General features: G+C 75.3%; 45 protein-coding genes and 2 riboswitches (2 of these 47 only partly in view). Of the genes, 17 read left to right on the forward strand and 28 right to left on the reverse strand.

Translation table 11 applies throughout. From position 1 onward, the window contains the following. From FB458_RS20845 to FB458_RS20855, 3 genes are all read left to right on the forward strand, one after another. Positions 1-1,149: the 3' portion of a DUF58 domain-containing protein gene (locus FB458_RS20845; RefSeq protein ID WP_141850178.1), read on the forward strand. 120 nt of this gene lie to the left of the window's left edge; 1,149 of the gene's 1,269 nt are visible here — the last part of the coding sequence; its start codon lies off the left edge, out of view; the stop codon is at positions 1,147-1,149. A gap of 14 nt (positions 1,150-1,163) precedes the next feature. Further along, positions 1,164-3,518, forward strand: coding sequence for a transglutaminase TgpA family protein (locus FB458_RS20850; RefSeq protein ID WP_170185780.1), 2,355 nt, complete (start codon positions 1,164-1,166; stop codon positions 3,516-3,518). A gap of 64 nt (positions 3,519-3,582) precedes the next feature. Next, on the forward strand, positions 3,583-4,020 hold the full coding sequence (locus FB458_RS20855) for an SRPBCC family protein (protein ID WP_141850180.1): 438 nt from the start codon (positions 3,583-3,585) through the stop codon (positions 4,018-4,020). Positions 4,021-4,101: 81 nt separating this feature from the next. Here FB458_RS20855 and FB458_RS20860 read toward each other — a convergent pair whose 3' ends face one another. The 3 genes from FB458_RS20860 to metX form a co-directional block, all read right to left on the reverse strand. Further along, positions 4,102-5,811: an RNA polymerase sigma factor gene (locus tag FB458_RS20860; protein WP_141850181.1), complete on the reverse strand. Its 1,710-nt coding sequence runs from the start codon at positions 5,809-5,811 to the stop codon at positions 4,102-4,104. 293 nt (positions 5,812-6,104) lie between these two features. Further along, on the reverse strand, positions 6,105-6,512 hold the full coding sequence (locus tag FB458_RS20865; RefSeq protein ID WP_141850182.1) for a universal stress protein: 408 nt from the start codon (positions 6,510-6,512) through the stop codon (positions 6,105-6,107). A 64-nt stretch (positions 6,513-6,576) separates the two neighbouring features. Continuing rightward, a complete protein-coding gene (gene metX, locus FB458_RS20870) occupies positions 6,577-7,755 on the reverse strand; it encodes a homoserine O-acetyltransferase MetX (protein WP_141850183.1) in 1,179 nt (392 codons plus the stop codon). Positions 7,756-7,768: 13 nt separating this feature from the next. After that, positions 7,769-7,878, reverse strand: a riboswitch (SAM riboswitch). Between the two features lie 131 nt (positions 7,879-8,009). Here metX and FB458_RS20875 point away from each other — a divergent pair. Next, positions 8,010-9,203: a DUF4192 domain-containing protein gene (locus FB458_RS20875; protein ID WP_141850184.1), complete on the forward strand. Its 1,194-nt coding sequence runs from the start codon at positions 8,010-8,012 to the stop codon at positions 9,201-9,203. Positions 9,204-9,237: 34 nt separating this feature from the next. On the opposite strand, the gene FB458_RS20880 is transcribed toward FB458_RS20875, so the two are convergent. Together FB458_RS20880 and FB458_RS20885 are read right to left on the reverse strand one after the other, a co-directional pair. Further along, entirely contained in the window at positions 9,238-9,750 is a 513-nt protein-coding gene (locus FB458_RS20880) for a YkvA family protein (protein ID WP_141850185.1), read from the reverse strand. A gap of 126 nt (positions 9,751-9,876) precedes the next feature. Further along, the gene (locus FB458_RS20885; RefSeq protein ID WP_246061433.1) at positions 9,877-10,593 is read right to left on the reverse strand and encodes an EcsC family protein; all 717 of its coding nucleotides are present in this window, start codon (positions 10,591-10,593) and stop codon (positions 9,877-9,879) included. 186 nt (positions 10,594-10,779) lie between these two features. Between FB458_RS20885 and FB458_RS20890 the strand changes: the two genes are divergently transcribed. From FB458_RS20890 to FB458_RS20900, 3 genes are all read left to right on the forward strand, one after another. Beyond that, complete coding sequence (locus tag FB458_RS20890; RefSeq protein ID WP_246061434.1) at positions 10,780-12,549, forward strand: DNA polymerase; 1,770 nt, start codon at positions 10,780-10,782, stop codon at positions 12,547-12,549. Between the two features lie 72 nt (positions 12,550-12,621). Next, on the forward strand, positions 12,622-14,490 hold the full coding sequence (locus tag FB458_RS20895; RefSeq protein ID WP_246061435.1) for an ABC transporter ATP-binding protein: 1,869 nt from the start codon (positions 12,622-12,624) through the stop codon (positions 14,488-14,490). Further along, positions 14,487-16,376 carry an ABC transporter ATP-binding protein gene (locus FB458_RS20900; RefSeq protein WP_141850186.1) on the forward strand — a complete coding sequence of 630 codons (1,890 nt, stop codon included), beginning with the start codon at positions 14,487-14,489 and terminating at the stop codon, positions 16,374-16,376. Before FB458_RS20895 ends, FB458_RS20900 begins: the two co-directional genes overlap by 4 nt. 184 nt (positions 16,377-16,560) lie before the next feature. Here FB458_RS20900 and FB458_RS20905 read toward each other — a convergent pair whose 3' ends face one another. From FB458_RS20905 to FB458_RS20920, 4 genes are all read right to left on the reverse strand, one after another. After that, positions 16,561-17,502: a PAC2 family protein gene (locus FB458_RS20905; protein ID WP_141850187.1), complete on the reverse strand. Its 942-nt coding sequence runs from the start codon at positions 17,500-17,502 to the stop codon at positions 16,561-16,563. Between the two features lie 105 nt (positions 17,503-17,607). Beyond that, positions 17,608-21,606, reverse strand: coding sequence for an ATP-dependent RNA helicase HrpA (gene hrpA, locus FB458_RS20910; RefSeq protein ID WP_141850188.1), 3,999 nt, complete (start codon positions 21,604-21,606; stop codon positions 17,608-17,610). A 148-nt stretch (positions 21,607-21,754) separates the two neighbouring features. After that, positions 21,755-22,834 carry an NADH:flavin oxidoreductase/NADH oxidase gene (locus FB458_RS20915; protein ID WP_141850189.1) on the reverse strand — a complete coding sequence of 360 codons (1,080 nt, stop codon included), beginning with the start codon at positions 22,832-22,834 and terminating at the stop codon, positions 21,755-21,757. An 85-nt stretch (positions 22,835-22,919) separates the two neighbouring features. Further along, positions 22,920-24,242 (reverse strand): bifunctional o-acetylhomoserine/o-acetylserine sulfhydrylase, encoded by a 1,323-nt coding sequence (locus tag FB458_RS20920; protein WP_141850190.1) that lies wholly within the window; start codon positions 24,240-24,242, stop codon positions 22,920-22,922. Between the two features lie 86 nt (positions 24,243-24,328). Further along, positions 24,329-24,443: riboswitch (SAM riboswitch) on the reverse strand. A 193-nt stretch (positions 24,444-24,636) separates the two neighbouring features. Here FB458_RS20920 and FB458_RS21695 point away from each other — a divergent pair. The 3 genes from FB458_RS21695 (at position 24,637) to mgrA (ending at position 27,988) form a co-directional block, all read left to right on the forward strand. Then, the gene (locus tag FB458_RS21695; RefSeq protein ID WP_211356118.1) at positions 24,637-25,662 is read left to right on the forward strand and encodes an FG-GAP repeat domain-containing protein; all 1,026 of its coding nucleotides are present in this window, start codon (positions 24,637-24,639) and stop codon (positions 25,660-25,662) included. Between the two features lie 117 nt (positions 25,663-25,779). Continuing rightward, a complete protein-coding gene (locus tag FB458_RS20930; protein ID WP_246061436.1) occupies positions 25,780-26,913 on the forward strand; it encodes an AAA family ATPase in 1,134 nt (377 codons plus the stop codon). Positions 26,914-26,944: 31 nt separating this feature from the next. Then, complete coding sequence (gene mgrA / locus FB458_RS20935; protein WP_141850191.1) at positions 26,945-27,988, forward strand: L-glyceraldehyde 3-phosphate reductase; 1,044 nt, start codon at positions 26,945-26,947, stop codon at positions 27,986-27,988. Between the two features lie 33 nt (positions 27,989-28,021). On the opposite strand, the gene FB458_RS20940 is transcribed toward mgrA, so the two are convergent. From FB458_RS20940 to FB458_RS20970, 7 genes are read right to left on the reverse strand one after another with little or no spacing between them, the layout of a single operon-like run. Continuing rightward, a complete protein-coding gene (locus FB458_RS20940; protein WP_141850192.1) occupies positions 28,022-28,408 on the reverse strand; it encodes a DNA polymerase ligase N-terminal domain-containing protein in 387 nt (128 codons plus the stop codon). 3 nt (positions 28,409-28,411) lie between these two features. Next, positions 28,412-29,260: an SDR family NAD(P)-dependent oxidoreductase gene (locus tag FB458_RS20945; RefSeq protein WP_141850193.1), complete on the reverse strand. Its 849-nt coding sequence runs from the start codon at positions 29,258-29,260 to the stop codon at positions 28,412-28,414. Beyond that, positions 29,257-30,729, reverse strand: a complete 1,473-nt coding sequence (locus tag FB458_RS20950) for an aldehyde dehydrogenase family protein (RefSeq protein WP_141850194.1) — start codon at positions 30,727-30,729, stop codon at positions 29,257-29,259. The genes FB458_RS20945 and FB458_RS20950 overlap by 4 nt, the downstream gene beginning before the upstream one ends. Further along, complete coding sequence (locus FB458_RS20955) at positions 30,726-32,687, reverse strand: dipeptide ABC transporter ATP-binding protein (protein WP_246061437.1); 1,962 nt, start codon at positions 32,685-32,687, stop codon at positions 30,726-30,728. Before FB458_RS20955 ends, FB458_RS20950 begins: the two co-directional genes overlap by 4 nt. After that, the gene (locus FB458_RS20960; protein ID WP_170185781.1) at positions 32,684-33,562 is read right to left on the reverse strand and encodes an ABC transporter permease; all 879 of its coding nucleotides are present in this window, start codon (positions 33,560-33,562) and stop codon (positions 32,684-32,686) included. The genes FB458_RS20955 and FB458_RS20960 overlap by 4 nt, the downstream gene beginning before the upstream one ends. After that, entirely contained in the window at positions 33,559-34,509 is a 951-nt protein-coding gene (locus FB458_RS20965; protein WP_141850195.1) for an ABC transporter permease, read from the reverse strand. The genes FB458_RS20960 and FB458_RS20965 overlap by 4 nt, the downstream gene beginning before the upstream one ends. 6 nt (positions 34,510-34,515) lie before the next feature. Then, complete coding sequence (locus FB458_RS20970) at positions 34,516-36,057, reverse strand: ABC transporter substrate-binding protein (protein ID WP_141850196.1); 1,542 nt, start codon at positions 36,055-36,057, stop codon at positions 34,516-34,518. Positions 36,058-36,174: 117 nt separating this feature from the next. On the opposite strand from FB458_RS20970, the gene FB458_RS20975 reads away from it, so the two are divergent. Genes FB458_RS20975 through FB458_RS20990 form a run of 4 tightly spaced genes read left to right on the forward strand, consistent with a single transcriptional unit; the run spans position 36,175 to position 39,861 of the window. Beyond that, complete coding sequence (locus FB458_RS20975) at positions 36,175-37,602, forward strand: amidase (RefSeq protein ID WP_141850197.1); 1,428 nt, start codon at positions 36,175-36,177, stop codon at positions 37,600-37,602. 10 nt (positions 37,603-37,612) lie between these two features. After that, positions 37,613-38,410 carry a FadR/GntR family transcriptional regulator gene (locus tag FB458_RS20980; RefSeq protein WP_141850198.1) on the forward strand — a complete coding sequence of 266 codons (798 nt, stop codon included), beginning with the start codon at positions 37,613-37,615 and terminating at the stop codon, positions 38,408-38,410. 48 nt (positions 38,411-38,458) lie between these two features. Continuing rightward, positions 38,459-38,920, forward strand: coding sequence for a nitroreductase family deazaflavin-dependent oxidoreductase (locus FB458_RS20985; RefSeq protein ID WP_141850199.1), 462 nt, complete (start codon positions 38,459-38,461; stop codon positions 38,918-38,920). Positions 38,921-38,925: 5 nt separating this feature from the next. Continuing rightward, on the forward strand, positions 38,926-39,861 hold the full coding sequence (locus FB458_RS20990) for a PfkB family carbohydrate kinase (protein ID WP_141850200.1): 936 nt from the start codon (positions 38,926-38,928) through the stop codon (positions 39,859-39,861). 3 nt (positions 39,862-39,864) lie between these two features. Here FB458_RS20990 and FB458_RS20995 read toward each other — a convergent pair whose 3' ends face one another. After that, a complete protein-coding gene (locus tag FB458_RS20995; protein ID WP_141850201.1) occupies positions 39,865-40,248 on the reverse strand; it encodes a hypothetical protein in 384 nt (127 codons plus the stop codon). Between the two features lie 106 nt (positions 40,249-40,354). On the opposite strand from FB458_RS20995, the gene FB458_RS21000 reads away from it, so the two are divergent. Next, on the forward strand, positions 40,355-41,263 hold the full coding sequence (locus tag FB458_RS21000) for an NUDIX hydrolase (protein ID WP_170185782.1): 909 nt from the start codon (positions 40,355-40,357) through the stop codon (positions 41,261-41,263). A 22-nt stretch (positions 41,264-41,285) separates the two neighbouring features. On the opposite strand, the gene FB458_RS21005 is transcribed toward FB458_RS21000, so the two are convergent. From FB458_RS21005 to FB458_RS21055, 11 genes are all read right to left on the reverse strand, one after another. Further along, on the reverse strand, positions 41,286-42,395 hold the full coding sequence (locus FB458_RS21005; protein WP_141850203.1) for a PfkB family carbohydrate kinase: 1,110 nt from the start codon (positions 42,393-42,395) through the stop codon (positions 41,286-41,288). Between the two features lie 28 nt (positions 42,396-42,423). Beyond that, positions 42,424-43,269 (reverse strand): carbohydrate ABC transporter permease, encoded by an 846-nt coding sequence (locus FB458_RS21010; RefSeq protein ID WP_141850204.1) that lies wholly within the window; start codon positions 43,267-43,269, stop codon positions 42,424-42,426. Beyond that, positions 43,269-44,231, reverse strand: a complete 963-nt coding sequence (locus tag FB458_RS21015; RefSeq protein ID WP_141850205.1) for a carbohydrate ABC transporter permease — start codon at positions 44,229-44,231, stop codon at positions 43,269-43,271. Before FB458_RS21015 ends, FB458_RS21010 begins: the two co-directional genes overlap by 1 nt. Next, the gene (locus tag FB458_RS21020; protein ID WP_141850206.1) at positions 44,224-45,540 is read right to left on the reverse strand and encodes an ABC transporter substrate-binding protein; all 1,317 of its coding nucleotides are present in this window, start codon (positions 45,538-45,540) and stop codon (positions 44,224-44,226) included. The genes FB458_RS21015 and FB458_RS21020 overlap by 8 nt, the downstream gene beginning before the upstream one ends. Before the next feature lie 140 nt (positions 45,541-45,680). After that, positions 45,681-46,130, reverse strand: a complete 450-nt coding sequence (locus FB458_RS21025; protein ID WP_246061438.1) for a hypothetical protein — start codon at positions 46,128-46,130, stop codon at positions 45,681-45,683. Next, entirely contained in the window at positions 46,123-46,485 is a 363-nt protein-coding gene (locus FB458_RS21030) for a hypothetical protein (protein ID WP_141850207.1), read from the reverse strand. Before FB458_RS21030 ends, FB458_RS21025 begins: the two co-directional genes overlap by 8 nt. A gap of 85 nt (positions 46,486-46,570) precedes the next feature. After that, complete coding sequence (gene recD / locus FB458_RS21035; RefSeq protein WP_141850208.1) at positions 46,571-48,391, reverse strand: exodeoxyribonuclease V subunit alpha; 1,821 nt, start codon at positions 48,389-48,391, stop codon at positions 46,571-46,573. Then, complete coding sequence (locus tag FB458_RS21040; protein WP_211356119.1) at positions 48,388-51,918, reverse strand: UvrD-helicase domain-containing protein; 3,531 nt, start codon at positions 51,916-51,918, stop codon at positions 48,388-48,390. Before FB458_RS21040 ends, recD begins: the two co-directional genes overlap by 4 nt. Next, positions 51,915-55,340: an exodeoxyribonuclease V subunit gamma gene (gene recC, locus FB458_RS21045; RefSeq protein WP_342778081.1), complete on the reverse strand. Its 3,426-nt coding sequence runs from the start codon at positions 55,338-55,340 to the stop codon at positions 51,915-51,917. Before recC ends, FB458_RS21040 begins: the two co-directional genes overlap by 4 nt. After that, positions 55,253-55,975 carry a VOC family protein gene (locus FB458_RS21050; protein WP_342778074.1) on the reverse strand — a complete coding sequence of 241 codons (723 nt, stop codon included), beginning with the start codon at positions 55,973-55,975 and terminating at the stop codon, positions 55,253-55,255. The genes recC and FB458_RS21050 overlap by 88 nt, the downstream gene beginning before the upstream one ends. A gap of 99 nt (positions 55,976-56,074) precedes the next feature. After that, positions 56,075-56,902: an enoyl-CoA hydratase gene (locus tag FB458_RS21055; RefSeq protein WP_141850211.1), complete on the reverse strand. Its 828-nt coding sequence runs from the start codon at positions 56,900-56,902 to the stop codon at positions 56,075-56,077. 188 nt (positions 56,903-57,090) lie between these two features. Here FB458_RS21055 and FB458_RS21060 point away from each other — a divergent pair, with 188 nt between their 5' ends. Both FB458_RS21060 and FB458_RS21065 read left to right on the forward strand, forming a co-directional pair. Then, the gene (locus FB458_RS21060) at positions 57,091-57,597 is read left to right on the forward strand and encodes a (2Fe-2S)-binding protein (RefSeq protein ID WP_141850212.1); all 507 of its coding nucleotides are present in this window, start codon (positions 57,091-57,093) and stop codon (positions 57,595-57,597) included. Next, a protein-coding gene (locus FB458_RS21065; protein ID WP_170185783.1) for a xanthine dehydrogenase family protein molybdopterin-binding subunit crosses the window boundary here: on the forward strand, positions 57,594-57,671 show its start. The gene runs 2,028 nt beyond the window's last position; the window shows 78 of its 2,106 coding nt (coding positions 1-78); the start codon lies at positions 57,594-57,596; the stop codon falls past the right edge of the window. Before FB458_RS21060 ends, FB458_RS21065 begins: the two co-directional genes overlap by 4 nt.

The raw sequence follows: 57,671 nt of genomic DNA on the forward strand, positions 1-57,671 counted from the left end.
CTCCCGCTCGTCGCCGCCTTCCTCGCCCGGCGCCAGCACGCCGCGCTGCAGGTCGAGCGGCACCTCGTGCCGCCGCGGGTCTCGGTCGACGAGCCGGCCACGGTGACCGTGAGCGTGGAGAACGCCGGCGAGCGCCGCTCCCCGCTGCTCCTGGTCGAGGAGCGCCTCGACTACGTCCTCGGCGACCGACCGCGGTTCCTGCTCGGCGCGATGCAGCCGGGCGAGGGGCGCCAGGTCGACTACGCGATCCGCTCCCACCTGCGCGGCCGGCACCGGCTCGGGCCCCTCGCCGTGCAGCTGCGCGACGCGTTCGGGCTCACCACCCGCTTCGCCGAGGTCGGGGGGTACGACGAGGTCGTCGTCCTGCCCCGCGTCGAGCCCCTCGCGGGCGGGCGGCTCGCGGGGCAGGGGCTCGGTCAGGAGGGCGAGACCCCGCACATGGTCGCGCTGCACGGCGAGGACGACCAGTCGATCCGCGAGTACCGCGACGGCGACGACCTGCGCCGCATCCACTGGCCGGCGACCGCGCGCACCGGCGACCTCATGGTCCGCCAGGAGGACCGTCCGGCCCGGCGCAGGGCGGTGCTGCTGCTCGACCCGCGCGTCGCCGCGCACCGCGGCTCGGGCGCCGGGTCCTCGTTCGAGTGGGCGGTGACCGCGGTGGCGTCGGTCCTCGTCCACCTCGCCGAGGCCGGCTTCGCCGTCCACCTCGTCTCCAGCGAGAGCACCCGCGACGGCGCCGTCGAGGTCGTGCCGGACACCGACGCCGCGCTCGACCTGCTCGCCGAGGCCCGCACCGGCGGCGACGGCGAGCTCGACCTGCTCGTCCACGCCGCCCACGTGCCCGCCTCGCAGGGCGGCCTCGTCGTCGCCGTCCTCGCCGACCGCGACGAGGAGGCCGTGCGCCAGGTCGCCTCGCTGCGCCAGCCCGGCAGCACCGGCCTCGCCGTCGTCCTCGACACGGCCACCTTCGGCGACCGCGACGCCGGCTCCGCGTCCCGGGCGGACCCGGGCTCACCCGGCGACGACGCGACGGCGTACGCCGACATGCTGCGCATCGCCGGGTGGCACGCGGTGACGGTGCCCGCCGGCCAGCGCGTCGCCGGTGTCTGGCAGGCGCTCACCGCCCGCGGGGTGGCGGCGCGATGACCCGGGTCCGGGCCGTGGACGCCGCTGTGGCGCTGCTCGCGTCGATGTGCGCCGTCTTCGCCGTCACCACGCTGACGACGCCGGCGTCGTGGCTGGCCCCCGCCTTCTGGTGCAGCCTCGTCGCCGTCCTCGTCGGGGCCGGTCTGCGCCGGCTGACCTCGCGCAGCCTGCTCGTGCTCCTCGGCCAGCTCGTCGTCGGGGCGTACGTCGTCTTCGCCGTCACCGTCCCCGGGTCGCTGCGCGGCGGGCTGCCGTGGACCTGGACGGCCGAGGCGGTCGACCGGGTCGGGATCGACGTCACCGACGTCGTCACCCGGTACGCCGCCCCCATCCCCTCGACGTTCGGCATCACCGCGATGCTCGTCGCCGCCGCGGTGCTCCTGACGATCGTCGTCGACTTCCTCGCGGTGACCCGTGAGGCGCCGGCCGCCGCGGGCCTGCCGCTGCTCGCCGCGTTCCTCGCCGCCGTCGCCAACAGCGGCGCCGCGCTGGGGCTGGGCTACTTCGTCCTCGTCGCGCTGTCCTGGCTGCTGCTCGTCTCGCGCACCACCAGCGCCGTCGTCCGGCGGTGGTCGACGGCCGCCGCGACCCCGCGCACCCCCACCGCCGACCCGGAGACCGAGCCGGGCGTCCTGTCGGGCCTCGGGGCGAGCGCGCGGAAGCTGGGCGTCGTCGCCGTCGCCGCGGCGGTGCTGCTGCCGGTCGTGCTGCCGCACCTGCCGACGCGGTTCGTCCTCGACGGTCTCGGGCAGGACGACGGCGCCGTCGGTCGCGGCGGCCGGGTCGGCTTCTCCTCCACGCTCGACCTCAGCCGCAGCCTGCAGAGCGGGTCGCTCAACCCGGTCCTCACCTTCCGCACCGACGCCCCGGGCACCCCTCCGCCGCTGCGGGTCGTCGTCGCCCCCGAGTTCGTCGACGGCCAGTGGCGCACGACGACCACCGGGTCGGACAGCCGCACGCTCGTCGGGGCGGCGCGGATCTCCTCGCAGGTGCTGACCCGCGACCGCCGCGTGCAGGTGTCCGCCAACACGCTGGACGCGCCGCACCTCGCGACGATCCAGCCGGTCGTCAGCGCCGACCTCGGCAGCACGGCGTGGTCGGCCGACCAGCAGACGGGCGACCTCTTCGTCCGGTCCAAGCCGGACGACTACGTCCTGGCCTACCGCGAGGTGACCGTGAGCGCCGACCAGCTGCGCGAGGGCATCCCCGGCGGCGACTCGGGCGCGAGCGACCCGCAGGTGCAGGCCTCCCGGGCCCTCGACCCCGGCTCGGCCCAGGTCGTGCGGGAGACCACGGCGCAGGTGACCAAGGGCGCGACCAGCCCGTGGGAGTCGGCCGTGAAGATCCAGGACTACCTGCGCGGGACGGCCTTCACGTACTCGCTGCAGTTGCTGCCCGCCCCGACCCGGGCGGACGGGCGCCAGGAGACCGACCCGGTCGTCGCGTTCCTCGAGACCAAGCAGGGCTACTGCGTGCAGTTCGCCACGGCCATGGTGATGATGGCGCGGGCCGCGGGGATCCCCGCGCGGATGGCCATCGGCTTCCTGCCGGGCACCTTCGAGCAGGGGCAGTGGACCGTCCGCGCCGCCGACGCGCACGCCTGGCCCGAGCTGTACTTCCCCGGCGCCGGCTGGCTGCGCTTCGAGCCGACCCCGGCCGAGCGGACGGGCAGCACGCCGTCGTACGCGCAGGAGCCGACCGGCGGCGCGACGACTGCGCCGAACCGCGACCCGGAGGCGACGCAGAGCGCGACCGGCACGGCGGCGCCCACGACGAACCGCCGCCCCGACGTCGACCCGACGACGGGCGCCGTCCTCACCCCGTCGGTCGGCGACCGGCTGCGCGGCTGGGTCACCTCGCCGGCGGCGTACGTCGTCCTCGCGATCCTCCTCGGGCTGCTCGGCTCGCTCGTCCTGCCGGTGACCGCACGGCTCCTGCACCGACGGCGCCGCGAGCGCGCGCCGGACCCCGCGACCCGGGCCGAGGCCGAGTGGCAGGAGCTGGTCAGCCGGCTCGGCGACCTCGGGCTGCGGCCACCCTCCGGCGGCACCCCGCGGGAGTGGGCACGCCACTACGTCGTCGAGGGCTACCTCGACGAGCAGGCCGAGGAGTCGATGGGGCGGGTCGTCACGACCCTGGAGCGCGGCCGGTACGCCCGGCCGGGCTCGGCGCTCGACGACCGGCACCCGGACGTCGAGTCCGTCGCGAGGGCGGCCGCCCGCGGCCGGCCGGTCTCCCGGCGGGTCAGGGCGTTCCTCGCGCCCCGGGCCGCGGTGGCCTGGTGGTCGGGGCTCGGGTCCCGCGTCGCGGCCCTGCCGCGCCGGGCGCTGTCCGGGGTCGTGGCCCGGCTGCCGCGCCGCGGTCGCTGACCGACCGGTTCCCGCGGGGGCCGGGCGGGTAGGGGGCCTGCACCCCCGACCCGAGGAGACCGCCGTGCCCACCGTCGTCCGCACCTTCACCGTCACGCCCCCGCCCGAGCGCGTCCTGCCCTACCTGGCCGACTTCGCCCACGCCGAGGAGTGGGACCCGGGCACCGAGTCCTGCACCCGCATCGGCGCCGGCCCGGTCGAGCCCGGCGCGCAGTGGCACAACGTCAGCAAGATCATGGGCATGTCCACCGAGCTGACCTACACGCTGCGCGAGGTCACGTCGGACCGGGTCGTCCTCGTCGGCGAGAACGACAGCGCCGAGTCGACCGACACCATCGTCGTCGTGCCCACCCCCGAGGGCGGCAGCGAGATCACCTACACCGCCGACCTCGAGATGAAGGGCGCCGCCAAGCTCGCGGCGCCGGCGATGAAGCTCGTCTTCGAGAAGCTCGGCAACGACACCGAGGAGCAGCTGAGCCAGGTGCTCAACGCCCGCGGCTGACCCGCCCACGAGCGCACAGACGACGGCGCCCCCGACCGATGAGGTCGGGGGCGCCGCAGTGGCTGGTGCTGGTGCCGCGGCTCAGTCGAGGTAGTCGCGCAGGACCTGCGAGCGGCTCGGGTGACGCAGCTTGCTCATCGTCTTCGACTCGATCTGGCGGATCCGCTCGCGGGTCACGCCGTAGACCTTGCCGATCTCGTCGAGCGTCTTCGGCTGGCCGTCGGTCAGACCGAAGCGCATCGAGACGACGCCGGCCTCGCGCTCGGAGAGCGTGTCGAGGACGGAGTGCAGCTGCTCCTGCAGCAGCGTGAAGCTCACCGCGTCGGCCGGGACGACCGCCTCGGAGTCCTCGATGAGGTCACCGAACTCGCTGTCGCCGTCCTCGCCGAGCGGAGTGTGCAGCGAGATCGGCTCGCGACCGTACTTCTGGACCTCGACGACCTTCTCGGGCGTCATGTCGAGCTCCTTGGCCAGCTCCTCCGGGGTGGGCTCGCGGCCCAGGTCCTGGAGCATCTGGCGCTGCACGCGGGCGAGCTTGTTGATGACCTCGACCATGTGCACCGGGATGCGGATGGTGCGGGCCTGGTCGGCCATCGCACGGGTGATGGCCTGGCGGATCCACCACGTCGCGTAGGTCGAGAACTTGTAGCCCTTGGTGTAGTCGAACTTCTCGACCGCTCGGATCAGACCGAGGTTGCCCTCCTGGATGAGGTCGAGGAAGAGCATGCCGCGGCCGGTGTAGCGCTTGGCCAGCGAGACGACGAGGCGCAGGTTGGCCTCGAGCAGGTGGTTCTTCGCGCGCTTGCCGTCGCGGGCGATCCAGTCCAGCTCGCGGCCGGACTTGGTGAACTTCTCCTGCTTGGTCATCTGCGAGAGGCGCTCCTCGGCGAAGAGGCCCGCCTCGATGCGCTTGGCCAGCTCCACCTCCTGCTCCGCGTTGAGCAGCGCGACCTTGCCGATCTGCTTGAGGTAGTCCTTGACCGGGTCGGCGGTCGCCCCGGCGGTGACGACCTGCTGCGCGGGGGCGTCGTCCTCGTCGTCGTCGCGGATGACGAAGCCGGCGGCCTCGGACTCCTCCTCGGGGGCCTTCGCCGCGGCGGGCGCGGCACCCTCCTCGGCGTCGTCGCCGTCATCGGCGCCGGCGGTCTCGCCCTCCTCGGTGCTGTCGTCCGCGACCTCGACCTCGGTGTCGTCGGACACCTCGAGGTCGCCGTCCTCGGGGTCGACCTCGGCCTCGTCGCCCTCGTCGCCCGTGACGCCGTCGGCTCCGGCGGCCGCCTTGGCGGCGGTCTTCTTGGCCGTCGTCTTCTTCGCGGCGGTCTTCTTCGCGGCGGGGGCGGCGGCGGCGTCCGCGTCGCGGGTCGTGGCGGCCTTCTTCGCGGCGGTCTTCCGCGGCGCCGTACCGGCGTCGTCGGTCTCGCTCGTCGCCGCGGCGGTCTTGACGGCGGCCTTCGTCGTGGTCTTGGCCGCCGTCTTCGTGGCGGTCTTGGCCGCGGCCCGCGTCGTGGTCTTGCGGGTCGCCGTCGCGGCGACCGCACGGGCGGCGGCCTCCTCGAGCACGACGGTCACGCCGTGGTCGTCGAGGGCGCGCAGGACGACCTTCATCCGCGCCGGCGGGACCTGGGCCTCCTCGATCGCGACCTTCAGCTGCGTCCCCGTCACCTGGCCGTGGGTGGACCCGAGCGCGAACAGCTCCTGCAGGGCCGGGTGGCCGAACTCCTTGGGGAGCGGACCCGGGGAGCCGCTCGTGGGGGCCTGCTGCCCCTGCTTACCGGTCGAGACCTTCGACACCGACACCGATCACCTTTCGACGCATCACCCCGCGCCGTGCACGCCGCTGACCCGGGCGCACGGACGGACCCACCGAGTGGGCAAGGACCACAGCAGCCGGATCATTCCGCATCGGCCCGGGGATGGAGAGCCATCGAGGGAAACCCGCTCCTCGGCTGGGCCCCCGCGCGGCGACGTCGGTGGGTCCGGACCCCTTGCGACTGGCTGCTCCGACCATTATAAAACGCCGAGGGCTCCCTGCGCGACGAGGACCCCTCCGAGAGGGGCGTGGCGCGGCGGTATCCGGTCGTGCGTCAGGGCTGCGGGGCCTTGACGGCCAGCACCGGGCAGCCCGCGTCGAGCAGGATGCGCTGGGCGTTGGAGCCGAGGATGAGCTTGCCGACCGGGGTGCGACGGCGCAGCCCGATGACGATGAGGTCGGCCTCGACGTCGCCCGCGATCTCCAGGAGGTCGTCGGCCGCGTCGCCGGAGGCGGTCACCTCGCGGGTGCTGACGTGGTGGCCGGCGGCCTCGACGTCGCGCACGACCTCGCCCAGCTCGCGCTCGAACGTCGCCACCGACTCCGGGTCGTACGTCGACCCGTCGGGACGCACCGTGCGCACGACGACGACGTCGGACCCCGAGCGCACCGACTCGTCCCCGGCCCGGCGCAGTGCCGCCCGGCCCTCGTTGGTCGGTACGTACCCCACGACGATGGTCACGTCGATGCCTCCCTCACGCCCTGCGCTGACCGGCGGGCCGACGGACCGGGCCCCGACGCCGACGCTACACCGAACGCTGCGCGGTCGCGGGCGGCTCGTCGAGCAGCGCGCGCAGGTGCGCCCCCACCTGGTCGACCTCGACGAGGAACCCGTCGTGGCCGTGGCGCGAGGAGATCGTCGCGAGCCGGGCGCCCGGCACCCCGGCGGCGAGCTCCTCGCTGAGCCGGACCGGGTAGAGCCGGTCGCTGTCGACGCCGAGCACCGTCGTCGTCGCGGTGACCCGCGCCAGCGCCGCCGGCACCCCGCCGCGGTCGCGGCCGACGTCGTGCGAGCTCATCGCCTCGGTGAGGACGACGTAGGCGTTGGCGTCGAAGCGGCGCGCGAGCTTGCCCGCGTGGTGGTCCAGGTAGCTCTCGACGGCGTAGCGACCGCCGGCGCCGAGCGGCTGCTCGCCCCCCTGGGCGGCGCGCCCGAAGCGCTCGTCGAGCTCCTCGCCGCTGCGGTAGGTCACGTGCGCGATCCGGCGGGCGATGCCCAGGCCGGCCTCGGGACCCCGTACGGCGTCGTAGTAGTCACCACCGCGGAAGTCCGGGTCCTCGCGGATGGCCAGCAGCTGGGGCTGGGCCCAGGCGATCTGGTCGGCGGTGGCGGCGGCCGTGCTGGCCAGGACCATGAGCCGCGCGACCCGCTCGGGGTGGGTCACCGCCCACTCGACGGCGCGCATGCCGCCCATCGAGCCGCCCACGACCCCGGCCCACCGCCGGATCCCCAGGGCGTCGGCCAGCCGGGCCTCGACCTGCACCTGGTCGCGCACGGTGACGAAGGGGAAGCGGCCGCCCCACGGCCGGCCGTCGCGGGTCGGCGACGCCGGGCCGGTGGTGCCCTGGCAGCCGCCGAGGACGTTGGCGGCCACGACGAACCAGCGGTCGGTGTCGAGCGGCCGGCCGGGGCCGACCAGGCCCTCCCACCAGCCGGGCGAGGGGTGGCCGGGTCCGGCGGGCCCGACGACGTGGCTGTCCCCGGTCAGCGCGTGCTCGACGAGGACCGCGTTGCCGCCGTCGGCGTCGAGGGTGCCCCACGTCTCGTAGGCGACGACCACCTCGGGCACGACGCCGCCGCGCTCGAGGGGCACGTCGCCGACGGCGACGAAGCGCCGCTGCCCCACCGGGTCGCCGGGGCGCCAGGCACCGCTGGGGCGTGGGGTGGACCGCACGGTGTCGGGTTCGTCCCGGGTGACCGTCACTGGAGACTCCTGGTGATCGCGCTTGCCCGCCGGGACCGGCGGGCCGTGTCATCACCCGGGGCACCCCGCCGCGAGGAGGGTTGCCGGCCAGCGAGCCGGGGCTTGACGCTGGCGCTCATGACCTGACTCGAGTGTACCCGGCGGCGGGCGCCCGCCGGTCGTGTTGTCCACAGGGGTGGGCCGGCGGGGCACTGTCCACAGGGGGCGGCCCGCGCCGCCGCGCGGCCGACGCCGTCCGGCCCACGCTGAGGGGCATGTCGACGACCCCGCGCCCGCCCCGTCCCGCGTCCCCCGCCTCCCGCGCCGAGGAGGAGGACGTCATCCGCCTGCACTCCCCCGGTGACGTGCTCACGACGCTGCCCTACCAGCTGGGCTACGTCCCCGAGCGCTCGCTCGTCGTCCTCACGCTGCGCGGTAAGTCCGTCTTCTTCGTGGGTCGGGTGGACCTGCCGCCCCGGACGGCGTCGGGGCGGGAGGCCGCGGCGGCCCTGCTCGTCCCGCTGAGCCGGCACCGCTTCGACCGCGCCCTCGTCGTCACCGTGGAGGACGCGCTCGTGGCCGACGCGGACCAGTGGGACGGGGGCGCCGGGGTCGAGGAGCGTACCCGGGCCGGCTGTGACCCGGTGGAGCGGCGGCGGGCGGCGCCCCGGTCGTGGACCGACCTGGCCCGGGAGGTCTGCGCCGGGCTGCGGGCGCTCGGCGTCCAGGTGGACGAGCGGATCACCGTGCGCGACGGGATGTGGTGGTGCCCTGACGGCACGGCCCGCGAGCGCCGACCGCAGCGGCTGCCCGGCGCCGGCGACGTCGCGGCCGTCGCCGAGTTCGTCGGGCGGGGCCGGGTGCCGCTGCGGCACCGCGACGACCTCGCCGCGATGGTGGTCGGCAGCCCGGAGGAGGTCCGGGACGCGGGCGAGGTCGACGACCTCGTCACCCGTTTCACCGGGGGCGGCGCCGACCGCCGGTCGCTGCTGCGTGCCGCCGCGGCGGCGTGGGCGCGGTTCGTGGCCGACGACCCCGGCGGGGCCGACCCCGACGACGTGCCCCTGCTCCTCGCCTCGCTGCACGACGTCCCGCTGCGCGACCTCGTGCTGGCCTGGCTGTGCCCCCGCCACGAGCCGGGGCCGTCGGGCTCCGCGGCCGCCGAGGGACTGCACGGGGCCGTCGGAGGGGACCCGCCGCTGGGCGGGCTCGTGCGGGTGCTCGGGCCCGGCCCGGAGCAGGGGCGCGGTCACCTGGTGGCGGCGCTGACCCGCCTGTGCCGGGCCTGCCCGCCCGGCCGGGGCGCCCCCGTCCTCGCGGCCCTCGCGCACGTGGCCTGGTGGCACGGCGACGGGGCGCTGGCGCGGGTGGCGGTCGACGCCGCGCGCGAGCACGACCGCGACCACGGCCTGGCCGCGCTGCTCGAGCAGGTGCTCGACCTCGCCGTGGCCCCGGAGCACGTCGCGTGACGCGCGTCGCAGCTCGCGTGTCGTGCGTCGGGCGTCAGCGCACGACGTGGCCCTCGACGGTGGAGGTCCCCCACCCGGCGCGCCGGTCGTGGCGGTGGGCGCCGTCCGGGGCGTCCTGCGGGCGACCCCAGCGGTCGCGGGGGCCGGTGGTCGATCCCCCGTCGGTCGCGCCGGACGAGGTCCGGCCGGCGGACCTGCCGGGTCCGGCGGTCCGCTCCCACTGCAGGAAGGCCTCGGTGTCGTGGACGAGCGCGGCGGCGAGCCAGGCGACGACGACGGCGTCATCGGCGAGCCCCACGAGCGGCAGCAGCCCCTCGGGGAGCAGGTCGACCGGCGAGGCGACGTACGCGACCGCGAGCAGCAGGAGGCCGAGGTGCCCGGGGGTGACGGCGCGGTAGCGCCCGGACAGCACCGCCCGCACCAGCCGGGGGACGGCCCGGCCGCGGTCGGCGAGGCCGGGGCCACCAGGTCGCAGGGTGACGCGGACGGCGCCGGCGAGCTGACGCAGCAGCCCGGTGCGACCGGGGCGGGCCGAGGTGCGCGGCATGGGGACTCCTGGGGTGCGGGTGCGGCTGGGGGTGCGGCTGGGGACGGCCTGCTCTGTCGTGGACGCACGGGGAGCGGGCCCGGTTCCCGGCCGACCCCCGTCGTCCGGCCCGCGCCGCCGCCCGGCTCAGCGCGTGAGGGCGGGGGCGACCGGCGGGAACTCCTGGCGGGCCTGGTCGGCGATCCGCTTGAGCATGTAGGTGTCGAGCCCCGCGCCGACGGCCCCGCCCACCACCGGGACGTAGCGGCCGAAGCGGGCCAGGGTCGAGCGGCCCATCGTCGTGAGGAGGCGGAACCCGATGGCCTTGTTGACGACCATGAGGGCGGGCCCGGGCAGCCGCTGGGCGGCGAGGTTCGTCAGCCGGCTGCCGCCCCCGGCGATGCCGGCCTTCTTGAGCAGGTCGTCGGCGTCGGCGCCGACCAGCGTGAGCAGGACGGCGCTGCGGATCTGCGGCTGACGCAGGTCGTAGCCGCGCAGCGCCGCGATGGCCGCGGTCATCCGGGTGGCGACCAGGTAGAACGAGACGACGTTGGCCGGCAGCGCGACCGGCAGGGTGACGAAGCCCCCCAGACCGGTGACGAACCCGCCGGCGCCCGCGACGGTCAGGTGCTGGCGCACGACCTTGTCGATGGCGGCCTCGGTGTCGGCGGCGTGGCTGCGGGCCGAGTCGGCCACCCGCTGCGCGCCGTCGAGCGGCCCCCGGCCGTCGATGCCGGTGTCGAGCAGCCGCTCGACCAGGCCCGCGGCCGCGCCACCGAGCCCGTCGGCAGGCCGCTCCTGGCCGGCGCGCTCGATGGCGCTGCCCGGCTGCGGCGTGTCGTCCTTGCCACCGAAGATGCCCACGGTGCTCCTTCTGCTCCGGCCCCGCCGAGCGCGGCGGGGCGCGGGGCGACCCTCGTCGCCCCTCGTCGATACAGGTGGGGGGTACCCACCGCCGTCAAGGACGACCCGTGGCGCCCGTGGGTTCCCGCCGGCGGGCGCACGGCACCGGGGCCGGCGTCGTCGGGGGTCTCGGCCAGACTGGCGCCCGTGCTCCCCCTGCTCGTCGTCGGTGACCGCGCCGTCCTCGGCGCGGGGGCCGGTGGTGGCCCGCCGGGCGGCCCCGTCGTGGGGACGGTGGCGGACGTCGTCGACGCGCTGGCCCCGCTGCTCGAGGGCGACGCCCCCCGGCTCGTCGTCGTCGACGCGGCGTCCGCGGCCCCGGTCCTCGCCCACCGCCGGTTCGCGGGACGGCAGCGGGTCCACCGGCTGTGGGACGTCGCCGAGGCGCACCGCCTGCTGGCCGGCGGGTGGGCCGCCGACCCGGGGCTCGCGTGGGCGCACGTCGCCGGCCTCGACCCGGCGACCCGCCCGCGGTCGGCGTCGGGCGACCTGTTCGACTTCGCGGCCGACCCGGGGGCCGAGGGTGACCCCGGGTCGCCGTACGGGCGGGGTGGGCACCTGCGCCCGGACGCCCTCACCGGGTCGTGGGCGACCACCCCGGCGCGGCTGCTCGCGGCGGCCGACGCCCTCGCCCGGCTGGCGCTCCACCAGGTCGAGGCGCTCGGCGCCGTGTCGTCCCGGGCGGTCGCGACGGCCCACGCCGAGTCGGCCGCCGCCCTGCTGTGCGTCGAGCTCGAGCGCGACGGGCTGCCGCTGGACCGCCCCACGGCGCTCGAGCTCATCGGGCTGAGCGCGGGTCCCCCGCCGCGCGACGAGGCGGACGCGGCGGCGACCCGCGCGCAGCGCGACCGCGACGTCCTCGCCCACGCGCCCGGCTGGGAGTCGACCGACCTGCGCAACCCCGCCCAGGTCAGGACGCTGCTGGCCGCGCACGGGGTGAGCGTCCCGTCGACGAGGGCGCACGTCCTCGAGCCGTTCCGGCGCACCCATCCGCTCGTCGAGGCCCTCCTGCAGTGGCGCAAGGACGAGCGGATCGCGACGACGTACGGCTACCGCTGGCTGGCCGAGCACGTCGGTCCGGACGACCGGCTGCGGGGCGCGTGGACCGCGTGCGACGGTGCGGCCGGGCGGATGACCGCGCAGAACGGGCTGCACAACCTGCCTGCGCCGCTGCGACCGGCGGTCGCGGCCGCGGACGGTCACGTGCTCGTCCGGGCCGACCTCGGCCAGGTCGAGCCGCGCGTGCTCGCCGCGGTCTCCGGCGACCCGGCCTTCGCCGAGGCGACCCGCGCCGACGACCTCTACGCGCCGGTGGCCCGGAAGCTCGGGGTCCCCCGGCCGACGGCCAAGATCGCCGTCCTCGCCGCGATGTACGGCCAGCGCAGCGGCGCCGCCGGGGAGGCGCTGCGGGACCTCGAGCGCGCCTACCCCGTCGCGATGCGCCTGCTCGACGACGCCTACGCCGCCGGGGTCGCCGGGCGGCCGCTGCGCACCGTCGGTGGCCGGCTCCTCCCGCTCGACCGCCTCCTGCGCGCCGCCGACGCCCGCGAACCCGCGTCCGCGGGCGACGACGACCCGGGCGGCGGCGAGGCGCCCGTCGGGGCCCGCGACCGGTCCGCCCTCGACGCCGGCCGCGGCCGGTTCGCCCGCAACGCGGTCATCCAGGGCGCCGCCGCCGAGCTGTTCAAGGCGTGGGCGGCCACCGTGCGGCACGCCGTCCTCCCGTACGACGCCGCGATCGTCCTCTGCCTGCACGACGAGCTCCTCGTCCACGCCCCCGAGCAGCACGCCGCCCGCGTGGCCGGCCTCGTCGAGCGCTCGCTCACCGACGCCGCACGGCGCTGGACCGGCTCGGACCGGGTGCGCTTCGTCGCCGAGACCTCCGTCGTGCGCCGGTGGTCGGAGGCGAAGGACTGAACGCGCGGGACCCGGGCGACCCCGCGGTAACCCGGTCGAGGCTGTCGGTGCGAGCGGCTACGGTGGTGGTTGGTGACGACAACGACTTCCTCCCCCAGCGACACGACCGACAACGACTCCCGAGGGGAGGCGGGCGCGGCCGACGGGCCGACTCCCCCACCACCCCCGGACCCCGGCTCGGCCCGACCCGGCGAGCGGCAGGTCTCGGCCGCCCGGGCGCTGTGGCGGATGGCGCCGTACATGCGCCCGTACGTCGCCCGGATCGTCGTGATGATGGTCGCGGCCCTCGGCGGGGTGGGGGCGAGCATCGTCGTCCCGCTCGTCACCCAACGCGTCGTCGACGGCCCCATCGCCCACGGCGACCGGGCCGGGCTGCTGCCGCTGGGGCTGCTGGCCATCGGCCTCGGTCTCGCCGAGGCGGTCCTCGTCTTCGTGCGCCGCTGGGTGCAGAACGTCGCCACCTTCGGCATCGAGACCCGGATGCGCGACGACCTCTACCGGCACCTGCAGGCCCTGCCGCCGTCGTTCCACGACCGCTGGCAGTCGGGGCAGCTGCTGTCCCGTGCGACGTCGGACCTGTCGGCGATCCGCCGGTTCACCGGGTTCGGGGTGGTCTTCCTCGTCGTCAACACCGCCACCTTCGTCACCATCGTGGCGCTGCTCATCCACCTCGACCCGCTCCTCGGCGTCGTCGTCGCCGTCTGCCTCGCCCCGGTCGTCGTGCTGTGCCAGCGCTTCGAACGCCGCTACCGGGTCGTCAGCCGCCGGGTCCAGGACCAGGAGGGCGACCTGACCACCCTCATCGAGGAGTCGGTCACGGGGCTGCGCGTCATCAAGGCCTTCGGCCGCCGGCAGATGGTCCTCGACCGCTACGTCGACGCCGCCCGCGGGATGCGCGAGACGCAGCTGGACAAGGCCCGGCTGCGCGGTGGGCTCATCGCCTTCCTCGACCTGGTCCCCAACGCCGCCCTCGTCGTCGTCCTGCTGCTCGGCGCCTACGCCGTCGGCGAGGGCCGGATGACCCTCGGCGCCCTCGTCGCCTTCATCACCCTCGTCCTGCAGCTCGTCGTCCCGGTCGAGATGCTCGGCTTCATCCTCGCCTCGGCGCAGGAGGCGGCGACCGCGACGACGCGCTTCTTCGAGGTCCTCGACGCGGAGCCCGACATCGCCGACCGCCCCGGCGCCACCGACCTCCCGGACGGCCCGGGCCACGTGCGCCTCGAGGGCGTCGGCTTCGCGTACGACGAGCGCCGCGGCGCCGTCCTCGACGGCGTCGACCTCGACCTGCGCCCCGGCGAGACCCTGGCCCTGGCCGGGGCCAGCGGGTCCGGCAAGACGACCCTGGCCATGCTGCTCCCGCGGCTGGCCGACCCGACGTCCGGACGGGTGACCATCGACGGGCAGGACATCCGCGACGTCACCCTGCGCTCGCTGCGCACGGCCGCCTCGACGGCCTTCGAGGAGCCGATCCTCTTCTCCGCCAGCGTCCGCGAGAACGTCACCCTCGGTCACCCCGACGCGACCGACGAGCAGGTCGCGCAGGCGCTCGACCTCGCGCAGGCGGGCTTCGCCTACGACCTCCCGTGGGGGCTGGACACCAGGGTCGGCGAGCAGGGCATGTCGCTCTCCGGCGGTCAGCGCCAGCGGCTCGCGCTCGCCCGCGCCGTCCTGGGCCGGCCCCGCGTCCTCGTCCTCGACGACCCGCTGTCGGCCCTCGACGTCGAGACCGAGCACCTCGTCGAGGAGGCGCTGCGCCGCGTCCTCGCCACGACGACGGCGCTCATCGTCGTCCACCGCCCGAGCACCGTCGCCCTCGCCGACCGCGTGGCGCTGCTGCACGAGGGCCGGGTCGTCGCCGTCGGCACCCACGCCGAGCTGCTCGCCACGGTCCCGGAGTACGCCGACGTCCTCGGCCAGGACGAGCACGAGGAGGTCGCATGAGCACCCGGCCCACCGGCACGCCGTCGGCGGGCGGGGCCGCCGGTGGCAGCGCCGGCAGCACCGCCGGCAGCACCCCCGAGCCGCGGTGGCGTGGCGTCGCCGCCGAGCGCACCGAGGACGTCTCCGCCGGCGTCCGCGCGCTGCTCCAGCAGCGCACCACCCGGCTGCTGCGCGACCTGCTCGGGCCGCACCGTCGCGCCCTGGTCTGGCTGACCGTCCTCATCGTCGTCGAGAACCTCGCCAGCCTCGCCGGGCCCTACCTCGTCGGCCTCGGCATCGACAAGGGCATCCCGCCGCTGCTGGAGGGGGGCAGCCCGACCCCGCTCGTCGCCGCGGTCGTCGCGCTCGCCGTCGCGACCGTGCTCCAGATGGTCACCGAGCGCGCGTTCCTCGTCCTCACCGCGCGGATCGGACAGGACGTCGTCCTCGACCTGCGCCGCCGCGTGTTCGACCACATGCAGCGGCTGTCGCAGTCGTTCCACGAGACCTACACCTCGGGGCGCACCGTCTCGCGGCAGACCTCGGACATCGACGCGATCTCCGACTTCCTCTCGGACGGGCTGCAGGCGGTCGTCGTGTCCGGCCTGTCGATCCTCACCATCGGCATCACGCTGTTCAGCCTCGACGTGCCGCTCGCGCTCGTCGGGGTCGCGTCGTTCGTCCCGCTCGTCCTCGTCACGGTGTGGTTCCGCCGCGAGTCGGCGAGGGCCTACCGCGCCACCCGCGAGGCCGTGGCCCGGGTCATCGTCCAGTTCGTCGAGACGTTCGGCGGGCTGCGGGCGGTGCAGGCCTTCCGCCGCGAGCCGCGCGGCGAGGCGATCTTCGGCGACCTCAACGACCGCTACCGGGTGACCAACCGCCGGACGTTCGACCTCATGGCGGTCTACATGCCGGCGGTCAAGCTCATCGGCAACCTCGCCGTCGGCGTCGCCCTGCTCTACGGCGGCCACCGCGTCCTCGACGGCGACCTGCAGGTCGGCGTCCTCACCTCGATCCTGCTCTACCTGCGTCGCTTCTTCGACCCCCTGCAGGACCTGTCGCAGTTCTTCAACTCCTTCCAGTCGGCGTCCGCGGCGCTGGAGAAGCTGTCCGGCGTCCTCGAGGAGGAGCCGAGCGTGCGCGAGCCCACGGACCCGGTGCCCCTCGAGCGGGTCCGTGGGGACCTGCGGCTCGAGCGCGTGACCTTCGGGTACGGCGACCGGGTCGTCCTGCCGCGCCTCGACCTGCACGTCCCGGCCGGGCAGACCGTCGCCCTCGTCGGGCGCACGGGGGCCGGCAAGACGACCATCGCCCGGCTGGTCGGGCGGATGTGGGACCCGACTTCGGGCACCGTGCGGCTCGACGGCGTCGACCTGCGCCGGGTCACCGACGCCGACCTGCACCGCGGGGTCGTCACGGTCACGCAGGAGAGCTTCCTCTTCTCCGGCACCGTCGCCGACAACATCGCCGTTGGCCGGCCGGGGGCGAGCCGGGCGCAGGTCGAGGCGGCCGCGCGGGAGATCGGCGCGCACGACTTCATCAGCCGGCTCCCCGAGGGCTACGACACCGACGTCCGGGCCCGCGGCGGGCGGCTGTCGGCCGGTCAGCGCCAGCTCGTGTCCTTCGCCCGCGCGTTCCTCGCCGACCCGGCCGTGCTCGTCCTCGACGAGGCGACGTCGTCGCTCGACATCCCCAGCGAGCGGCTGGTGCAGCGGGCGCTGCGCACGATCCTCGCCGACCGGACGGCGATCATCATCGCCCACCGCCTCTCGACCGTCGCGATCGCGGACCGGGTCCTCGTGCTCGAGGCCGGCGAGGTCGTCGAGGACGGCACCCCGCAGGACCTCATCGGCGGCACGGGCCGGTACGCCGCCCTGCACCGCCAGTGGGAGGACTCGCTCGTCTGAGGCGGGCTCGGGCCCGGCACCGTTCCTCGACGATCCTCGAGATCCGATGCCGTCAGGCCCGGATCCGGCGCCGTTCCTCGAAGATCCTCGAGATCCGACGTGCCCCGGGTACGACGACGGGGACCGAGCCGGTGGCGCGGTCCCCGTCGTGGTGGTGGGAGGACGCCGTACGGCGCCCTGCGGCTCAGCCCTGCGACGGACCGCCGTCGCCGTCGGGCCGCGTGTCGTCGACGTCGGCGAGGAAGGCCTCGAGCTCGGCGCCGATCTCGTCGGCGGTCGGCAGCTCCGAGATGCTCGTCGCGAGCAGGCTGGGGCGGCGGTGGCCCTCCATGAAGGCGTCGTACTGCTGCTCGAGGGCGTGGACGACGCCCTGCACCTCCTCGGAGGAGGCGACCTCGGTGGCCAGCTGGGCCCGGTTGAGGCCGGCCATCGCCGCGAGGTCCTCGGTGTTGAGCGCGAGCCCGGTGGCGGCGATGACGGCGCCCAGCCCGGACAGCGCCGCGTCGGGGAACTCGGCCTGGCCGAGGTAGTGCGGCACGTGGACCGAGAAGCCGACCGCGTCGCGCCCGGACTCGCCGAGCCGCAGCTCGAGCAGCGCGGCCAGCGACCCGGGCACCTGCACGGCCCCGAAGACGCTCTCGTAGGTCGAGATGAGCCGGGGGTCGGTCGCGTGCGCGGTCAGCCCGATCGGGCGGGTGTGCGGCACCGCCATCGGGATGCCGTGCACCGACAGCGTCAGCTCGACGCCGAGGACGCGGATGAGACCGGTGACGGCCTCGACGACGCGCTCCCACTGGTAGTCCGGCTCGACGCCGGCGAGCAGCAGGAAGGGGGTGCCCTCGCGGTCGACGAGCCGGTAGAGCAGCAGCGACGGGTCGTCGTACGAGGTGTAGCGGTCGCGGTCGAAGGTCATGACGGGCCGGCGCCCGCGGTAGTCGAGCAGCTGGTCGACGTCGAAGGACGCGACGACGGTGTGCTCGTGGGTGTCGAGCAGGTGCTGGGTCATCAGCTGCTGCGTGCGCCCGGCGTCGACGAAGCCGCCGACGGCGACGAGCAGCACGGACGCCCGCGCGGCGGCGGGGTGGGTGTCGGTCTCGAAGCGGTAGAGCGCGGAGGGGTCCTGCACGGCGAGCCTTCTTCACGTCGGGTGCTGGGCGGGCGACCGGGGCCGGTCGCCGTTCACGCCGCATAACGTCCCGGGTCGCGCCGGGATTCCTGGGGGCGGCGCGGCTCAGTCGACGGGGACGGCGGCGATCGCCCGCTGGATGCGCTTGACCGACACCGGCGCGGCGGTCCCGAGCCGGTTGGCGAAGAGCGACACCCGCAGCTCCTCGATCATCCAGCCGACGGCGACGACGGGCTCGGACGCGCGCTGCGCGGGACGCAGCCGGTCGAGCAGGTCGCCGTACGCCCGCTCGGCGAGGAGGACCTCGTCCATGGCGCGGCCGTCGCGCAGCGGGTCGAGGGGGGCGCGCTCGAGCCGCAGCAGCACGCCCTGGAGGTAGCGCCCGAGGTCGGGCAGCCGGGCGAGGCCGGTCTCGGCGACGAACCCGGGCCGGACGAGCTCGGCGAGCTGGGAGCGGACGTCGGCGACGGTGTCGCGCAGCGCCGGCTGGGTCATCCGCTCGAGGGTGTTGACGGCCTGCAGGTGACGGGCGAGGACCGGCTCGACGAGCCCGACGACCTGCAGGACGCGGGCGGCGGCGTGGGTGCGGACGGCCTTGAGCGCGGCCTCGAAGTCCGCGTCCGTGCGCACCTCGTGGGGCACGTGCTCGGCGGCGAGGGCGTCGACGGCGCACTCGAGGCAGTCCTCGAGGAGCTTCTGGACCGACCCGTGCGGGTTGTGCCCGAGGGCCAGCTTCTGGGTGTTGGTCAGCCTGGCCAGCACCTGCTTCCACGGCGGGCTGGTGCCGAGGACGAGCAGCCGCCGTACGCCGACGCGGTGCTCGGCCTGCGCCTCGGCGCGGGTCGGGAGCACCCGCAGCGCGACCGAGGTGCCCTCGTCGACGAGGGCGGGGTAGCCGTGGACGGTGCGCCCGCCGCCGCCCTGCGTCGTCACCTCGACGGGGATCTCGCCCACGGTCCAGGACGTCAGGCCGGTGCGCTGCAGGTCGGCACCCGCGCGGGCGACCTGGCGGCGCAGCTGCGGCGCGGCCTGCTCGCGCAGCGCGTCGAGGTCCTGCCCGACGGCGATGACCCGGCCGCCGGGGTCCTCGATGCTGAACCGCACGCGCAGGTGGGTCGGCACGCGCTCGACGTCCCAGTCCCCCTCCTGGACCACGACGCCGTGCGTCTCGCGCAGCACCCGGGACAGGACGGTGGTGAGCGGGCCGTCCCCCGCGCCGAGGCCCCGCTCGCGCAGGACCCGGACGGTCGCCGCGGCGTGCTCGGGGGCCGGGACGAGCAGGCGGCGGGTGGCCTTGGGCAGGGTGCGGATCAGCGCGGTGACGAGGTCCTCGCGCAGCCCCGGCACCTGCCAGTCGAAGCCGTCGGCCGTGACCTGGTTGAGCACCTCGACGGGCACGTGGACGGTGACGCCGTCGTCGTCGCGGCCCGGCTCGAAGCGGTAGTCCACGGCGAGGCGCAGGTCGCCCTGCACCCACGTCGTCGGGTAGGCGTCGCGGTCGACCGCCTCGGCGCTGTCGCGCACGAGCAGGTCCTCGGTGAAGTGCAGCAGCCGCGGTTCGCGTCGCGACGCCTTCTTCCACCAGGTGTCGAAGTGCCGGGCCGAGACGACCTCGGCGGGGATCCGCTCGTCGTAGAACGCGCGCACGGTCTCGTCGTCGACGACGATGTCGCGCCGTCGGGTCCGGGCCTCGAGCTCGCGCAGCCGCTCGACGAGCGCGGCGTTGTCGTGGAAGAACCGGTGCCGGGTGGTCCACTCCCCCTCGACGAGGGCCCGCTGGACGAAGAGGTTGCGGGCCTCCTCGCGGTCGACGGCGGCGTAGCCGACGGTGCGGCCGGTGACGATGGGGACGCCGTACAGGGTCACCCGCTCGGTGGCGACGGCGCTGCCGCGGCGGGCCGACCAGGTGGGCTCGGAGTAGGTGCGCTTGACCAGGTGCTTGCCCGCCTCCTCGGCCCACAGGGGGTCGATCCGGGCGCAGCCGCGGGCCCAGGTGCGGTTGGTCTCGACGAGCTCGCCGGCCATGACGAAGGCCGGCTGCTTCCTGAACACGACGCTGCCGGGGGCGATGGAGAAGTGCAGCCCGCGCGCACCGAGGTAGTCGCGGCGGACCTCGTCCCGGGAACCGATCTGCGAGAGCAGCCCGGTGAGCAGGCTGCGGTGCACGGCCTCGAGGTCGGGCTCGGCGTCCTCCTCGGACGTCCCGCGCGCGGTGTCGTAGCCGGCCTGCTTGCACGCCTGGCGAAGCTGCGCGTGCAGGTCCTGCCACTCGCGGACCCGCAGGAAGTGCAGGTACTCCGCCTTGCAGAGCCGGCGGAACGCGCTGGAGGACAACGCCTTCTGCTGCTCGCGCAGGTAGCGCCACAGCATGAGGTAGGCGCCGAAGTCGCTGCCCTCGACGGCGAAGCGCTTGTGCGCGGCGTCCGCGAGCTCGCGCTTCTCCAGCGGCCGCTCGCGCACGTCCTGCAGCGACAGGGCCGAGACGACGACGAGGACCTCGCGCAGGCAGCCGCGCGCATCGGCCTCGATGACCATCCGCGCGAGGCGCGGGTCGACGGGGAGGGCGGCGATGGTGCGTCCGTACGGCGTCAGCCGTCGCCTCCGCGCGGCCGAGCCGCCTTCGCTCGGGCGGCTGCTCGTCTCCTCCGGCTCGACGGCGCGCAGCTCCTCGAGCAGCCGGACGCCGTCGGTGACGGCCCGCGGGTCGGGCGGGTCGAGGAAGGGGTAGGCGGCGACGTCGCCGAGGCCCAGCGAGGTCATCTGGAGGATGACCGACGCGAGGTTGGTCCGCAGGATCTCGGGGTCGGTGAACTCCGGGCGCGAGAGGTAGTCGTCCTCGGAGTAGAGGCGGATGCAGATGCCCTCGGCGACGCGGCCGCAGCGGCCCTTGCGCTGGTCGGCGCTGGCCCGGCTCACCGGCTCGATCGGCAGGCGCTGCACCTTGGTCCGCGCGGACCACCGCGAGATGCGGGCGGTGCCGGTGTCGACGACGTAGCGGATGCCGGGGACGGTCAGCGAGGTCTCGGCGACGTTGGTGGCGAGGACGACGCGGCGGGTGACGCCGGGCGGGCGGCGGCCGAAGACGCGGTGCTGCTCGGCGGCGGACAGCCGGCCGAAGAGCGGGAGGACCTCGGTCTGCGGGAGGTCGAGCCCGGCGAGCGCCTCGGCGGCGTCGCGGATCTCCCGCTCGCCGCTGAGGAAGACGAGGATGTCGCCGTCGCGGCGTTCCGTCCACAGCTCGGTGACGGCGTCGACGATGCCGGTCGTCTGGTCGCGGTCGGCGACGGCGGGGCCGTCACCGGGACCGTCCTCGTCGTCGTCGGCCTGCGCGTCCTCGGCGGCGAGCGGGCGGTAGCGGACCTCGACGGGGAAGGTGCGACCCGACACCTCGACGACCGGCACGGGCGGCTGCCCGGGCTGGGAGAAGTGGTCGGCGAAGCGCTGCGGGTCGATCGTCGCCGACGTGATGACGACCTTGAGGTCGGGGCGGCGCGGCAGCAGGCGCTTGAGGTAGCCGAGGATGAAGTCGATGTTGAGCGAGCGCTCGTGCGCCTCGTCGATGACGATCGTGTCGTAGCGGCGCAGGTCGCGGTCGTGCTGCAGCTCTCCGAGCAGGATGCCGTCGGTCATCACCTTGACGAGCGTGTCGCGGCTGCTGTGGTCGGCGAAGCGGACCTGGTAGCCCACGACGCCGCCGAGCTCGACGTCGAGCTCCTCGGCGAGGCGCTCGGCGACGGCGCGGGCGGCGATCCGCCGCGGCTGGGTGTGCCCGATCGTGCCGGCGACCCCGCGTCCGAGCCCCAGGAGGATCTTCGGCAGCTGGGTGGTCTTGCCCGACCCGGTCTCCCCGGCGACGACGACGACCTGGTGGTCGCGGATGGCCGCGGCGATGTCGTCGCGGCGCCCGGAGACCGGCAGGTCCTCGGGGTAGCGGATCTCGGGGACGAGGCCGCGGCGGTGCTCGAGCCGTCGGGCCCGGCCGGCGGCCCGCTCGGCGGGGTCGACGTCGCCGCGGGGACGCCCCCGCCCGCGGCGACGAGGGCGGCGGGGCCGGTCGTCCGGGCCGCCGCCGCGCGACGGCACCGGCTCGGACGTCTCGGACACGGAGGTCGAGTCTACGGAGCGCCGTACGGGGCTCTCGACGCGGTTTCGGCCGCTGTCAGCAGGGAGGGGACGACTCCTTGCTCCTGATGCGCCCTTCTCGGGCCGGATCCGGGTCAGGACGGGCACATCCGGAGCAAGAAGTCGTCCCTCACGCGGTGGGCCAGGTGCCGCGGGTGTACTGCGGCGGCCAGGGGGCGTCGTCGACGGCGACGCCGAGCTCGTGCGCGGCGCGCAGCGGCCACGCGGGCTCGCGCAGGGCGGCGCGGGCGAGCAGGACGACGTCGGCCTCGCCGTTGGCGAGGACCTTCTCCGCCTGGACCGGCTCGGTGATCAGCCCGACCGCGCCCGTCGCGACACCGGCGCCGGAGCGCACCCCGGCCGCGAGCGGCACCTGGTAGCCGGGGCCGACGGGGATCGACGCCGGCGCGTTGCCACCGGAGGACACGTCGACGAGGTCGACCCCGCGCGGCGCCATCAGCCGGGCCAGCTCGACGGACTGCTCGAGGTCCCAGCCGCCCTCGAGCCAGTCGGTGCCGGAGATCCGCACGAGCAGCGGCATCCCGTCGGGGATCGCGCCGCGGACGGCGTCGACGGTGTCGAGCAGCAGCCGGGTGCGGCCCTCGAAGGAGCCGCCCCACGCGTCGTCTCGGTGGTTGGACAGCGGGGAGAGGAACTCGTGGAACAGGTAGCCGTGGGCGGCGTGCAGCTCCACGGTGTCGAAGCCGGCGTCGACCGAGCGGACCGCGGCGTCGCGGAAGTCGCGCACGACCTCGGCGATGCCCTCGACGTCGAGCTGCTGCGGGGCGTCGTAGCCCGGGTAGGGCTCCTCGCTCGGACCGACCGGCACCCAGCCGCCGTCCGCCGCGGGGACGGTGCCGTGCTGCGGCGCCCAGGGCCGGTAGGTCGAGCCCTTGCGGCCGGCGTGCGCCAGCTGGGTCCCGATGGCGGCGCCCTGGCCGTGGACGACGTCGACGACGCGCTCCCACGCCTGGGCCTGGTCGTCGCTCCAGATGCCGGCGTCCTGCGGCGAGATCCGTCCCTCGGGCGAGACGGCGGCGGCCTCGGTGAGCAGCAGGCCGAAACCGCCGGTGGCGCGGGCACCGAGGTGGACCAGGTGCCAGTCGTTCGGCAGGCCCTCGTCGCTGGAGTACTGGCACATCGGCGCCAGCCAGGCGCGGTTGCGGACGGTCAGCGAGCGCAGGGTGATCGGGTCGAACAGTCCGGGCACGGAGGTGCTCCTCGGGTCGCGGCGGGCGGGCGTCGTACGGGGCCAACCCGCCCCGCCCGCGCGCGATTCCCGTGGTGCAGGGCCCTCAGGACACCTTGGCCGCGGTGAAGCCCTGCTCGAGGTCGGCGAGGATGTCGTCGATGTGCTCGATGCCGACGGCGAGGCGCACGAGCCCCGGCGTGACCCCGGCGGCGAGCCGGTCCTCGTCGCCGCCCTGGCTGTGCGTCGTCGACGCCGGGTGGATGGCCAGCGAGCGCACGTCGCCGATGTTGGCGACGTGGCTGTGCAGGCTCAGCCCCTCGACGAACCGCTTGCCCGCCTCGATCCCGCCCTCGATCTCGAAGGCGAGCACCGCGCCCGCGCCGCGGGGCGCGTACTTCTGCGCGAGCGCGTACGACGGGCTGTCCGGCAGTGACGCCCACACGACCTTCTCGACCTGGGCGTGGCCGGCGAGGAACGTCGCGACCTTGTGGGTGTTCTCGACGTGCCGCTCGACCCGCAGGCTCAGCGTCTCGATGCCCTGGCCGATGAGGAAGGCGTTGAACGGCGAGACGGCGGCGCCGGTGTCGCGCAGGCCCTGCACGCGCGCCTTGAGGATGAAGGACAGGTTGGCGCCGAAGGGGCTGCCGACGCCGAGGTCCCGCGCGTAGACCAGGCCGTGGTAGCTCTCGTCGGGGGTGTTCCAGTTGGCGTAGCGCTGCGGGTCCTGCGCGTAGTCGAACGTGCCGCCGTCGACGATGACGCCGGCGACGGTCGTGCCGTGCCCGCCGAGGTACTTCGTCGCCGAGTGCACGACGACGTCGGCGCCCCACTCCAGCGGCCGGATGAGGTACGGCGTCGCGATGGTGTTGTCGACGACGAGCGGCACCCCGACCTCGTGGGCGACACCCGCGACGCCCTCGATGTCGAGGACCTCGGCCTTGGGGTTGGCGATCGTCTCGCCGTAGAAGAGGGCGGTGTTCTCCCGGGCGGCGGCACGCCACGAGTCCAGGCTGGTCGGGTCCTCGACGAAGGTGACCTCGATGCCGAGCCGCGGCAGCGTGTACTTGAGCAGGTTGTAGGTGCCGCCGTAGAGCGACGGGCTGGCCACGACGTGCCCGCCGGCCTGCGTGATGGTGAGGATGGCGAGGGTCTCCGCGGCCTGGCCCGACGCGGTGAGCAGCGCCCCGACGCCACCCTCGAGCGCGTTGACCTTCTGCTCGATGGCGTCCTGCGTGGGGTTCATGATCCGCGTGTAGATGTTGCCGAACTCGCTGAGCGCGAAGAGGTTCGCGGCGTGCTCGGTGTCGCGGAACTGGTAGCTGGTCGTCTGGTAGATCGGCAGCGCCCGCGCGCCGGTCGTCGGGTCGGGCGCCTGACCGGCGTGGACCTGCTTGGTCTCGAAGGACCAGTTCGGGGTGTCGCTCATGTCGTCTCCTCGGAACTCATGTCGTGCACATGGAACACTCTCGTCGGCGACACGGTCGGCGCACCGTCGACGGTGCGGGAGCCGGAGCCCCGCGCTTGCCGGGACCCGAGGGTCCGCGACCAGGTCCTCACCCGGGGCACCCCACCGCGAGTGGAGGGTTGCCGGTCAGCGAGCCGGGGCTTGTCGCTGACACTCATGACCTGCACCGATGCTAGGACATCGACCGCCCGGGTGGTGAACCCCCCGTCCCGCCTGGCGGACGGACCCCGGCGAGGGTCGGCCGGTTTCGCCGGTTCCGTCCCCCGGGTGGGACCCGGCGTGCTCTGATGTGCCGGATCAGGGCTCCCAGGCTCCTCCCAGCCCGACGTCGACGACAGCTCACGAAGGAGTGACCATGCGGGTACGGCGCACGGTGCGGATGGTGGTGGCCTCGGTCGCCGCCCTGGTGGGGGCGGGTGCCGGGTCCCTCGTGGCCGCGCCGGCGGTCGACGCGGCCACCGTGGTCCGCACGAGCAGGGTGGTGTGGGGGATGAACGGAGACGTCCCGGTCGCCGGCGACTACACCGGTGACGGGCGCCGCGACCTGGCGGTGTGGCGACCCTCGACCGGGACCTGGTACATCCAGGGCCTTCCCACGTTCAGCTGGGGTGTCGCGGGTGACGTGCCCGTCGTGGCCGACTTCACCGGCGACGGTCGGATCGACCCGGCGGTGTGGAGGCCGTCGACCGGCACCTGGTACATCCGCGGCGTGGCCAAGGTCGTCTGGGGCCTCCAGGGCGACGTCCCGGTCGCCCGGGACTGGAACGGGACGCGCGGGGCGGACCTGGCCGTCTGGAGGCCGTCGACCGGCACCTGGTACGTCCGGGGCGTGACGACGACCGCGTGGGGCCTGAACGGCGACGTCCCCGTCCCCCGCGACTGGAACAGCGACGGCCGTTCCGACCTCGCCGTCTGGCGTCCCTCCACCGGCACGTGGTACCTGCGCGGCATCGCGACCGTCGCCTGGGGCCTGAACGGCGACGTGCCCGTCCCGGCCGACTACTCCGGCGACGGCCGTCCCGAGCTCGCGGTCTGGCGCCCGTCGACCGGCACCTGGTACGAGCGCGGGGTCGCGACGGTCACCTGGGGCCTGCCCGGCGACGTGCCGCAGACCGGTGACTTCCTCGGGACCTCGGCCGCCGACCAGGTCGTGTGGCGCCCGTCCACCGGCACCTGGTACCTGCGCTGGCAGGAGGTGACGACGTCCCCGACGCCGCCCGCGCCCACGACCCGGTGCGACCCGTCGTACCCGACGATCTGCCTCCCCCCGCCGCCCCCGGACCTGGACTGCTCGCAGATCCCGTACCGCAACTTCCCTGTGCGCCAACCCGACCCGCACCGCTTCGACGCCGACCACGACGGCATCGGCTGCGAGAGCTGACCGCGGGACCCCTCGTCGCACGGACCCGTCGGGGTCAACCGGATTCACCGGACGCCGCGCTCCCGCTCGGCTAGATTCGGAGGTCGACGCCGCCGCACCGACAGAGCAGGGGTATCCGTGAGCGACAGCCTCGACCGGCGGGCGACCGTGTCCGCTCCGGCGCCCTCGCACGTCGCCGGGAAGGGCGGACGCCGCTTCCGGCACGGACTGGTCATCGGCACCTTCTACCCCCCGCACGTCGGGCACCTGGCGCTGGTGCGCGCCGCGCTGTCGCGCTGCGATCGGGTGACCGTCGAGGTGCTCGGCGGCAGCACCGAGTCCATCCCCGTTCCGCTGCGGGTCCAGTGGCTCGTCGAGGAGGCGCCGACGGCGCGCGTGACCTCGGTCGTCGACGACGCCGAGATCGACTTCGAGTCGGCCGCCGCCTGGGAGCACCACACGGGCGTGATCCGCAGCCTGCTCGACCCCGCCGACGGGCCGGTCGGGGCGGTCTTCACCTCGGACGCGTACGGTGAGGAGCTGGCCCACCGGCTCGACGCGGAGTGGGTGCGCGTCGACCCCGAGCGCTCGTCGCTCACCGTCTCGAGCACCGCCGTGCGGCGCGACGTTCCCGGTCACTGGTGGGCCCTGCCGGCCGCGGCCCGTGCCCACCTGGCCAAGCGGGTCGTCGTCCTCGGCGCCGAGTCCAGCGGGACGACGACGCTGGCCAGCGACCTCGCCGACCGGTACGGCGTCCCCTGGGTCCCGGAGTACGTGCGGGCCTGGGCGGTCGCCCGTCCGGGTGGGCCCGGGGCCCCCTGGCAGGACGTCGAGCTCGATCTCGTCGCGCAGGCCCAGGCCGCCGGGGAGGACGCCGCCGCGCGTCGCACCCCCCGACCGCTCCTGCTCTGCGACACCGACGTCCTCGCCGCCGCGGTCTGGCACCAGCGGCACGTGGGGTCGCGCTCCCCCCGGCTGGAGGCGCTGGCTGCCCAGCGGGTGCCGGACCTGTACCTGCTGACCTCGCCGGACGACGTCCCCCTGCCGCGCGGCGCGGGGGCCGACGGCGAGCGCCGGCGGGCGGCGATGCACGAGGGCTTCCGGCAGGTGCTGGCCGCCCGGCCGGCCCGGTGGGTCGAGGTCGCGGGCGACCGCGAGGAGCGTCTCGCCCGGGCCACGCAGGAGGTCGACGCGCTGCTGGCGCGCGGCTGGGACCTGGCCCCGTCGCTCGAGCAGCAGCAGCACGCGGCCCGTCGGCACGGGGCGACCTGACGCGCTCCGCCGGCTCGGGCAGGATGGGCGGGTGACCCTCCACGCGGACGACTACCAGGCCTCCCGATCGCGCTACCAGCAGACGCCGTACCGACGGTGCGGACGCAGCGGGCTGGACCTGCCCGCCGTGTCGCTCGGGCTCTGGCACAACTTCGGCGACGACGTGCCGCTGGAGCGGCAGCGCGCCGTGCTGCGCCGTGCCTTCGACCTCGGCGTCACCCACTTCGACCTGGCCAACAACTACGGCCCGCCCTACGGATCGGCCGAGCGCAACTTCGGCACGATCTTCGCCCAGGACTTCCGCCGCTACCGCGACGAGCTCGTCATCAGCAGCAAGGCCGGCTACGACATGTGGCCCGGTCCGTACGGTCAGGGCGGCGGCTCGCGCAAGTACCTGCTCGCCTCCCTCGATCAGTCGCTGCAGCGGATGGGCCTCGACTACGTCGACATCTTCTACTCGCACCGCTTCGACGACACGACCCCGCTCGAGGAGACGATGGGCGCCCTCGACACCGCCGTGCGCTCCGGCAAGGCGCTGTACGTCGGCATCTCCTCCTACAGCGGCGACCGCACCCGGGAGGCGGTGGAGATCCTGCGCTCGATGGGCACCCCGCTGCTCATCCACCAGCCGTCGTACTCGATGCTCAACCGCTGGGTCGAGGAGGACCTGCTCGACGTCCTCGGCGTCACCGGCACCGGCTGCATCGCGTTCTCCCCGCTCGCCCAGGGCATGCTCACCGACAAGTACCTCAAGGGCGTGCCGGCCGGGTCGCGCGCCTCGCAGGGCAAGTCGCTCTCGCCCAAGCTGCTCACCGAGCAGTCGATGAAGCACGTCCGCGCGCTCAACCGGATGGCCAAGGCCCGCGGGCAGTCGCTGGCCCAGATGGCCATCGCCTGGGTGCTGCGCGACGCCCGGGTGACGTCGGCGCTCGTCGGCGCGTCGAGCGTCAAGCAGCTCGAGGACTCGGTCGGGGCGGCGCAGAACCTCGGGTTCACCACCGAGGAGCTGGAGAAGATCGACAGGCACGCGGTCGAGGGCGGCATCAACCTGTGGAAGACGTCCTCCTCGTCCTGACCCGCCCCACCCTCGTGACGCAGCCCGGCCCGGTCACGGGCCGGGCTGCTCGCGCGAGAGGTGGACGAGCCAGCTGGGCCGGCCGCGACCGAACCGCCCGCCCTCGGTGCGGATCAGCGCGTAGCGCCGCACCGACTCCCGTCCGTGGAGGATGAATCCCAGGAAGCCGTCGTCGCGGCGGTCCTCCTCCCACCAGCCGGTGTCGGCGACCGACTTGTGCTCGTCCTCGTAGCCCAGGTGGTCGAGCTCGTGGTCGTCGACCTCGATGGCGAGCCGGTTGCGGGACGGGTCGGTCGGCAGGCCCTTCGGCACCGCCCACGAGCGCAGCACCCCGCCCTCCTCGAGGCGCAGGTCGTAGTGCGGCTGGGGCTTGCGGTGGTCGTGCAGGACGAACTGCGGACGACCCTGCTCGTCGGGCACGGCTCAGCCCGGCGGCGTGAACCGGCCGTCGACCGCGGTCCAGCCCGCGTCGACGACGAGCTGGCTGCCGGTGACGAAGCTCGACGCGTCCGAGGCGAGGTAGACGACGGCGCCGGCGATCTCCCCCGGGTGGGCCCACCGCCCCAGCGCGCTCTTCGTCGCGTAGGCGCCCGCCCACTCCTCGTCCGCGCGGATCTGGGTGGTCAGCGGCGTGCCGACGACGCCCGGCGCGATGGTGTTGGCGCGCACCCCCTGGGGTCCGAGCTCGGCCGCGACGGTCCGCAGCAGCTGGAGCAGCCCCGCCTTCGTCGCGGCGTAGACGCCCTGCCCCGGCTCCACCATCACGGCGCGCATCGAGGCGAGCCCGATGATGCTGCCGCGGCCGCGCTGCGCCATCCCGGGACCGAAGGCCCGCACGAGGTCGAAGGCGGCCCGCAGGTTGAGACCGACGACCCGGTCGAACTCCTCGCCGGAGTAGTCGAGGACGCGCTTGCGCACGTTGGTGCCGGCGGTGAACACAAGGGTGTCGACGACGCCGAGCTCGGCCGCGGACTGCCGTACGGCGTCCTCGTCGGTGACGTCGAGCTCGTGGGTCACCAACCCGCCGTCGTACGACGCCCCGTCGGCCTCGGCGACCGTCGCCTCGGCGGCGGCGAGGTCGCGGTCGGCGACGACGACGCGTGCGCCCTGGGCGGCGAGGGCGAGCGCGCTCTCGCGGCCGATGCCGCTGCCGCCGCCGACGACGAGGGCGGTGCGCCCGTCGAGGCGGAAGAGCCGCGCGTAGTCGGGGCGCGGGCCGTCGGCGACGGAGAAGTAGTCGGGGGACGAGGGTTCCTGGGTCGGGTCGGTCATGGGCGGGGGTCCTTCCGGGTGCGGGGGCGGATGACGGCCATCCGCGTGACGGTGAGCTCCTCGATGGCGAAGCGCGGTCCCTCGCGGCCGGCGCCGGAGTCCTTGACACCGCCGTACGGCATGACGTCGGAGCGGAAGCCCGGCACCTCGTTGACGATGACGCCGCCGGCCTCGATCCGGTCGACGGCCTCGAAGGCGGTGTCGAGCGAGGACGTGAAGACGCTGGCCTGCAGGCCGTAGCGCGAGGCGTTGACCACGTCGTACGCCTCGTCGAGGTCGCGGACGGTGCGGACGGCGACGACGGGCCCGAAGACCTCCTCGTCCCAGGCGCGGACGCCGTCGGGGACGTCGGCGACCAGGGTGGGCGCGACGACGCCGTCCCGGACGTCACCGCCGTGCACGACGCGCGCGCCGGCGTCGACCGCCTCCCCCAGCCACTCGGCGACCCGCGCGGTCGCGCCGGCGTCGATGAGGGCGCTGACCCGGGTGGCCGGGTCGCGGGGGTCCCCGACGACGACCTCGCCCATCCTGGCCGAGACCTTGCCCAGGAAGGCGTCACGGACGGCCTCGACGACGACGAGGCGCTGCACGCTGATGCACGCCTGCCCGGAGGCGTAGTAGCCGCCGCGGACGACGGCGTCGGCCGCGGCGTCGAGGTCGGCGTCCGCCGCGACGACGAGCGCGGCGTTCGAGCCGAGCTCGAGCAGGACCTCGGTCGGCGCGGCGTCGCGGGCGATCCGGTGGCCGACGTCGGCCGACCCGGTGAACGAGACCGCCCCGAGCCGCCGGTCGGTGGTGAGGGCCACCCCGACGTCGACGCCGCCGGTGACCAGCTGCACCGCCCCGGCCGGCGCCCCGGCCGCGACGAGCGCCTCACGCAGCAGGTGGACCATCCAGAGCGTGGCGAGCGGCGTCTGCGGGGCGGGCTTGACGACGATCGGGCACCCGGCGGCGAGCGCGGGGGCGACCTTGTGCGAGGCGAGGAGCAGCGGGTAGTTGAAGCCGGCGATCCCGACGACCACCCCGATCGGCTTGCGCACCCAGAAGCCGAGCAGCCCGTCACCCGAGGGCAGCAGGTCCAGCGGCACGGTCTCGCCGTGCAGCCGGGCCACCTCCTCCGCGGCCGTCTCCCAGGTCAGCAGGGTGCGCTCGACCTCGACCCGGCAGTCGACGAGCGGCTTGCCCGTCTCGAGGACGAGCAGCCGCTCGAGCTCCTCGCGTCGGGCGGCGAGCGCCGCGTGAGTGCCGCGCAGGGCGGCCCGGCGCACGTGGGAGGGCAGCCGGCCGACGGTACCGCGCAGGGCGACCGCGTGGTCGACGGCGCGGGTGGCGAGGGCGGCATCGCCGACCGGCGCGGGGGCGACGAGCGAGCCGTCGTACGGGAAGCGGACGTCCTGGGACGGCAGGTCGGCGACCCACCCGTCGCCGACGGGCAGGCCGTCCGGCCAGGGACGGGGGGTGGCGGTCATCGGGCCTCCTGCGCGGGCTCGGGGGTCAGCCGGTCGAGCTCGGCCGCCGCGAGGTCGCGGGTGCCCGCCCCGGCGAGGGCGCGCTCCATCGACGGGACGGCGGCGAGCAGCCGCCGGGTGTAGGGGTGCTGGGGGTCGGACCACACCTGCTCGGTCGGGCCGGTCTCGACGACCTCGCCGTCGCTCATGACGGCGACGCGGTCGCACAGGTGGCGCACGACGGACAGGTCGTGCGAGACGAGGACGAGGGTGACCCGCAGCTCGTCGACGAGGTCGGCGAGCAGCCCGAGGACCTGGGCGCGGACCGAGACGTCGAGGGCGCTCACCGGCTCGTCGGCGAGCAGCAGCCCCGGGCGCGGGGCGAGGGCCCGGGCGATCGAGATGCGCTGGCGCTGGCCGCCGGAGAACTGGTGCGGGAACCGGTCGCCGGCCTCGCGCGGCAGCCCCACCTGCTCGAGCAGCTCGGCGACCCGGGCCTCGCGCGCCGCCCGGTCCCGGGTGGTGGCCAGCAGCGGCTCGGCGACGACGTCGCGCACCCGCATCCGCGGGTCGAGCGAGCCCGTCGGGTCCTGGAAGACCAGCTGCGGCTGCTCGCGCCGACCGGGGGTGGTCGGCCCGTCGGCGCCGGTCAGCTCGACGGTGCCGCTCGTCGGCCGGTCGAGCCCGGCGAGCAGCCGCAGCAGCGTCGACTTGCCGCACCCCGACTCCCCGACGACCCCGAACCGCTCCCCCGGCTCGACCCGCAGGCTCACCCCGCGCAGCGCGCGGACGACCGGCCCCGGCTGCCGCAGCGACCGCCGCGGCCGCCGGTAGTCGCGCACGACGTCCCGCACGCTCACCCCCACCCCCGCAGCGTCCGAGGGGTCGGTGGCTGTCGCTGCCGACCTCTCGGACGTCTCCGTCGCCGACCGCGCAGCGTCCGAGACGGTGGTGGCCGGCGCCGCCGAGGTCTCGGACGCAGGGGCGGGGTGGTGGCAGGCGAAGCCCCCATCGCCCTCCCCCGGCCCGTACGGCGTCCAGCCCGGCCGCTCCTCGCACGTCGCGTCGGCGTGGGCGCACCGGGTGCGGAACACGCAGCCGGGCGGGAAGAGACCGGCGGGCGGCACCGAGCCGGGGATGCTGACCGGGCGACCGCGCTCGTCGGTGACGGACAGGTCGGAGGCCGCGACGAGGCCCTGCGTGTAGCGGTGGCGGGGACGGGTGAAGACCTGCTCGACGGGCCCCGCCTCGACGATCCGGCCGCCGTACATGACGAGGACCCGTTCGCACGCGGTGGCGACGACGGCGAGGTCGTGGGTGATGAGCAGCAGCGCGGCGTCCCGCTCCTGCACCCCCCGCACGACGAGGTCGAGGACGAGCGCCTGCACGGTGACGTCGAGCGCGGTCGTCGGCTCGTCGCAGACGAGCAGCGCCGGGTCGTCGGCCAGCGCGATGGCGAGGACGACGCGCTGGCGCTGACCGCCGGAGAGCTGGTGCGGGTAGGCGCGAGCGGCCTGCCCGGGGTCGGGCAGCCGCACCCGGTCGAGCAGCTCGACGGCCCGGCGGCGCGCCGTCCCCCGGTCGGGCACGGTGCGGTGCACGAGCAGCGCCTCGGCGACCTGGTCGCCCACCCGCATCGTCGGGTCGAGCGCCGTCATGGGTTCCTGGAACACCATCGCCACCTGCCGGCCCCGGACGGCCGCCAGCTGCCGCTCGCTCGCGCCGACGAGGTCGTGGTCGACGCCGGCGAGGCGCACCGAGCCGGTCGCGCGGACGTCCTCCGGCAGCAGCCCCAGCAGCGACAGCCCGGTGAGGGACTTCCCGGAGCCGGACTCGCCGATGAGACCCACGCGTTCGCCGCGCCCGACCGCGAAGGACACGTCGTGGACGAGCCCGAGGTCGTGGACCCCGACGTCGAGGCCGCGCACCGCGAGCACCGGCTCGGGCCCGGTCGTCGGCCCGCTGGTCGCGGCGCTCACCGCCGGTCGTCCAGCCGCGGGTCGAGCAGGTCGCGCAGCCCGTCACCCAGCAGGTTGAACCCGAGCACCGCGAGGGCGATGGCGACCCCGGGGACGATCGAGAGCCGGGGCGCGACGAAGAGCAGCTCCTGCCCCTCCTGGAGCATCCGCCCCCACGAGGGTGTCGGCGGCGGGGTGCCGAGACCGAGGAAGGACAGGGCGGCCTCGGCGAGGACGGCGATCGCGAACGACACCGAGACCTGGACGATGACGAGGCTCGCGACGTTGGGCAGCACGTGCCGAAGGCCGATCGCCCAGGCCGGCCGGCGCGCGACCCGGGCGGCGAGGACGTATTCCTGGGACATGACCTGTAGCGCGCCGCTGCGCACGAGACGGGCGAAGCTCGGCACGGTCGCGATGCCGATGGCGACCATCGCGACGAGGGTCGAGCCGCCGTACACCGCGCTGAGCATGATGGCGAGCAGCAGCGCCGGGAAGGCGAGCACGAGGTCGCTGGTGCGCATGAGCAGCTCGCCCAGCCACCGCGGTCCCATCGCCGCGACGACCCCCACGGGCACGCCGACCACCGCGGAGACCCCGACCGCGACGACCCCGACGAAGAGGGTCGTCCGCGCCCCGACGAGGACCTGCGAGAGCACGTCGCGGCCGAACTTGTCGGTGCCGAGCAGGTGCCGGGACGAGAACCCCTGCAGGCGCTGGGTCGCGTCGACGAGGGTGGGGTCGTACGGCGTCCACACGAAGGACACGATCGCCGCCACCACCGTCAGCGCGACGAGCACGCCCCCGACGACCAGGCTCGGGTCGACCCGCCTCCGCCGCGGCGCGACGGCACCGAGCGCGCTCGCCGGCAGACCGGCCCCGAGGTCGGCGCTCACCGGGACGCCGTCCGCAGCCGGGGGTCGATGACGACGTACAGCAGGTCGACGACGACGTTGACCAGCAGCACGGCGAGGACGAGGACCATGACGACGTCCTGGACGACCTTGAGGTCGCGCTGCCCGACCGCGTCGAGGAGCAGGCTGCCGAGGCCGGGGATGACGAAGACCCGCTCGACGACGACGGCCCCGACGAGCAGGGTCGCCAGCTGCAGCCCGAGCACGGTGACGACCGGGACGGCGGCGTTGCGGGCCCCGTGGCGCCACAGCACCCGACCGGGGCTCAGCCCGGTGGCGCGGGCCGTGCGGACGTGGTCCTGGCGCAGCACGTCGAGGACGGCGCTGCGCACGTAGCGGGTGAGCACGGCCCCCTGGACGAGCCCGAGCGACAGCGCGGGCAGGACGAGCTGGCGCACGAACATCCCCGGGTCCTGCGCGGGCGGGGTCCACCCGTTGGCGGGTAGCCAGCCGAGCCGGACCGCGAAGAGGGTGATGAGCAGGATGCCGGCGAGGAAGGCGGGGACGGCGACCCCCACCTGCGACAGCGCCGAGAGCACGAGCCCGGAGAGGCGCCGGTGGCGCAGAGCGCTCCACGCCCCGAGCGGGAGCGCGACGAGGGCCGCGACCACCATCGAGGTGACGACGAGGATGAGGGTCACCTGGAGCCGGTCCAGGACCTGCGGCCCGATCGGCGCGCGCGAGACGTAGGACTGCCCGAGGTCACCGGTGAGCAGGCCCCGCACCCAGTCGCCGTACTGCACGAGCAGCGGCCGGTCGAGGCCGAACTGGCGACGCAGCTCGGCCACCGCCGGCTCGGAGGCGTTGACCCCCAGGGCGACCCGCGCCGGGTCGCCCGGCAGGACGGCCATGAAGGCGAAGACGACCACCGAGGAGGCGGCCAGGCCGACGAGCAGCACGAGCAGCCGTCGCAGCAGGCGCAGGACCACCCGACGTCACGACCGGCCGAGGGTCGTCAGGTCGAAGGACTCGGTGATGGCGTTCTTCGGCAGCCCCGTGACGTCCTTGTCGGCGACGACGAGGTTGGGCAGGAGGAAGAGGAAGTCCGCGGCCGCGGTCGTCGAGATGGTCGCGGCAGCCTTCTTCAGGTCGGCGACCTGCTCCTGCTCGGTGCCCTGGTCCGCCGCCGCGATGTCGGCCTGCACCTCGGTGTTGTCGTACTGGGTGTAGTAGTCCGGGTTCCCGAAGACGGCGGGCAGGTCGCGCGGCTCGACGTGCGCGACGATCGACATGTCGTAGTCGTGGTCCTTGAAGACCGTCTGCAGCCAGGCGGCGGGGAACTCGAGCTGGTCGAGCTGGACGGTGATGCCGACCTGCTGGAGCTGGCTCTTGACGACCTGGCCGCACGAGACGGCGTACGGCAGGTTGGGGATGCGCAGCCGCAGCGTCGGCGTCGCGTTGCCCGACGCCGCGAGCAGCTGCTTGGCCTTGGCCTGGTCGAACGGGAAGTCGCCGGTGCGGTCCTCGTACCAGGGGTCGGTCGGCGGGACCATGCTCCCGATGAGCGTGCCCTTGCCGGCCCAGCAGGTGTCCATCAGCGCCTTGTGGTCGATGGCGTAGCGGACCGCCTCGCGCACCCGCTGGTCGGTGAGCGGCGCCTTCTTGTTGTTGAAGGACAGCACGACCTCGCCGTTGGTCGTCCCCTCGATGACCTGGTACTTGCTGTTGCCCTCGAACTGCGCGAGCGACTCCGGCGCCTGCACCGTGCCGATGACGTTGATCGTCCCGGACAGCAGGGCGTTGTTGAGCGCCGTCGGGTCCTTGAAGTACTTGAAGGTCACGGTCTGGTAGGTCGGCTTGGTGCCCCAGTACGACGGGTTGGCCTTGAGGACGATGGAGTCGCCGCGGTTCCACTGCGCGAACGCGTAGGGGCCGGTGCCGACCGGCTGCGTCGCGATCGTCGAGAGGGCCTTGGGGTCGAGCATCGCGCCGATGCGCGTGGTCATCCGGAACAGCCAGTCGTTGCTCGGCTTGCTCAGCGTCACCTGCAGCTGGTGGTCGGACACCGCCTTCGCCTCGGAGACGACGTCCATGGCCGCCTTGAGCGAGACCGTCCAGGTCGACTTGACGGCGGTGATCGAGGCGACGGCGTCGGCGGCGGTGAAGGGGTCGCCGTTGGTGTACGTCGCGTCCGGCTGCAGGTCGAACGTGTAGGTCCTCCTGTCGTCGCTGACCTTCCAGTCCTTGGCCAGCGAGCCGACGATCTTGCCGTCCTGGTCCTGCTTGACCAGCGTCTCGTAGACGTTGGTCAGCAGCACCTGCGGGATCGCGGCACCGTCGGTCGTCGTGAAGTCGAGGCTGGCCGGCTCGGCGACGAGACCGATGGTGATGGCGGCCGACGAGCCCGCCCCACCGCCCGACCCGCCGCTGGCGCCGCCGCTCGCGGTCGACCCCGCGGAGCAGGCCGAGAGGAGCACGGCCAGGGTCGCGGTCCCGGCGAGGAGCGCGCGGGCGGTGGTCGAGCGGGATCGGCTCACGGGGGCTCCTGGCGTCCTCACGTCACTGGTCTGACCAGTGCACGACCGGCGGGGTGCTGGCTAATCTGTCGAGGGTCCCGTCGCTTGTCAAGGACCTCCGTCCAGGGAAGAGCCCCCGTGAGCAGTGACCAGTCCGTCCTCGAGACCGCCCGCCTCACGGCGCGCGAGCTCACCGCCCGGTACGCCGCCGGCACCCTCTCCCCACCCGACGTCCTCGCCGCGGTCGAGGCCGTGGTCGACGCCCGCGAGCCCGAGCTCAACGCCTTCTGGGTACGGTCCTCGGACACCGCCGCGCGCGAGGCCGAGGCCAGCGCGCGGCGCTGGGCGCAGGGGCGGGCACTGGGCCCGCTCGACGGCGTCCCCGTCACCCTCAAGGAGAACCTGGCCCGGGCCGGGGTGCCGATGCCGGCCGGCCACGCCGGCGCCGATCCCGTGGTGCCGCAGCGCAGCTCGCCGGTCGCTGACCGGGTGACCGAGGCCGGCGGCGTCGTGCTCGGGTCCACCGTCATGCCCGACTGGGGCATGCTCTCCTCCGGCGTCTCGAGCCGGCACGGGATCACCCGCAGCCCGTGGGACCCGTCGTGGACGACCGGGGGGTCGTCCTCCGGTGCGGGCGCGGCGGCGGCCGCCGGGTACGCCCCGCTCAACGTCGGCACCGACATCGGCGGGTCCATCCGCCTCCCCGGGACCTGGTTGGGTCTCGCGACCCTCAAGCCGAGCGCCGGCCGGGTGCCGCTCGACGCGCCGTACCTCGGCCGGGTCGCGGGCCCGCTCTGCCGCACCGTCGACGACTGCGCGCTGCTCATGTCGGTCCTCGCCCGCCCCGACGCCCGCGACTGGACCGCCCTGCCGACCACCCCGATCGACTGGGACGACCGCACCCTCGACGTGTCGGCGCTGCGCGTCGGCGTGCTGTTCGACGCCGGGTGCGGCATGGACGTCGACCCCGAGGTCGCCTCCGCGGTCGGGCTGGTCGCCGACACCTTCGCCGCCGCGGGCGCCCGCATCGAGCCGATGTCTGCGTGGATGGAGCCGCGGCTGCTCGCCGACCTCGACCTGTTCTGGCGGGTGCGTTCGCTCGTCGACCACGAGGCGCTCACCCCCGAGGGCCGCGAGCGCATCCTGCCCTTCGTCAGCCGGTGGGTGAGCAACGCGGCGGGCGCCTCCGGCACCGACGTCCTGCGGGCCTACGGCTCGATCATGGAGATCCAGCGGCGCACCGTCGCCGCCACCGAGGCGTACGACGTCGTCCTGTCCCCGGTCGCGCCCGTGGCCGCCTTCCCCGCCGAGTGGCCGATGCCGTTCGGCGACGAGGACCGCGGCATGGCGCACATCGGCTTCACGGCGCCGTACAACCTCTCCGGGCAGCCGGCGGCGACCGTCAACTGCGGCTTCACCGCCGACGGTCGGCCGGTCGGCGTGCAGCTGGGCGGGCGCCGGTTCGACGACATTGGCGTCCTCGCCGTCGCCCGCTGGTACGAGGCCGCGCGCCCCGCCGCGGCGGTCCCGGCCTTCCCCGTCACGCTGGGTGACCGGGCGGCCTGAGGTGAGCGAGGTGGGGACGCCCCCGGCCTTCTCCCCGGTGCGGTCCGTGCGTCTCTACGAGCGGATCGTCGAGCAGATCGAGCAGGCCATCGACGAGGGCCGGCTGCGGCCGGGCGAACGGCTGCCGAGCGAACGCGAGCTGGTGACCCAGCTGGGGGCGAGCCGGGCCACCGTGCGCGAGGCACTGCGCGTCCTGCAGTCCGCCGGCGTCCTCGAGTCCCGTCCCGGCGACCCGCTCGGCCCGCGCGTGGTCACCCCCGGCCCGGCGCACCTGCGCAAGCAGCTGAGCCGGCTCGCCGGCGCGGGGGCGATGTCGCTCGCCGAGGTGCTGGCCGCGCGGATGGTCCTCGACGGCGCGGCCTGCCGGCTCGCCGCCCGGCTGCGGACCGCCGAGCAGCTGGCGGCCATCGAGGACGCGGTGGCGGACATGGAGCGCCGGGTCGAGCAGGGGCACGCCGCGTTCTCCGAGGCCGACGTCCGCTTCCACGACGCGGTCGCGGCGGCCAGCGGCAACCTCCTCGTCCAGGTCGGGACGGCCGCCGTCCGCGAGGTCGTCCTGCGCCTGGTCCGCGAGCGGATCGACGAGGCCGGCGGCCACAGCCCCACCCGGGCGCGCGCCCTCATGCGCCGGTCGCTGGCCCACCACCGCGAGGTGCTCGACGCGATCCGGGCCGGTGACGGGGAGCGCGCGGCCCGGGACGCGACCCGGAGCCTCTACGCGTACTACGGCGGCCACCTCGACGCCGCCGGGCGCCGCAGCGTCCGTGCGCTGCTCGACGAGCCGGCTCCGCGGGCCCTGCGCACCTGAGCCTCGGGCGGTCCCCCGCCGCGCCACCGCTCGTGGTGTCATGGGCGCATGGAGCACGAGGAGAACACGAGCCCGTCCACCCCCGACGAGGACTACGCCCCCAGCCCGGTCGGCTGGGTGCGCGACCAGGTCGCCGAGATCGAGGCGCGCGGCGACACCACCGGCACGACGGTGGCCGACCGACCGGTCGTCGTCCTCACCATGCGCGGAGCGAAGACCGGCAAGCTGCGCAAGGTGCCGCTCATGCGGGTCGAGCACGACGGCGCGTACGCCGCCGTGGCCAGCAAGGGCGGCGCCCCCACCCACCCGACCTGGTACGCCAACCTCGTGGCGAACCCCGACCTCGACCTGCAGGACGGCCGCGAGACGCGGCCCTACCGCGCCCGGCAGCTCTCCGGCGACGAGCGCGCGCAGTGGTGGGAGCGGGCGGTCGAGGCCTACCCGCCCTACGCCGAGTACCAGACGAAGACCGACCGCGAGATCCCGGTCTTCGTCCTCGAGCCGCGCTGACCCCGGTGCCCGAGCAGCCGCCCGCCGGCCGGGCGGGGCGCGTCGTCGTCGTCGGCAGCCTCAACACCGACCTCACGGTGACGACCGCCCGGCACCCGCACCCCGGGGAGACCCTCCTCGCCGACGCCGTACGACGCTCCGGTGGCGGCAAGGGCGCGAACCAGGCGGTCGCGGCCGCCCGCGCGGGCGGCGCGGCCACGGCGATGGTCGGGGCCGTCGGCACCGACGCCGAGGGCGACGCGCTGGCCGCGGCGCTCGAGCGGGACGGGGTGGACACCACGGCGCTCGCGCGCCTCGACGGCGAGCCGTCCGGCCTGGCCGTCATCACCGTGGACGCCGGCGGCGAGAACACGATCCTCGTCGTCGCCGGCGCCAACGCCGCGCTCACCGTCGACGACGCGGCGTGCGCGGTCGTGGCCACCGCGGACGTCGTGCTCGCCCAGCTCGAGGTGCCGCAGGACGTCGTGGCGGGGGCCGCCGCCGCGCGGCGGCCCGGTGCGCTCCTCGTCCTCAACGCGGCGCCGTCGGCTCCCCTGGTCCCGGCCCTCGCCGAGCAGGTCGACCTGCTCATCGTCAACGAGCACGAGGCCGCCGACCTCGCCGGTGGGGCGGACCGGTCGCTGGACGACCTCGTCGGGACGCTGCTGGAGACCGTCCCCGCGGTGCTCGTCACCCTCGGGGCCGCCGGGTCACGGCTCCAGCGCCGGTGCGGCGAGCCGCTCGTCGTCCCCGCCCCGGTCGTGCGCGCCGTCGACGCGGTCGGGGCCGGCGACACCTACTGCGGGGTGCTGTGCGCGGCCCTCGCGGCCGGGCTCGACGACGCCACGGCGATGCGGCGGGCCTCCGCCGCGGCCGCGCTCGCCGTCCAGCGCCCGGGCGCGCAGGACGCCGTCCCCACGACCGCCGAGGTGGAGGCCGCGCTCGCCGACGCCGACCGGTGAGCCTCACCCGCCCTCGCTCGTGCCGGTCGGCGCGAGCAGCAGGTACGCCTGCGCGATCAGGATGACCGTGACCGCCACCCACGAGCCGAGCGGCAGCCGGACGCCGTACCGGACGTGGTCGAGGACGAGCAGCCCGACCTGGAGAACGACGACCCACCCCAGGGTCACCACGGCGAGCTCGGCGTACTGCAGCGACGACGCGTAGACCCAGAACAGCACGAGGAACGCCGCGACCCCACCGGCCAGGGGGACCGCGTCACCCGACCGCGACCACTCCTTGGCCGCGACGGCTCCCACCAGGTCCAGCCCGGCCAGCAGCAGCATGGCGATCGCGCCGACGCACCACGTCGGCCAGGACTCCGGGGCCCGCAGCAGGGGCAGGCTCATGACGACCTCCTTCGGTCCCCCCGACTGCCGGCGGAGCGTCCGGCGCGCTCCCCACCAGCAAGGAGGCGCACCCCGCCCCCCGGATACCGCTGGTTACAGTGGGGTCGTGAGTCGCCCAGCGCACGACCGACCGGAGCTCACGGACGGGGCCGTCGTGCTGCGCCCTCGTGCGCAGGGCGACGACGGTGACCACGCGACGGCGTACGACGTCCTGGCCGGCGGCAGCGTCGTCGGGCGGGCCTCGGTCGCCGTCGGCGACGACGGGTCGGGCGTCCTCAGCTGGCGGGTCGACCCCGCGCACGGACGCCGCGGCATCGGCTCGCGGGCCCTGCGGCTGCTCGTCGACTGGTCCCTCACCGAGACCGGGCAGGGCGGCCTCGGGCTGGGACGGGTGAGCGCGCGCGTGGCCGGCGACAACGGGCCGGCGCTGCGCACCGCGACCCGGGCCGGGCTGCGCCGCGAGGGCGTCGCGCGCCTGGGGCCGGACGCCGACGGCGACAGCCGGGAGGAGGTCCTCCTGGGCCGGGTGAGCGACGACCCGCCGTTGTCGGACCCCAGCAGCTTCCGCACCCTGCTCAACTCGTTCCTGCCCCGCAAGCGCGCCATCGCGCAGATGCTCGTGCGCGACGAGCAGGGCCGGGTCCTCATGTGCCAGCTGACCTACAAGCGCGACTGGGACCTGCCCGGTGGGGTCGTCGAGGTCGGCGAGTCACCGCGCGACGCGGTCACCCGCGAGCTCGAGGAGGAGCTCGGCCTCACCGTGCCCGCCGGCCGGTTGCTGCTCACCGACTGGCTGCCGCCGTGGAGCGGCTGGGACGACGCGCTCTGCCTCGTCTTCGACGGCGGTACCATGCCCGCCGACACGGTGACGCGGATCGTCAAGCAGGAGAGGGAGATCCGCGACGCGCAGTTCCTCACCCCCGCGCTGGTCCGGGCCCGCGCGACCGACTTCACCGCCCGCCGGGTCGAGGCCGCCCTCGAGGGCGACCGCGGCTACACCGAGTCCGGCCGCTGACCGGCTCTCCCCCGACGGCCGGTCAGGCGTCGGACTGGCGGGCCACCGTCGCGGCGGCCCGCCGGACGGGGGCGCCGGTGGCGAGCGTCTGCTGGTCGGGCAGGACGTCGTCGAGGAACGCGAACCGGCGCCGGACGGCGGTCGCGTAGGCGGTCGTCGCCGGGTCGGAGCGCGCGGCGTGCCACCAGTCCGCCAGGTCGCCCCACCCGGGGGCGGCGAGCGAGCCGCCGAACTGCTGGACCGCGAGCGACGAGCACAGGGTCGCGAAGGCCAGCCGGTCCCCCAGCGGCCAGCCGCGCAGCGTGCCGAGGACGAGCGCGGCGGCGAACACGTCGCCCGCCCCGGTGGCGTCCAGGGCCGGCACCCGCAGGGCGGGGACCGACGCCTCCTCCCCCGTCGTGCCGTCGATCGCGATGGCCCCCTCCGGGCCCAGCGTGACGACCGCGAGGGGGACGCGGTCGGCGAGGGAGTAGAGCGCGTCGTGCGCGGTGTCGGCCCGGGTGTAGGCCATCGCCTCGGGGGCGTTGGGCAGGAAGGCGTGGCAGTGCTCGAGCCGGTCGAGGACCGCGGGTGACCACGACCCGCTCGCGTCCCAGCCGATGTCGCCAAAGACGAGGGCCCCCGAGGCGGCCGCCTGCTCCACCCACGACGGGCCCTCGCCGTCGAACGCCTCGGCGAGGTCGACGAGGACGCTGCGGGTCGTCGGCGGCTCACCGATGAGCTGGTTCGACGTCAGCGGGGACGGGTGGCCGTGGGTGAGCATCCCCCGGTCGTGGTCGAGCGCCATCGACACGGTGACCGGCGAGTGCCAGCCGTCGAAGCGCCGGGAGCGGCTGAGGTCGACCCCCTCCTGCTGCTCGAGCGTGCGCCAGCAGAAGTCGGCGTAGTCGTCGTCGCCGAAGGCGGCGGCCAGCGAGGTGCGCAGGCCCAGCCGGCTCGTCGCCGTCGCGAGGTTGGCGATGCCCCCGGGGCACGAGCCCATCCCCTCGGCCCACACCTCGGTGCCGCCGGTCGGCAACGCGGGCAACCCGGTGAAGATGATGTCGAGGAAGACGGTTCCGGCGAGCAGGACGTCGAACTCCGGCTCTCCCGGACCGCGTTGGGCGGCGAGGGGGTCGTAGCCGCCGGCCATGATGGTCTCCTTCCCTGTGGTGCCGACGCTACTCGTTGATGCCGGTGCGCTCCACGCCCTCGACGATCCAGCGCTGCAGCACGACGAACATGACGACGAGCGGCAGGATCGCGACAGCGGCGGCGACGAAGAGCTCGTGCAGGTTGCTCGTCTGCTGGGTGAGGAAGGTCGACACGGCGATCTGCACCGTCCACGAGCTCTGGTCCTGGCCGATGACCAGCGGCCACAGGAAGGCGTTCCAGCTGCCGATGAAGGTGATCGTGGCGATGGCGGACACGAAGCCCCACGAGTTCGGCGCGACGATCCGCCAGAACGTCCCCCACCAGCCGAGCCCGTCGATCCGGGCCGCCTCCTCGATCTCCTTGGGGAAGCCGAGGAAGTACTGCCGGAAGAGGAACGTCGCGAAGGCCTGGAACAGCCCGGGGATGATGAGGCCGCGCAGGGTCGAGATCCACCCCAGCGTCGAGACGAGGACGAAGCTCGGCACGAAGGTCACCGACGCGGGGATGAGCAGCGTCGCGACCACCGTCCACAGCACCTTGTCGGCGTGCCGGTACGGGATCCTGGCCAGGCCGTAGCCGGCCATCCCCGACAGCAGGAGGACGAGGGCGGTCTGGGTGACGGCGATGACGGCGGAGTTGGCCAGCGACCGGGCGATGGGCACGGCCGGGTCGGTGAAGAGCTCGCGGACGTTGCCCCACTGCGGGACCGGGGGCAGCCAGCTCCAGTCCGGCGCGGTGATGTCGGCCTCGCGCATGAGGCCGTTGCGCACGAGCAGGTAGAACGGGACGAGGAAGAGCACCGCGCCGAGCCCGAGGGCGACGTACCGCAGGGCGCTGCCGGCCTTCTGCGGGGTGCTGCGCGCGATGGCCATCAGTCCCGCCCCCCGAGCCGCAGGACGCGGCCCTGCAGCACCGCGACGAGCCCGATGATGAGGGTGAGGATGACCGCGCCGGCGCTGCCGTGCCCGAAGTCCTGTCCCTGCCCGAGAGCGACGTAGTAGAGGTAGACCAGCGGCGGGCGCCCGTACGGCGGGTACTGGCCGCTCGTCGCGAGCAGGTTGTAGAACTCGTCGAAGGCCTGGAACGCGTTGACCAACAGCAGGAGCAGGACGGCCGCCGACGTCGCGCGCAGCTGCGGGACGGTGATGTAGCGGGTCACCTGGAAGCCCTGCGCGCCGTCGACCGCCGCGGCCTCGTACAGCGTCGGGGAGATCCGCTGCAGCCCGGCGAGGAAGAGGATCATGTAGAAGCCGACCTGCAGCCACAGCCGCACGGTGACGATGACCAGCCAGTACCAGGGCGGCTGGACGACGGAGAGCCAGGCCACCGGCTCGATCCCGAGCCAGCCGAGGATCGTGTTGGCCAGGCCGAAGCGGACGCCGGAGAAGATCGACATCTTCCAGATCAGCGCGGCGACGACGTACGAGCAGGCGGTCGGCAGGAAGAAGACCGAGCGGAAGAAGGTCTGCAGGAAGCGCGCCCGGTGCACGAGCAGGGCGAGCCCCAGCGAGGCGACGAAGGTCGTCGGGACGATGAAGACGGCGAAGGCGAGGAACGTCGTCAGGCTCGAGCGGAACGCCGGGTCGGACAGCATGTCGCCGTAGTTGCGCAGCCCCACGAACGTCGTCGGGGTGACGGTGTTGTACGAGTCGAAGAACGACAGGTACAGGCTCCACGCGATGGGCACGTAGACGAAGACGAGCAGCCCCAGGGCGAACGGGCCGACGAACACCCAGAACCACAGGTTGCGGTCCTGGTCGCCGCGCAGCCGCCGCCCCAGGCTCGGCCGCGGCCGTACGGCGACGCCGGCGCCGGCGGCAGCGGCCTCAGCCACCGACGCGCTTGAGCTCGGCGTCGGCCACCGTCTTCATCGTCGCGATCTCCGCCGTGGGGTCGGCGCCGCTGCGCACGATCCGGTTGAGCCCGTCGGAGAACGCGGTCTGGCACTTCGGGGTCCACAGCAGCGGGGTCTGGGCGTGGCCGTTCTCGTTGACGAGGGTCACCGCGTCGGCGGCCGGGCCGGACGAGAGCTTGGACGCCTTCTGCGCCACCGACTTCCGGGCCGGGATGTGGAAGCCGTAGGACTGCGCGAAGTCCAGCTGCTTGTCGGTCTGGTCGACCCAGAGCCACTTGACGAACGCCTTGCTCGCCTCGACGTCCTTGGCCTTGGCGCTGACGCACGAGCCGTAGGCGCCGACCGGGACCGAGCCCTTGTCGCCGCTCGCGAGACCCGGCCACGCCATGACGCCGTAGTCGCCGGGGAAGGCCTTCTCGATCGCCGGCAGGGTCCACAGGCCGGTCCACTGCATCGCGACCAGGCCCTGGGTGAAGGCCGACGGGTCCGACCAGTCGGCCGGGGCGCCGAGCAGCAGCGAGCCGCTGGTGAAGAGGGTGCGCAGCTTGGCGAAGCCCTCGGCCGCCTTCGGGTCGTCGAAGCCGAACGCGGTCTGGTCGCTGTTGAGGTAGTCCAGCCCGGCCGACCACAGCATGGGCCCGCCGAGCACGCCGACGCCTCCGTCGTTACCGGCGAAGAGGCCCTTGACCTTGTCGGTGGTCAGCTTCTTCGCCGCGGCCAGCAGCTCGTCGACCGTCGTCGGCGGCTGCACCCCGGCCTTCTCGAGCAGGCTCTTGCGGTAGACCATGAGCTGCATGTCGGTGACCTGCGGGACGGCGTACAGCTTGCCCTGGTAGGTCATCCGCTCGATGAGCGACGGCGTGAAGTCGGACTGCGCGTCGCCGAGGATCCCGGTGAGGTCGACGACCTGCTTGCCCTGGATCATGTCGATGCTCGGGCCGTTGCCGTTCTCGAAGACGTCGGGGCCGGTCGCGGTGAGCAGCGCCGAGGCGACCGTGTTGTCGTAGCCGGAGGGGAACCACTTCACGGTGACCGACCCGTCGGGGTAGGCCTTCGCGTAGCCCTCGACCGCCTGCTGGGTCCCGGACTCGCCGTACGCGTGGTACCACTGCGCGATCGCCGGCTTGCCGTTCGAGCCGGTCGCCCCGCTGCCGGAGTCACCCCGGCCCGTGTTGCCGCCGCAGGCGGCGAGCGCTCCCGCGCCGAGCGCGCCGGCGAGGCCGAGGAAGCCGCGACGGCCGATCGTCGTCGAGGTGGGGCGGGGGGTGGGGCGGCTGGACGACGTCATCGACGTCTCCCTTCTGCGTCGGGCAGGGCGCGGTGTGGGTGGGAAACCTGCGCCGGGCCGATCGGCCCGGTGACGGATCCACGCTAGCCCGCGCGCCACCGGGAGGCGGGAGGGCGCGCGGCCGGCGCCCGCTCACCGGGTCAGGGGCGACCGGTGCGGCGCAGCCACCACAGCCCGACGACGGGCAGGACGAGCGGGAGGTAGCCGTAGCCCGAGCCGAAGTGCGACCACACCGTCTTGTCCGGGAAGTCGGCCGGCTGGAGGTAGGACAGCAGCCCGACCACGAGGACGCCGACGAGCTCGACGGTGATCGAGGCCCGGGCGACCCGCAGGGAGAGCCGGTCGCCGCGGAAGAGGGCGACGGTGGCCACGAGGTAGACGACCGCGGCGAGCGCGGAGAGCAGGTACGCCACCGGTGCCCGGTCGAACTCCGCGATGATCTGGTACGTCGCCCGGCCGGTCGCCGCGAGCGCGAAGAGCGCGTAGAGCGCGACGAGGACGACGCCGAAGCCGCGGCGTCCGGAGCCGTGGTCGGTCGGCTCGCGGTCGTCGGGGACGGGGGTCGGCGCGGCGGCGGGCTGCTCAGGCATGGGCGGTCCACATCTGGGTGAGACGGGCGAGGAAGACGCCGACGACGACGGCGGACGCGAGGACGACGCCCATCGACCAGCGGGTCTTCTCCTTGAGGGCGAGGAAGACGACGAAGGGCGGGACGAGCGGGAGGGTGCCGAGGTAGGCGTAGAAGACCGGCGCCTCGAAGTCGCGGTCGGTGCGCAGGCCCAGGACGATCCCGACGACGAGCTGGGCGAGCAGCAGCAGCTCGAGCACGCCGACGGAGAGCAGCAGCCGGTCGTCGACGACGGTGTCCCGGACCAGGTGGACCGCCGCGACGACGCCGTACAGCACGGTCGCGACGAGCACGACGACGGTCAGCCAGGAGAGCACGCTCCGAGCCTAACGAGCGGTGACGGTGGACCCGGCGGTGGACCCGGCGGCGCTTCCGGGGCCCGTCGGGGCCGCCGGGCCACCGTCAGGCGGTGGCCGGGTCGGTGAGCCGGCGGGCCAGCCCGGACGCGCGCCGCGCCGGCCGCTCGACGGCGGCGCGGACCGCGTCGGCCGTGCCGACCACGGTGACCGACTCCTGGGCGCGGGTGACGGCCGTGTAGAGCAGCTCGCGGGTGAGCAGCGGCGAGTCCGGTGGCGGGAGCACGACGGTCACCCGGCGGAACTGGCTGCCCTGGCTGCGGTGCACCGTCATCGCGTGCGCGGTCTCGACGTCGGCGAGCCGGCTGACGGGGAGCGCCCGGCCGTCGGGCGACCCGTCGGCGAGCCGGGCGACGAGCCCGCCCCCGGGCTGCCGGACGACCACGCCGGTGTCGCCGTTGAACAGCCCCAGCCCGTAGTCGTTGGCGGTGACGAGCAGGGGTCGGCCGGCGTACCACTCCCCGCCCCAGGCGCCGCCCGCCGTCGCGGTCTCCTCGCGCAGCCGTCGCTCGATCCGCCGGTTCCAGTGGGCGACGCCGTACTCCCCCGCCCGGTGCGCCAGCAGCAGCCGGTGCTGCTCGAGCGCGGCCAGCGCGGCGCCGGGCTCGGCCCCCCGGGCGGCGTCGAGCAGCCGGCGGGCGACGGCCACGAGGTCGTCGTCGGCGCTCCCGGGGGTAACCAGCCGCACCGCCCCCCGGCCGTCGTGCAGGGCGGCCAGCGCGGCGTCGGCGTCGCCGGTGCGGACGGCCTCCGCGAGCGCGCCGATGGTGTCGTCGTAGCGGTGGGTGCGGGTGAGGCGGGCGACCGCCCCCGTGCCGCCGACGCGGGTGTCGCCGGCTCCCTCGAGACCGTCGACGAGGTCGTGCAGGACCGCCCCGGCGTCGACCGACGCCAGCTGGTCGGCGTCACCGACGAGGACGAGCCGGGTCTGCGGCCGCAGCGCCTCGAGCAGCCGGGCCATGAGGGTGAGCGAGACCATCGACGTCTCGTCGACGACGACGACGTCGTGGGGCAGCGGGTCGTGCCGGTCGTGCCGGAACCGCGTCTGCGACCCGGGTCGCCACCCCAGCAGCCGGTGCAGCGTGGTCGCCCGCAGGTCCGAGAGCTGCTCGCGGTGGGCGGCCGGCACGTCGGAGCGGGCCACCGCTGCCTGCACCGCCTCGGTCATCCGGGCGGCGGCCTTGCCCGTGGGCGCGGCGAGGGCCACCCGCAGCGGGCCGGGGGCGACGTCGAGCAGGGTCCCGAGCAGCCGGGCCACGGTCGTCGTCTTGCCGGTGCCCGGTCCGCCGGTGACGACGGTCGTCCACGACGTCGCGGCGCGGGCGGCCGCGGCCCGCTGCTCGGTGAAGTCGGGCGCCCCGTCCGCCCCGCCCCCGGCGGAGGGGAACCAGTCCTCGAGGGCGGCCTCCAGCCGAGCGGTCTCGACGACGGGTGGGGCCTGGTCGCCGCGGGCACGCAGGTCCTGCTCGACCTGCTGCTCCTCGCGCAGGTAGCGGTCGAGGTAGACCAGGCCGTGGTCGACGTGCACCGCCCCGGCCGCGGCGAGCCGGCTCGCGGCGACGGCCCGCGTCCACGCCGCCCCGTCGCGGACCGCGGACGCAGCGACGCCCAGGTCGACGCCGTCCAGGTCCACCCCGGCGAGGTCGAGGCACACCGACCCCTGCCGCACGGCCCGCACGACGAGCGCGGTCGCGAGCAGCACCGCGGGCTCGTCCTCCCCCGTGAGGCGTCCCAGTCGCTGGGCGACGTGGACATCGGCCGCCTCGAGCGCCCCGCTCTCGTTGGCCGCGCGCAGCACTCCCTCGGCGCGCCGGGCGACCCGGCGGTCGAGCGGGTCACGCCGCTCCGTCCCGGGTCGGCCGGTCATCGGGCCACCCCCGGCGCCGGGCGGCCGTCGAGCAGGTCGGAGAGCTCCTCGACGAGCGCGACGGGGGGCCGCCACGAGAAGACGCCGCACGGGTCGTCGCCGACGAGCGGGGTGTCCGGCCCGCACATGCCGCGCACGTAGAGGTAGAGCACGCCGCCCAGGTGCTCGTGGGGGTCGTAGCCGGGCAGCCGCCAGCGCAGGAAGCGGTGCAGGACGACGGCGTACAGCAGCGCCTGCAGCGGGTAGCTGGAGTGGCCCATCGCCGCCGCGAGCCGCGCGGGCGCGTAGTCGGCGGCGGTGAGGGCCGGCTCCTCGGCGCCCACCTCGTCGAGGTCGCCCAGCCAGTTGGTCTTGTAGTCGGCGACGAGGTACCGTCCGCCGACGCGCAGCACGAGGTCGAGCGAGCCGGTGAGGTACCCGCGCAGGTCGAGCTCGTAGGCGGGGTCGTCGACGACGTCGGCGTACGGCGCCAGCGGGTCGCCGGGGGGCAGGTGGCGGCGCAGGAGGCCGGCGAGGTCGCGCAGCGTGACCCGCTGCGCGCGGACCGCGGCGCGGCGGTCGTCGCCGCCGGAGAGCGGCAGCTCGAAGTCGAGCTCGCGCAGCCGGTCGGTGAGCGGCAGCCGCCGCAGCGTCGTCGGGGCGAGCGGACCCAACGGCGTGTCGGCGACCGCGACGAGGGCGTCGACGAGCACCGACGGGTCGAGGTCGACGGGCCAGCGCACCAGCTGCTCGCGCACGTGGTGCGCGAGCTCGGCCCGCCAGTCACCGCCCCGGTCGGGCGCGTCGGGGTCGGCGTGCTCGAGGACGGCGTGGACGAGCGAGCCGAACGTCGCCCCCACCGGCAGCGCGGCCATGGGCGAGGGGACTCCGGCCGCTGCGGCGAGCGCCGGGTCGGGCGGACCCGCCGGGGTGAGCACCTCGGGCTCGTCGTCGCGCAACGGGGTCTCCGGCTCGCTCGTCGGCGCGAGCGCGTCGCTCCCGTCCGGCCCGACCTCCGGCGCCGCGGTGCCCGGCACCGTCGTGCGGCGGGCCCACGCGGCGCCGAGCAGCTCGGCGGCCCCGGCCGCCTGCTCGGCGGCCGAGCTGAGCCCGGTGTACGACGTGCGGGTCCACCCGTGGTCGACGTCGCGGGAGAAGGACCGCACGGCCAGGGCGGCGGACGTCGCCCTCCGGGGCGGGGCCGCGGGCGGGGCCGTCTCGCAGCGCTCGACGACCGGGCCGCCGAGACCCTCCCACTCGCGGGCCCGGGCGATGGCGGTGCGGTCGTCGGGGAGCGGCGCCTGGTCGGGGACGTGGGCCTCCCCCGGTCCGCGGCCGAAGAGGAGGCGGTGCAGCGGCGAGGGGCCGGTGTTGCGGGCGCTGGGGAACCACCAGGCGACGACCTGCGACTGGGCGCGGGTGAGGGCGACGTACAGCACCCGCAGCTCCTCGGCCAGCTCCTCCCGGCGCATGCGGGCGAGGACGTCGGGTGAGGGGTCGCCGCCGACGTCGAGGCAGCGGCGGCCGGCGTCGTCGTGGTAGCGCAGGGTGCGCGGCGTCGGCGGCATCCAGGAGTCGCTCTGACCCGGCAGGTAGACGACCGGGAACTGCAGCCCCTTGCTGACGTGGACGGTCATGACCTGGACGGCCGAGGCGTCGGAGTCGAGGCGGCGCGCCCGCTCCGCGGCGACGGCGACGTGCTCGTCGGACATCTGCTCGCGCAGCCAGGAGACGAGCGCCGGCAGGCCCAGGGCCTCGCGGCGGGCCACGGTGTGCAGCGCCTCGCCGGCGTGCCGCAGGTCGGTCATCAGCCGCTCGCCCCCGGGGCGGGACAGCACCCGGGCCGCCATGGCCCCGTCGGCGGACGCGGCCTCGAGGACGGCGGCCACGCCGCGGGCGCGCAGCAGCAGCGCCCAGTCGCGCACCTGCTCGGCCACCCGGTCGGTGAGCGCCTCCCCCTCCGCGTCGAGTCGCTCGACGTCGGCCCCGACGAACGGGGTGAGCGCGGCGGCGCGCACCCGGTCCGAGCGGTGCGGCTGCTCCATGGCCTGGAGCAGGGCGAGCCAGTCGCCGGCCGCGGCCGCGGGCCGACCGGCCGAGTCCGGGCGGAACACCGAGCCGGCGCCGGTGTAGACGCAGCGCACCCCGGCGGCCTCGAGGGACTCCTGCACGAGCCGGCACTGGGTGGCGGTGCGGCAGAGGACCGCGACGTCGCTCGCGACCAGCTCGCGGCCGTCGAACCGCGGCCGGGCGGCCAGCAGCGCGGCGACGTCGGCGGCGAGGTCGTCGGCGACCCGCGCCCGCAGGTCGGCGACCGAGGCGGTGCGGCCGGGGTCGACGCCCATCGAGTAGCGGTCGAGGACCCGCAGCCGGAACGGCGCCGGGTGCGGCGCCCCGACCAGACGGGCGTGCTCGTGCTCGGCCTCGACGTCGCGCACGACGATGCCGGCGTCGCCGAGGGCCGCGCCGCGCAGGACCGTCTGCACCGCGGCGAGCAGCGGGGCGTCGCTGCGCTGGTTGGTGCCGAGCGTCGCGTGGGTGCCGGCGGTCGCGGCGGCCTCGAGGTAGGTGACGACGTCGCCGCCGCGGAACGCGTAGATCGCCTGCTTGGGGTCGCCGATGAGGACCACGGTCGCCTCGCCGGAGAAGGCGCGGTCGAGCACCTGCCACTGGACCGGGTCGGTGTCCTGGAACTCGTCGACGAGGACCACGTGCCAGCGCTCGCGCATCCGCTGCCGGGCGGGCGCGTCCGGCTCGACGAGCGCGTCGGCGAGCTGGCTCAGCAGGTCGTCGTAGCCGAGGACGCCGAGGCGGCGCTTGCGTCGGTCGAGCTCGTCGCGGACGCGGCGCGCGAAGGCCACGCGAGCGCCTGCCGGCGTGCCCGGGTCGGCGTCGGCCGGCTCGAGCCGGGCCTGGGGGTCGCTCACGACGTCACGGGCGAGCGCGAGCGCCTCGGCGCGGCCGAGCGGCACGAGGGGTCGGTGCTCGGCGGGGCCGCTGTGGGCGGCGAGGACGAGGTCGTCGACCACCTCGACGAGCAGGTCGTCGAGGTCCTCGACGAGGCGGGCGTGCGCGTCGGTGTCCCCCGCGACGCCCAGACCGTCGAGGACCTGGTGGCAGAACTGGTGGGTGGTGGCGATCGTCGCCGAGTCGACGTCGGCGAGCGCCGTGCGCAGCCGCAGGAGGCGCTGCTCCTGCTCCTGCGCGTCGTCGACGAGCAGCACCGGCAGCAGCGGGGCCACCGCGCGCGGCACGGCCGTCGCGTCGAGGTCACCGCGCTGGTGGACGGCGACGACGCGGGCCGCCTCGACGAGCCGCTCGCGCACCCGCTCGCGCAGCTCATGGCTCGCCGCCCGGCCGAAGGTGACGACGAGCATCTGCCCGAGGGTGCAGCGACCCTCGACGACGTAGCGGGTGACGAGCGAGGCGATGGTCCAGGTCTTGCCCGTGCCGGCGCTCGCCTCGAGCAGCGTCGTGCCGCCCTGCGGCAGCGGGTCGGTGATGTCGAAGGCGCGCGGGGACGGCGTCGCCGTCGGGTGGACGCTCACAGCGGCACCGCCTTCTCCTGCTGCAGCAGGGGCGCCCACAGCCGGACCGCCAGCCGGCCCAGCCGGCAGGGCTCGTCGTTCCACGTCTCGGCGCCCCCCGGGTCGTCGGTGCCCGCGCGGCCCGCGTCCCCGGCTCCGAGGTTCTTCAGCTCGGCGAAGGGGCGCTTGGCCCCGAAGGCCAGCACGTGGGCGGCCTCGTCCTGCTCGCCCGGGACGGGGGCGTCGGCCTGGGTCTCCCACTCCCGGCGGGCCAACAGCTCGGCCGGACGGCGCAGGACCGCCGCCTCGGCCCACGCCGCGGCGGTCTTGACGGGCAGCGGCAGCGGCTCGCGCAGGGCGCGGTCGTGCAGGTCGACCAGCTCGGCGAGCACGCCGAGCGGGTCGTCGGGGACGTCGAGGCGGCGCGCGGTGGGCTGCTGCTCCCGGCCGCCGCGCCAGCCGACGGTGGCGGCGATCCAGGGCCGCCCGGAGTGCATGGCCGCGACCGCGAGCAGGTCGACCCAGGAGGCGAGCCGGTGCTTGGCCGCCAGGGAGGAGTAGTGGATCCGCACGAGCCGGTCGCCGCGGACGCCGGTCACGACCCCCGTGAGGCGGCGCCCGACGGGGAGCTCGAGGTCCACGTCGATGCTGCGGGCCGGCGCCGTGCGCAGCCCGTCGGTGCGCTGCACGAGGAGCCCGGCCCGCCGGGTCACCGTCGTCAGCAGGGCGTCGGAGAGGTCGCCGGGCGGCAGGACCCCGCGGTGGCACTCGGCGTCGACGACGTCCTGCGGGGCGACGCCGTCGAGCAGCGAGGACAGCATGCGGTCGCCGATCGCCCACTGCTGCAACGAGTCCAGCTCGAGCGGGACCGCGTCCGAGGGCGCCGGCTCGTCACGCGGGACGGCGACGTCGAGGCGGCGGCGCAGGAACGCGCGGGCCGGTGCGATGAGCGCGTCGTGCAGCGCGGCGAGCGAGACCTCGGTCGGCGGACGGGCCGGGAGCGGGCGGGTGAGCAGCGGCGCGGGCCGTCGACGGGTCGAGCGCTCGGCGTCGGGCGCGCCGACGAGCCGAGCCTCGAGCGCGGCCCCGGCCTGCGCCCCGGCCAGCGCCGCCCGGTCGAAGGTGAACGGCCGGTCGTCACCGGGGAACAGGACGCCGGGCGTGACGGTGCGGGCGTCGTACGGCTGCAACGGGTGACGCACGACCACCTGCGCGCGCACCGACGAACCGTCGGGGCGCGTGGCCGTCCCGTCGACGGCGTCGAGCAGCTCGCCCAGCGGGACGGCCGGCGGGCGGTCCTGCCCGCTCACCTCGTTGGCGCCGGTGTAGGTGACGACGAGCGTCTCGGTCGCGGCGAGCACGGCGTCGAGCAGGAGCTGACGGTCCTCGCTGCGCGCGTCCCGCTCCCCCGTCAGGGGGTGGCGGCCGAGGACGTCGTCGCCGTCGACGGTCGAGGTGCGGGGGAAGAGGCCGTCGTCGAGCCCCACGAGGGCGACGACCCGGTGCGGCACCGACCGCATCGGGACCATGGTGCAGACGGTGAGCGCGCCGGTGCGGAAGCTGGCCCGGGTGGGACGGCCGGCCGTGCGGTCCTCGAGCAGGGCACGCAGGTCGGGCAGCGTCAGCCGCGGCCCCCGGGCGCCGTCGACGCCACCCGTCCCGGCGTCGAGGACCTGGACGAGCTCGCGCTCGAGCTGGGCCACCTGCCAGGCGTCCTGGGGAGAGGTCGAGCCGAGGGCGTGGACCGCGTCGCGCAGGACCGCCACCCACCCCGCGAGGTCGTCGGCGGACCGCAGCCCGACGACGGCGGCCTCGACCCGGTCGACGAGCTCGGCGACCCGCCCGGCGAGGTCGACCTGAGCGCTGGCGACGTCGTCGAGCGGCAGGACCCCGCCGAGGAGGGTGCCGGACTCGGCGACGGCGACTCCGGCGAGGAGCCGGTCGAGCCCGGCGCTCCACGTGTTGTCCGCGACCGCGGCGAGCCCGAACGCGTCGCGCAGCGGCGCCGACAGACCCCACCGGACGCCGGCCTCCTCCGCCCAGGTGGCGATGGTGTCGAGGTCGTCGTCGCCGAGCGCGAACCGGTGCCGCACGGGGTCGCTCGCGGCCAGCGCGAGCACCTCGCTCAGCGTCGCGCGACCGGAGGCGAGCGCGAGCAGGTCGGCGGCGAGGGCGAGGAACGGGTTGGTGGCGGCCAGTCCCCGGTCGGCGAGCCGCAACCGCAGCCGGTGCGCGGGGTGTCCGCCCTCGCCGGGGCCGACGACCCCGCCGAGGCCGAAGGCGGCGTGGAAGAGGGGCGCGTAGACGTCGATGTCGGGGCAGAGGACGACGATGTCGCGCGGCTCGAGCGTCGGGTCGTCCTCGAGCAGGCCGACGAGCACGTCGCGCAGCACCTCGACCTGGCGCGCGGATCCGTGGGCGGCGTGGACCTGCACCGACCGGTCGGAGGCGGCGACGACGCGGGCGGCGCGCTCGGCGCCGGTCGGCTCGTGGTCGTGGCGCAGGTCGTGCTGCAGCAGACCGAGCAGGGTGGCGGGCGCCGGGGTGGGCGGCAGGACGTCCGGGACGACCTCGTCGCGCCCGCCGAGCGCGCCCAGCCCGCCGAGGGTGCGCCGCAGCTCGCGGGTGTCGCGCCCGAGCGAGGACAGCAGCGGGTGTCCGACCGCCCGCGCCGACGCGTCGGCGTCGCGGCGCACGACGCCCTCGGCGGCCAGCGGCGCGAGGGACTCCCACAGGACCGTGGAGGGGGTGGGCAGCCACAGGTGCACCTCGCGGACGGCGGCGACCGCCCGGACCAGCTCGACCTCGGTGACCGGGAGACGGGTGTGGCCGAAGAGCGACAGACGCGTCGGCAGCGCGAGCGGGCGGCCGGCGGCGATCGCCTCGAGGGTGCGGGCGTGCCGCACGTGGGGGGCGGGCGCGTCGACCCGCGCGGTGACGGCCCGCCACAGCGGCGCCTGCCACCCCAGATCGGGCTCCAACGGCTCCCCGGTGCCGTCCTCGTCACGGCCCTCGCCCCAGGCGCGCAGGAGCGCCGGTCGCTGGACCGCGTAGGCGGCGAACAGGCCGGCGAGCCGCCGGGCCACCGACCAGCGACGCCCGCGCCGTAGCTCGCGCTCGGCCCCGGTGCGGTCCTCGCCGAGGTGGTGGGCGAGGGTGGCGCCCCAGGGCTCGCCCAGCGCCGCGTCGACCGCGTCCAGCACCGGCCAGACCAGCCGCTCCGGCACCCAGGGGTCGGACCGCTCGGTGCCGGTGAGCGTGGCGACGAGCGAGCGCGGGCTGACCAGGTCGACCCCCGCGCAGACCCCGTCACCACCGCCGGGCCCGGCCCCCAGCCGGTGCGAGAGCCGTTGGGTCAGCCAGCGCTCCACTCCCTTGGCGGGGACGACGACGAGCTCGGAGGCGAAGGGGTCCGGCTGGGTGCGCCCCAGCAGGCCGGCCAGGCCGTCGGCGAGCCGGTCGGTCCGGTCGGCGACGTGCAGGTGCAGCACCGCTCCCCCTCCCGCTCGCGCCGGTCCCCACGACCCGCTGTGGCGGACAACCTACCGACGGGCACCGACAGCACCCCACGCCCCTGCGCGTCCCTCGGTCCCGCCTCAGTCCAGGCAGAGCTCGTTGCCCTCGGGTCGAGCAGGACGAGGTGGCCCGCACCGAACCCGACCGGCTCGTGCCGCGCCACCCGCCGGGCGCCGAGCCCCACGAGCCGGTCGGCCTCGGCCTCGAGGGCGGCCATCCGCTCCTCGCCGGTGAGGCCCGGGGCGGCCCGGACGTCGAGGTGCACGCGGTTCTTCGCGGTCTTCGCCTCGGGCACGCGCTGGAAGAACAACCGCGGCCCGCTCCCGGTCGGGTCGACCAGGGCGAAGGCGGAGTCGTGCTCGGCCTCGGGGACGCCGTTCTCGCGCAGGAACGCGACCCAGGCGTCGGCGGTGGCCTCGACCGCGTCCGGGTCCGGCGCGGCGCCGGAGCCGGGGACGGGGTCGGCCGCGTAGCCGAGGGCCGCGGCCCAGAACAGCCCGAGCGCCCGCGGGGAGCCGGCGTCGAAGGTCACCTGCACGGTCCGCACGTCCGGCGTCGTCATCACCCCACCGTGGCACGACGACCCAGCCACACGGAAGACCCTCCAAAAAACCTTCCCGAGAACCGTCGTCGTGCGATGCCATAATGACATCGCAGGAACCTACTGCCCCGTGAACGACGGACGCTCCTTGGCCAGGAACGCCCGCACCCCCTCACGGAAGTCGGCGCTGCCGTAGGCGCCGGCGAGCCGCTCGTCGTCGACGACGACGTCGTACCCGCTCCGCCCGGCGCGCAGCTGCTCCTTGGTGACGGCCAGCGTGCGGGGGGCCGCGCGCCGAACGCCCTCGACCAGCGACCACACCTCCGCGTCGAGGTGCTGCGGCTCCACGACCGAGACGAGGGCACCGACCGCGAGCGCCCGCGGCGCGTCGACGAGCCGCGACGCGAGGAGCATCTCGCGGGTTACCGGGTCGCCGAACACCTCGGCGCAGCGCAGCACGATGGGCGCCGACAGCGCGTTGCCGAGCGTCCGGGCGATGGGGTAGCCGAAGCGCGACGCCGGGGTCGCGACGCGCAGGTCGCAGCTCGTCGCGACGGCGAGCCCCCCGCCCACGCACACCCCGTCGACCGCGGCGACGGTCAGCTGCGGGAGGTCGGCGAGCGCGTCGAGGACCCGGCGGATCCGGGCCTCGTACGCCACCCCGTCGGCCCCCGTCGTGAAGCCGCGGAAGGAGGCGATGTCGTTGCCGGCGGCGAAGGCCCGCCCCCCGGAGCCGCGTACCACGACGGCCCGCACGGCGGGGTCGACCGCGACCCGCGCGCAGAGCTCGAGCAGGCCGTCGTACATCGCGTCGGTGAACGCGTTGAGCTTCTCCGGGCGGTGGAACGCCACCTCGACCAGCCCCGGGGCCTCGCGCACGAGCAGCTCGCCCCCCGCCTCGGCCCGGGGCTCGCCCCAGCCGGGGCGGGCGTCGTTGTCGCGGGTCATGGCGGCGAGCCTAGGTGACGGGGGACAGCACCTTCGCGAACGGACACAACGGACAAAATTACCTGCCGTCGACCTCTGTCGCCCGGGCCGGTGGGGGCCCTACCCTCGCCGTACGGCGTGGGGCGCGCCGTGGTCCACCTCTCCGCGAAGGCACCTTCCTCTTCCCCCATCACCCGAAGGTTCCCCCCATGCCCACCCTGCGTGTCAACGGGGTCGCGTCGAGCGTCCCCGTCCCCACCTCCATGCCCCTGCTCTGGGCCCTGCGCGACGCGCTGGGCCTGACGGGCACCAAGTACGGCTGCGGCGTCGAGGCCTGCGGTGCGTGCACCGTCCTGCTCGACGGCGAGCCGGAGCGCTCGTGCAGCGTCCAGGTCCACGACGCCGTCGGCAAGGCCGTGACGACCATCGAGGGGCTCTCCCCCGACGGCAGCCACCCGGTCCAGCAGGCCTGGGTCGCCGGCCAGGTCCCCCAGTGCGGCTACTGCCAGTCCGGCATGATCCTTGCGGCCGTCGCGCTGCTGCGGCGCACCCCGCAGCCGACCGACGCCCAGATCGACGCCGCGATGCGCAACATCTGCGTCTGCGGCACCTACCAGCGCATCCGAGCCGCGATCCACCAGGTCGCCGCCGCCACCGCTGCCACCGCCGCGGCCGGCTCGGCCGGCTCGGCCGGCACGGCCGGAGCGCGCTCGTGAGCACGCTCCCGGACCTCGACCGGCGCACCTTCCTCACGGCGGTGGCCGTCGGTGGCGGGCTCGCCGTGGGCGTC

The sequence above is a fragment of the Lapillicoccus jejuensis genome (assembly GCF_006715055.1).
Classification (GTDB): Bacteria; Actinomycetota; Actinomycetes; order Actinomycetales; family Dermatophilaceae; genus Lapillicoccus; species Lapillicoccus jejuensis.

Excerpts from the sequence above, each read along its gene's own strand:
- FB458_RS20875 (WP_141850184.1), top strand. The coding sequence starts at position 8,010 with ATGTCGACGACCCCGCGCCCGCCCCGTCCCGCGTCCCCCGCCTCCCGC.
- FB458_RS20880 (WP_141850185.1), bottom strand. The coding sequence starts at position 9,750 with ATGCCGCGCACCTCGGCCCGCCCCGGTCGCACCGGGCTGCTGCGTCAG.
- FB458_RS20900 (WP_141850186.1), top strand. The coding sequence starts at position 14,487 with ATGAGCACCCGGCCCACCGGCACGCCGTCGGCGGGCGGGGCCGCCGGT.
- FB458_RS20920 (WP_141850190.1), bottom strand. The coding sequence starts at position 24,242 with ATGAGCGACACCCCGAACTGGTCCTTCGAGACCAAGCAGGTCCACGCC.
- FB458_RS21695 (WP_211356118.1), top strand. The coding sequence starts at position 24,637 with ATGCGGGTACGGCGCACGGTGCGGATGGTGGTGGCCTCGGTCGCCGCC.
- FB458_RS20945 (WP_141850193.1), bottom strand. The coding sequence starts at position 29,260 with ATGACCGACCCGACCCAGGAACCCTCGTCCCCCGACTACTTCTCCGTC.
- FB458_RS20950 (WP_141850194.1), bottom strand. The coding sequence starts at position 30,729 with ATGACCGCCACCCCCCGTCCCTGGCCGGACGGCCTGCCCGTCGGCGAC.
- FB458_RS20985 (WP_141850199.1), top strand. The coding sequence starts at position 38,459 with ATGGAGCACGAGGAGAACACGAGCCCGTCCACCCCCGACGAGGACTAC.
- FB458_RS20995 (WP_141850201.1), bottom strand. The coding sequence starts at position 40,248 with ATGAGCCTGCCCCTGCTGCGGGCCCCGGAGTCCTGGCCGACGTGGTGC.
- FB458_RS21005 (WP_141850203.1), bottom strand. The coding sequence starts at position 42,395 with ATGGCCGGCGGCTACGACCCCCTCGCCGCCCAACGCGGTCCGGGAGAG.
- FB458_RS21010 (WP_141850204.1), bottom strand. The coding sequence starts at position 43,269 with ATGGCCATCGCGCGCAGCACCCCGCAGAAGGCCGGCAGCGCCCTGCGG.
- FB458_RS21020 (WP_141850206.1), bottom strand. The coding sequence starts at position 45,540 with ATGACGTCGTCCAGCCGCCCCACCCCCCGCCCCACCTCGACGACGATC.
- FB458_RS21025 (WP_246061438.1), bottom strand. The coding sequence starts at position 46,130 with ATGCCTGAGCAGCCCGCCGCCGCGCCGACCCCCGTCCCCGACGACCGC.
- recD (WP_141850208.1), bottom strand. The coding sequence starts at position 48,391 with ATGACCGGCCGACCCGGGACGGAGCGGCGTGACCCGCTCGACCGCCGG.
- FB458_RS21050 (WP_342778074.1), bottom strand. The coding sequence starts at position 55,975 with ATGACGACGCCGGACGTGCGGACCGTGCAGGTGACCTTCGACGCCGGC.
- FB458_RS21055 (WP_141850211.1), bottom strand. The coding sequence starts at position 56,902 with ATGACCCGCGACAACGACGCCCGCCCCGGCTGGGGCGAGCCCCGGGCC.
- FB458_RS21060 (WP_141850212.1), top strand. The coding sequence starts at position 57,091 with ATGCCCACCCTGCGTGTCAACGGGGTCGCGTCGAGCGTCCCCGTCCCC.